This is a genomic window from Flexithrix dorotheae DSM 6795, assembly GCF_000379765.1.
Classification (GTDB): Bacteria; Bacteroidota; Bacteroidia; order Cytophagales; family Flammeovirgaceae; genus Flexithrix; species Flexithrix dorotheae.
The window spans coordinates 1-57671 of record NZ_KB903454.1 but is presented as its reverse complement, the minus strand read 5'-3'; the positions used below and the strand labels follow the sequence as shown (position 1 = coordinate 57671).

Here is a 57671-nt window from a genome sequence, read left to right as displayed (position 1 = left end):
ATCATAAAAACAGATGAAAAATTCAGGTATAACAAACCGTGGCGTGGGGCAGGGGTTGCCATTCCCGTTTTTTCATTAAGAAGTAATAATGGACTGGGGGTTGGAGAGTTTCTGGACCTGAAGTTAATGGTTGACTGGGCAAAGAAAACCAATCTTCAAATGATTCAGGTATTGCCTATTAATGATACAGTGGCTACTCATACCTGGACGGATTCCTATCCTTACGCTGCAATTTCTGTATTCGCACTTCATCCCATTTACCTGAATATTCAGGCTATTGGAGCGCTTTCTGCTAAAGTCACCAACGATATTTTATTATTACAAAAGGATATTCTAAATAAAAAGGAAGATGTAGATTATGAAGTGGTAATGCGGGCTAAATCCCGCTTTTATAAATTGATTTTTGATGAACAAAAAGACCAGTTTTTGGCAGATCCGGCCTTTAAAGAATTTTTTGAAACGAATAAATCCTGGCTGGTCCCTTATGCTGCTTTTTCCTACCTAAGGGACCTGTTTGGTACCCCGGATTTCAATAAATGGGAAGGGTATGAACGCGTATCAGAAAATGATCTTGAAAAATTAACAAGCCCAGCTGCTGCTCAGTATCCGGATGTGGCTGTTCATTACTTCATTCAGTTCCATTTACATAAACAATTACTGGAAGCAGCAAGTTATGCAAGAGAAAATGGTATTGTACTAAAAGGAGATATTCCTATTGGAATTTATCGACATAGTGTGGATGCCTGGATCAAACCCGAATTGTTCCATATGCATGGACAAGCCGGAGCTCCACCAGATGATTTTGCCCAGGAAGGACAAAACTGGGGATTTCCTACATACAATTGGGAGGAAATGCAAAAAGACAATTTCTCCTGGTGGAAAGAAAGGTTTAAAAAAATGGAATCCTATTTCGATGCCTTCAGGATTGACCATATCTTAGGCTTTTTTAGAATTTGGGAAATTCCTTTTGAGAATGTAGAAGGAATTCTTGGGCATTTTAATCCTGCTTTACCTTTTAGTGTGGAAGAACTTCAGCAAAGAGGGCTTCATTTTGATGAGGAAAGGCTTTGTAAACCCTACATAAGAGAGCATTTATTATTAGAAATATTTGGAGAAGAAAAGGAGGAAGTTATTCAGGAATATTTGGAAGAATACCAACCTGGTGTGTACAAAATGAAACCTGAATTTGATACCCAAAGAAAGGTTGAAGAAGCGCTTAAAATTAAAAAAGATGATGCGCTGGAAGTAATCACTCAAAAACATCAATTAAAGAAAGGCCTTTTTAAATTATTAGGTGAGGTACTTTTATTGCCAGTGGAAAATTCTGACGGAAGGCTCTGGAATCCTAGAAATGCCATGCATTTTACCCAGTCATTTAAAGAGCTTGATGGACATGCCCAACGGATTCTTGATGAAGCTTATGTAGATTATTTTTACCACAGACATAATGATTTCTGGAAAGAAAAGGCAATGGTAAAATTGCCGGCTTTAAAGGCGGCCACCAATATGTTAATTTGTGGGGAGGATTTGGGGATGGTTCCTGCCTGTGTTCCCGGGGTAATGGATGAATTAGGATTTTTGAGTCTGGCCATTCAGCGAATGCCCAATAATAGTGATTTGGAATTTGGCAAGCCTTGGGAGAATCCCTATTTATCAGTTTGTAGTCCTTCAACCCATGATATGTCCAATATTAGAGGATGGTGGGAAGAAGATGCAAATAAAACCCAACGGTATTTTAACCAGGTGATGGGGCAACATGGAGAAGCGCCCAAGGAAGGAGAACCATGGGTTTGCCAGGAGATTGTTCTCCAGCATTTGCACAGTAGTAGCATGTGGGCTGTTTTCCCAATCCAGGATTTATTAGCTATCAGTGCTGAATTGCGAAGAAAGAATCATTTGAAAGAACAAATCAATGTGCCGAGTAATCCAAAGCACTACTGGAAATATAGGTTTCATCTAAATTTGGAGGAATTAATTCAGCAGGATGGTTTTAATTTGGCCATTAAAAGAATGGTATCCGGTTCAGACAGGGTTTTGCCCTATTAAAACCAGAAACCTGATAGGGCAGGATAGGATTCCCGATTAACCATAATATTATTCGGGAAATAATGAAAAAATATGATTATGAAAACCTGTTTCCTAAATGCTGCGATCCTGTTGTTAATTTTTCCCTTTCTTTATTCCTGTTCCTCTGTTCAAAAGGAAGAAGGGGCTGAAGAAAAAGAACCTAATTTTACCAGGCCGAAGAATGTACTTTTGATCATTGGGGACGATCATTCTGCGAGGGTTTTGGGTTGTTATGGAAATGACAAGGTTAATACGCCTAATTTGGATCGACTTGCTACAGAAGGAGTACGGTTTTCCAGGGCTTATGCCAATGCACCACTTTGCAGTGCTTCAAGGCAATCTATTTTGACTGGGAAATACCCGCATGCTACAGGGGTTACACTTTTAACCACTTCTTTTCCCGATGAAAATATTACCATTGCAGAAATGCTTGGTGAAGCGGGTTACAAAACCGGAATTTTCGGAAAAACCCACTTTAATAATCAGGGCTCTCATGGTTTTCAGGTGATGATGGGTAGAAGCCAATTCAGAGAAAGTATTGATTCGCTGGAAAATATTGAAATTCCGGAAGGTGTGAAAGTTAGACCTCAGTGGAAACCATTTAAGGATCCGGCCAGAATTTGGCTAAATGCGGATATGGCCACTTCTGGCTTGCCCTATAAGTACGATCAGGCTACTTTTTTTGCAGACAGAACCATCGATTTTATTAAGGCAAATAAAAACAATCAGTTTTTTGCTACCCTGGCTTTTTTTGAACCTCATTCTCCCTTTAACTTCCCCATAGAGTTTTCGGGAAAATACCAACCGGAAAAGGTACCTTTTCCAGAAGGCAGTGAGGAGGATGATCAATGGATTCCAGCAGTTTTTAAGGACCTCACCGAAGAAGAGAGAAAGGGAATAATTGCATCTTATTATACTTCTGTAGAATATGTGGACAGTAATGTAGGCAGGGTGATGGAGGCGCTAAAAGAAAATGGATTGGAAGAAAATACCTTGGTAATTTATATTGGAGACCATGGATATTTGTTGAACGATCATAAAAGGTTTGAGAAACATATGATGTGGGAGCCGGCCATTAATGCTCCATTGATTGTACGAGGATATGGGGAGAAAGGAAAGGTGTTTTCTACTTTTGTAGAGTATGTAGATTTGGTACCAACCATACTTGAAATTTTAGAGAATCCCGGAAATCAAGAAATTCAGGGGAAAAGTTTTGTTCCGGTGTTGGAGGGGAAAACAGAAAATCACCGGTCTCAGGTATTCTCGGAGTTTTTAGCTGATAACAAAGCCATGATAAAAAATGAACAGTGGAAATATATCTTTTCAACTGGCCAAAGAGACCTTGGGCAGGGTTATGCAACAGGAAATCCTCCTACAGGAATTCAGCACAGGCTATATAACCAGATAGAAGACCCCGATGAAACAACCGATCTGGGAGGTAAAAAAGAATATAAGTCAACTTTGGATTCAATGAAACAGGAATTATTGAAAGTGTTTAATGAAACACATCCTGAGGCTTTTAAACTTCCGAAAGGATTATCGATAGATGAAAAACTAGTATGGTTTTGTGAGCCCAGAGACAAAAATAAGGATTTGGATGCGCAGTAAAATCAGCCTTTTTACCTTAATTTTTAAGTCCTTGGTTTTGTTTAATCCCAAAAAATGCTAAATTGAAAATGGAAGAAAGTCAAAATGGACAAATTGTTTCTTTCTATTCTTTCAACTACTCAATTCCTGAAAATAAAATTCAGAGAATTATTGAATGGTATTCTTTTTATATAAAATAATTACAACAAATAAAATTATCATTGGTTTCCTGCAGGGTTTCAGCTTCGTAGCTAATTAATTACAAACCTCTTTTCTAACAAACAATCCTGTACAAATTGTAAAGGAGCACATTGTGCCACTTCAGTTTAATTTTTTGTCATAATAACAAGCTAATGCTGTTTATTTATTTTTAGAATAAGTGAGCCGGTTAAGCTGCTGTTATCTAATTTTTTAAAACATGAAACCAATTAATAATCTTCAGGATTTATTGCTTGAGCAATTAAAAGACTGTTACGATTCAGAGCTGCAACAAATAGAGGCCTTTCCCCAATTAATGGAAAAATCTCAATCCCTCCAGCTTAAAAATGCAATTAAATTAAGCCTAGAAAAATCTGAAATTCACTTAAAACGGTTAGAAAGAATGCTTTCCAAAATGGGAATTATCACCGTAGAAGAAATTTGTGAGGGAACACTAGGAACTATGAACGAAATTTGGACTCTAATGAGCAGGATAACGGACAAGAATGTTTTAGATGCTGCCATTATTACTTGTGTACAACATATCCACCACCACGATATTGCCGGTTACGGAACAATCTGCGCATTTGCTAAAGCATTAGGTAATTTCGAAATGGCTTCTACTATACATGAAATGTTGGAAGAGGAGAAAAATATCGATAAAATGCTTACTGATATGGCAATTGAAAGTATAAATTTTAAAGCCAGAGATAAAGATTTCATGGAAGCCACAATCTAAATTATTAATTTGACTACACTTTTTTGATTCCTGTGGTTACTACGCTACCTTTTTATTTTTTAATCTGCCTTCCCAGAGTAATGAAAGTCTCCGGGAAAGGCAATTGATTTTATCAGATTTTATTTGAATCACTTTTGAGTGGAAATGGATTCTTCTTTATTTGATCCATTCTGGACGATTATTTCCATCACCTTTATACTTTCTTCATTGAATCCGAGATCCGGATCGGTTAAATCAAACTTTAAAGTTTCGGTGATATAAGCCTCGCATGAATCATTGTTGTTATCGTGGGTTAAAACCACCGGATATTGAGGAGGGTAAATCAGAATAACCGCCTCAGGCCAAATGATTTCAAAGGAGTGTTCTTTACAACCACCGCTATAAGAAATCTCAATCATTAAAAAATTTCCTTCTTTATAAACTTTATTAAGTCTGAACTCATCTGAAACAGAATCTCCTTTACTCATTTTCAAAGACAGGGCTTCATATTCTTCCTGATCCAGTTTTATGCTAAGGTTTGAAATATCATTATTAACCTCATCGGGATTAACTTCTTTTTCTTTACAGGAAAACCCTCCTAATAGCAGAGTAAAGATGAAAAAATACTTTTTTAGGCAGTTCATAGCTTTAAGTTATTTTAAAAAATTAATTTTAACTAGTTTTTGATATTCACGGAAAAATTCCAACAAACGCTGCAAAAAAAGTCACGGGGTATGCAGGTAAACAAAGTTATATTATATCAGGTTTGGGTTATTGTCATTACTTTATGTACGAGTTTTCTGGCCATATTCATTCCGCTTAATATTGTATTCAGAGTTTGGCACAATCCCGTTTTCAATTTCCTCAATATTTGTGTAGCTGTTTTTTTTGCCTTAGATGTAATCATTAGTTTTTGGCGAGCCGGAAAAATGATACACCCTGGGTTGACAGAGGTGAACAGGGAAAAACAAAATTATATAAAAAGATGGCTGGTGCTTGATTTGCTCTCTATCCTTCCTTACGATTTTATTTTTGGTATTCCCTTTTTAGGGTTATTGAGGTTGTTGAAAATATTTAAGGTAATTGGAATTCTCAAAAAATTCCGCTACTATGAAGTGAAATATACCACTACAATTACCTTGGTGTATTTTTTCTTTTGGCTTATACACCTGGCTCACTGGATTTCCTGTATCTGGCTGGTCCTAACCGGAGCAGACCCTAACCATAATGAATATTCAAATTATTTACTGGCTTTGTATTGGAGTGTAACTACACTTACTACAGTTGGTTATGGAGATATTACGCCTCAATTGGCAGATAATGCTCAAATTCTGTTCTCTATTATTGTTCAGCTTACGGGAGTGGGAGTTTATGGAATTGTAATTGGTAATATTGCTGGGTTGATTTCCAAAAACGATCCGGCTAAAGCTCAATATTTGGATAATCTGGATAAACTAAAAGCCCTAATCAGGTATAGAAATTTGCCAAAAAACCTACAGGGAAAGCTTAGAGATTATTTTAATTACATGTGGCAAAACAGATACGGTTATGACGAAAATGCTTTCTTATTAAGTCTTCCTGAAAATTTACAAAGAGATGTGGCTATTCACCTTAAAAAGGAAATAATTGAGAAAATTACTCTTTTTGCAGGCTGTAATGAAGGATTTGTACATCAAATTTCCATGCACCTGGAGCCGGAAGTAATTACGCCCAATGACCTGGTTTTTAAATATGGTGATATTGGACATGCCATGTATTTTTTGGTAAAAGGTGAACTGGAAGTTTTAACCCAAAAAGGAGAAATTATAGCCAACATAAAGGAAGGGGATTTCTTTGGTGAAATAGCATTGTTTATGGATACTCCTCGAACCGCTACCATAAAAGCCACAACCTATTGCGATATTTACAAATTGAGAAAAAGGGAGTTTGATAAAGTAATTTCCAGCTATCCGAAAATTGGGGAAAATATAGAAAAATCCGTTAGAGAAAGAAGAGCCAGGTATGTTTAGTAAACATTTATTTTTAATTCTCTGAATTTATGCTTAAATCTGCACAAGAAAGGCAAACATAATAATTGATGTTGCCTAAATTACATTTACATTTTTTCTGTACCGATTAAGTGTATACTACTTACCTGAAATCAACTTTTTTTACTAAATTATTAATGGGTTGGAAAATTTATCTGCCACCCTCAAATCATTTCTTCATAAGTTTTAGATAATTTAAAATATTCATTTCATGGGAAATAATTCCGGGAATTTCAATTCCAGTTTATTGAAAAGACTTTCGATTATTGTCGGAGTATTGGTCCTTATTGTGTCGGTGGTGTTTTATTTTAATTCAAACACCCAAGCTAAAAAACCAATCAGATCCACAGTTGATGCCTCTTTTGAAGCTTATGTTTCGGGTTATACTTCCGGGATAATATCTAAAAACTCAAGCATTCAGATTATTCTGGCCAGCGAATATGAAGATGATAGTCGTACCGGGAAAACCGAGGCAGATCAACTTTTTGATTTTTCTCCTTCAATTAGTGGAGAAGTGACCTGGCTGGATGGCAGAACAGTTGAATTTAAACCTGAAAAATATCTGGCTTCCGGAGAAAGATATCAGCTTAGATTTAAACTCAACAAACTCATTCCCAACCTTCCGGAGGAAATGGAAAACCTGGAATATGAATTTGAAACCATAACTCAGAACTATGATGTAAATATTGATGGATTGGTGGCTGCTTCGGATGGGGATATTTCCAAACAATCTCTTCAAGGTTTAATTCAAACGGCAGATATTAGTGAAAATGAGGATGTAGAAAAAATCCTTTCAGCCAATTTAAATGGAAAATCACTAGATATTGTCTGGAATCATGGTGGTGGAAATATTCATAATTTTTCTGTAGAGAATATCACCAGAACGGAGGAAGAAGGTACTGTTGAATTAAGCTGGAATGGCTCTCCAATCGGAGCCGATTATACTGACAGTGAAAATGTAATTATTCCGGCTTTAGGTGATTTTAAGCTAATTGAAAATAAAGTAATTCAAACACCTGATCAATACATCATTCTGCGCTTTTCAGATCCTATTCAGGACAATCAAAACCTGGATGGCCTTATTACTGTTCAGGGAATTAGCAACCTGAAATATCAGGTAAAAGGAAATGAAATTCTGGTATTTCCTTCGGTTAGACAAACCGGTGCTTCAACGGTTAAACTTTTTCCAGGTATCAAAAACTCTCAGGGATTCAAGCTAAAAAATGAGGTGAGTGTGCCTGTGGTATTTGCACAAATGAAACCTGCGGTAAGAATTTCAGAAAAAGGTACAATTTTGCCTTCAACCAAGGGGCTGGTTTTACCCTTTGAGGCAGTGGGTTTGAATGCAGTGCAGGTGCAGGTAATTAAAATTAAAGAAGAAAATGTAGCCCAGTTTTTACAGGTAAACGGATTAAATGGAAGAAGTGAAATAAAAAGAGTGGGGCGTCCTGTTATTGCCCGAACAATTGCCCTGAATAATACAGGAAATGCCGATGTTTCCTCATGGAAAAAATATTCCATCGATCTTTCCCAACTTATTGAAAATGAACCAGGTGCTATTTATCAGATAAAGCTTGGGTTTAAGAAAGATCATGTGTCCTATTATTGTGATGGAGAGAATATTGGCAGTGAAAACCCAATTACACTGGCCGAGGATAATTTATCGGAATTGGAAGAAAACTATGACCGGAACTACTATAGTTATTACGATGACGATTATTACTATTATTACGATTGGGAGCATAGAGATGATCCCTGTTATGATGCTTTTTATGGGGGAAATCGTTCGGCTCAGATCAATGTACTTGCTTCCGATTTGGGTATAATTGCCAAAAGAGGGAACGGAGGAGAAATGGTAGTAGCCATTACAGATTTAAAAACTACTCAACCCATTCAGGGTGTTGATCTTCAGGTATTTAATTATCAAAATGGGTTAATAGCAGATGCCAAAACTGATGGAGATGGATTGGCTAAATTAGATACCAAATCCAAACCGTTTTTGTTGGTTGCCAATTATGGGAAACAGAAAGGTTATGTGAAACTCGATGATGCTTCTTCATTGTCTATTAGTAATTTCGATGTTTCAGGTAATGAGGTAAAGAAAGGTTTGAAAGGCTTTATTTATGGGGAAAGGGGAGTATGGAGACCGGGAGATTCCCTTCACATTACTTTTGTGTTGGAGGATAAGGACAGAATTCTCCCGGAAAATCATCCGGTTATATTTCAATTGCATAATCCAGAAGGGCAAATTGTAGAAAAAATTGTAAAGGCTCAGGGGTTAAACGGATTTTACAATTTTACCACTTCTACCGACCCAGAGGCACCAACAGGTAATTGGTTGGCTAGAGTTTTAGTAGGTGGAACTGAGTTTACCAAATCACTGAAAATTGAAACTGTTAAGCCCAACAGATTGAAAATAAACCTGGACTTTGGGAAAGATAAAATTACAGCCGGAGACGATCAGGTAAAAGGGGAGCTTGAAGTGAAATGGCTTCATGGAGCAATTGCTCCAAACCTGAAGGCTGAATTTGAAGTGGACCTTTCTCAGGCTGTAACCAAATTTCAAAAATACCCTGCCTATAATTTTGATGATGAGGGAAGGCGTTTTTCGGGAGAAACCCAAACCATTTTTGATGGCAGACTGGATGCCAATGGAAAAGCTACTATCAATGCCTCCCTCAATATTGAAGAAGCTGCACCGGGAATGTTAATGGCTAATTTTAGTGGTAAAGTGTTTGAAGAAGGTGGTGACTTTAGTGTTGACCGATTTAAAATACCCTATTACCCTTACCAGTCTTTTGCAGGAATGCAATTCCCTGAGTCTGATTCATGGAGCCGGTTATTTTATGACAAAACCAATTCCCTTGACATTGTAACGGTGACACCGGAAGGAACACCAGTTGCCAGAGATGGTGTGGAGGTGGAAGTATACAGATTGGAATGGAGATGGTGGTGGAATAGAAATAATGAGGAGGTGGCCAATTACCTTAATCGTCAGAATAAAATTCCTGCAGCTAGTGGAACAGTTAGTACCGGCACTGACGGAAAAGGGAATTACGAGTTTGACCTGAATCGCTGGGGAAGGTATTATGTTAGAGTTTGTGATCCGGTTTCAGGGCATTGTACCGGAGAAATTCATTACACTTCGTGGGGAGGAAATAGTGAAGATGTTCCTGGAGGTGCAACCATGCTTACTTTTTCTGCAGATCAGGAAAAATATGAGGTGGGGGAATCTGTAAAGTTAAATATCCCTGGTAGTGAAACAGGCAGGGCATTGATAAGCATTGAAAATGGACGAAAAGTATTAAAAACTTTCTGGTTGGAAACCACCGAAGGGGCAAATGAATTTTCATTCGAAGTTACTCCGGAAATGGCACCAAATATTTATGCTCATGTAGAATTGATTCAGCCGCATATGCAGACGGCAAATGATTTGCCTATCAGACTTTATGGAGTTATTCCAATCATAATTGACAATCCGGAAACACATTTGGAACCTGTATTAGAAATGCCGGATGTTTTAGCACCGGAAAAGGAGTTTAAAATCACCGTTTCTGAAGCTTCAAGTAAATCGATGACATATACCGTTGCTGTGGTAGATGAAGGCTTATTGGATTTAACCCGTTTCAAAACTCCGGATTTATGGAATTACTTTTATGCCAGAGAGGCACTTGGTGTGAAAACCTGGGATTTGTATCAAGATGTAATGGGGGCCTTTAGCGGTTCAATGGGAAGATTGTTAGCACTTGGAGGGGATGAGTCTGGTGATATGCAAAAGAATGCCAAAGCCAATAGGTTTAAACCAGTGGTGAAATATCTCGGTCCATTTAAATTGGCAGAAGGAGAAAGTAATGAACATACTATTAGATTGCCAAAATACATAGGTTCTGTAAAAACAATGATTGTAGCAGGGGAAAATGGAGCCTATGGTTTCACTGATAAAGCCACTCCGGTCAGACAGGAATTAATGGTATTGGCAACTCTACCAAGGGTACTTGGCCCGGAAGAAAAAGTAGCGCTTCCGGTCAATATTTTTACTTTGGATGAAAGTGTAAAAACCGTTGATATTCAAATAAAATCAAATAGTTTACTGAACATTTCCGGTGGAGGAAAACAACAGGTTACTTTTGATAAACCCGGAGAAAAACTTGTGTTTTTTGACTTATCTGTAAACGCGGGAATAGGAGTTGGAAAAGTGGAAGTAGTGGCCACCTCTGGAAATAAAAAAGCCACTTATGAAGTGGAACTGGATGTAAGAAATCCTAACCCTCCTGTAACTGATGTAATTGATGGTGTGGTAAATCCCGGTGAGAGTGTTACCCTCAATTATTCACCTGTGGGTATTCCCGGAACCAATTCAGGAGTGCTGGAAGTTTCAAGTATTCCTGCCATTAACCTGGGCAAAAGATTGAATTACCTGATTCAATATCCATATGGTTGTATAGAACAAACCACTTCATCAGTTTTCCCTCAATTAGTTTTAACCGAAATTCTGGATTTGCCTCAGGATAAAAAAATTCAAATTGAACGGAATATAAAAGATGGCATCAAAAGACTGCAAAGTTTTCAGAATAATGATGGTGGGTTAAGTTATTGGCCAGGGCAATATGAAAGTAATGAGTGGGGAACCAATTACGCATTCCATTTTATCGTGGAAGCTGAAAAAAGAGGATATAGTGTTCCTTCCAACTTCAAAGGAAACATTCGAAGATACCTGAAGAAAAAAGCGCAGGCCTGGCGACCAAATCCAAATTATAGCAGAGATGATCTAATTCAGGCCTACAGGTTATACACACTGGCTTTGGATAAATCTCCTGAAACGGGAGCCATGAACAGGTTGAGAGAATCTAACGATTTATCAATTCAGGCTAAATGGCGGCTTGCTGCAGCTTATTATTTATCAGGGAAAAATGATGCTGGAGATCAATTGGTTTCCAACCTGTCAACCACCGTAAAAAGTTACCGGGAGCTTTCTTATACTTATGGTTCCTCCGATCGGGATGAAGCAATGATTTTGGAAACCATTGCCTTAAAAGAAGATAAATCTAAAGGTATTGATCTCATTAGAAAAATTGCCGGAAGATTATCTGAAGACAATTGGATGAGTACTCAAACTACCGCATATTGTTTAATTGCTATAGCTAAATATGCCGGAACGGATAAAAATGGAAAAGGAATGGCGTTTTCATTTGACATTAATTCCCAGGGCAATGAAAAAGCTACCACAGGATTATCAATTGTGCAAAAGGATTTAGGTATAAAGGGCAGTGAAAAAGGAAAAGTAGTGATAAAAAATGATGGAGAAGGTATCTTATTTACCAGATTAATATTAGAAGGCACTCCGGCCAAAGGAGATCAGTCTGAGGCGGAAAATAACCTTCACCTCAATGTGAATTATACCGATAAAGATGGCAAAACCATTGATCCTGCCAAAATTGATCAGGGTACTGATTTTATAGTGGAGGTAACCGTACACAACCCGGGTACACGAGGAGATTATCAGGAAATGGTATTAAATCAGGTTTTTCCTTCTGGTTGGGAAATTCTAAACTCCAGAATGGATGGAACAAATGCCCTGGAAGGGTCAGACGAACCCACGTATCAGGATATTCGGGATGATCGGGTATTTACCTTTTTCGATTTAAAGAAAAATGAAAGTAAAACTTTTAAGATCCGATTGAATGCAAGTTATGCCGGGCAATATTATTTACCCACGATTTACAGTGAAGCCATGTACGACAATACCATCAATGCCAGAAAACCTGGTAAAACGGTTTATGTACAAAGACTAACCGGACAATAAATGTTTTTAAAGTCAAAAAAGCCTCCGGAGATGTAATTCTCGGAGGCTTTTTTATGGACTCAATTAATTTCTAAAAGATTAGATTACTTAGGCCCGAATCTGCCCGGTGCCCTTAATTACCCATTTATAACTGGTCAGTTCTCCGAGAGCCATTGGTCCTCTTGCATGAAGTTTTTGAGTACTAATGCCAATTTCAGCCCCTAATCCAAATTGCGCTCCATCTGTAAAGGCAGTAGAGGTATTTAAATAAACCGCTGCAGCATCAATGGATTTGAGGAAGATATCAGCCACTTCATCACTTTCTGTTACAATGGCTTCACTATGTCTGGAACTGTATGCTGTAATATGATCAATCGCCTCTTCAAGGTTATCCACAGTTTTTATAGACATTTTATGGCTTAAAAACTCTGTTCCGAAATGATCTGAATTGGCCTGATTTAAAAGGTTTTCCGGATAATTGCCTTTTAGTTTTTCATAAGCAGATTCATCGGCAAATATTTCTACATTTTCTTTTTGCAGGTCCTGAACCAATTCCACCAGGTCAACTATTCGGGATTGATGGAGCACAAGGCAATCAAGAGCATTGCAAACACTGACTCTTCTGGTTTTAGCATTAAACACTATCTGCTTTCCCTTTTCCAAGTCCCCAAATTCATCGAAATAGGTATGTACAATTCCAGCGCCTGTTTCTATTACAGGAACTTTTGCATTTTCCCTTACAAAATTGATTAGATTCTGGCTTCCTCTTGGGATGATAATATCTACAAAATCCACCGCATTTAACATTTCCTGAGTGGCCGCTCTGTCCACTGGTAATAGGCATACAATATCTTTATCCAATCCATTTTTATCCAACACTTCATGAATTACTTTTACAATAGCCAGGTTTGAGAACTCTGCATCACTTCCGCCTTTGAGCAGGCAGGCATTTCCGGATTTTAAGCAAAGTGAAAAAACATCGAAAGTTACATTAGGTCTGGCCTCATAAATAATTCCGATCACCCCAAGCGGAACAGTTACTTTTGAAAGTTGCAAGCCATTTGGTAATTCCTTCTGGTCCAGTATTTTATCAAGCGGATTAGGTAACTTTGCCACATTTAAAATGTCATTGGCAATGTCCTTAATTCTCTCCTTAGTCAATTTTAACCGGTCATATTTCGGATCGTCAGGACTCATTCTCTCCAGGTCTTTTTGGTTTTCTGTAAGAATCATGTTGGTGCTTTCTATTGCTGCAGCAGCCAAATCATTCAATACCCTGTTTTTGGTTTCCTCTGATACCAGGTTTAATTTCCTGCTACCCTTTTTTACATTTTCGAATAAGTGTTGATATGCCATTCCTGTATTACTTAAATTAATATTTTTCTATTTGAAATTATTACTGATAATCCTTAAATCTACTGTCAATTCCGCCTTGTCTGATTTCATCTTCAAACTGGTTTAATTTTTCTATGAAATCTGCTCCAATTTTATGAATGATATCCTCCAGAATTAATTCCGCTTTTTTCCAGGCTACCTGAAATTCTTTGGATTTACATTTCCCATATTCAGATAAACTTACCAACCTTTTTCGTCCATCTGTTTTATCTTTAAAAGCTTCAAGGTATCCTTTTTTGATCATTTTATCCACCATGGAATTGATGGTGGGATGTTTAAATCCAAGCTGATCTGCAATTTCTGTAATGGCACAGGTTTCCTGTTCTTCCAAAATCATGAAAATTAAATACCAGCTGGGTTCCAGGTCCATATTGATATTTTTATAGAATTGATGGCCTTGTTTGTTCATCAAATCACTCAGCCTTCTGAATCTGGCATGCAATGAAAATGGCCCTAATTTTCTCAAAAAATCCTCTTGATCCATAAAAATATAATTGTCAGAAGTCTATTTTTAAGTTTTTAACTACGTAGTTAACTACGCAAATTTAATTAATTCATTTTTCAAACAAAATTTTCACGCAACTTTAACAGGAAGAAAAAATGAAAAATTAATTAATTCTTTACATTTGAGGGACAAAGTTCAGGGTGGATATTTAATCTACCTTTTAACATTACAACAATTTTATTAGCATTAAAAAAAGAAAGGAGCATTAATGAAAGAAAAAACAGACACCAGAAGAAAATTTCTGAAGGTATCGGGAACCGCGAGTTTAGGTTTTTTGGGATTGTATCAATTTGCCTGCACTGCGAAGGAAGAAAGTAAAAGCCTGCCTGCCAATTCGGCAATCGGTTATGGAAAACTAAAAAAGGATAAGGAAAAAATATTTAATCTGCCGGAAGGATTTTCCTATAAAGTCATTTCCAAAAGGGGAGAAAAAATGGCAGACGGATTTTTACTTCCCGGAGAACCTGATGGAATGGCTTCCTTCGAAGGTGAGAATGGAAAAGTAATTATCGTAAGAAACCATGAAATTTCCCCGGGGAACACAAAGGAAGGATCTTTTGGGCAAAACAATGAATTGCTTTCCCAAATTAAACCAGAAGAGGTGTATGATTTTGGTAAAGGTGAAGTTCCAAGTCTGGGAGGAACCAGCACATTTGTATTCAATGAGGAAACTCAGGAAATTGAAAAGCAATATTTAAGTCTAGCAGGTACAAATAGAAACTGTGCTGGTGGTAAAACGCCATGGAACAGCTGGATTACCTGTGAAGAGGATACTACTTTAGCGGGTGGGGAATCTGAAAAAAATCATGGTTTTAACTTTGAGGTGCCAGCCACTGAGGAAATTGCTAAAGCTGAACCTTATCCCTTAAAGGAAATGGGCAGATTTAACCACGAGGCGGTTTGTGTGGATCCGAAAACAGGAATTGTTTACCAGACAGAAGACAGGAGTGATGGTTTGATATACAGATTCATTCCCAATGAAAAGGGTAATTTAAGAGCAGGAGGAAAGTTGCAGGTTTTAGCCATAAAAGATCAGAAAAGTTTTGATACCAGAAACTGGAAAAAGTTGACTACTCCTAAAATGGAGCAAGGAAAAGAGTATGCTGTAGAATGGCTTGATATTGATGATGTAGAGTCACCAAAGGATGATTTAAGAATCAGAGGATTTGAAAACGGAGCTGCCAGATTTGCCAGAGGAGAAGGAGCATGGTTTGGTGATGGGGAATTTTATTTTGCCTGTACCAACGGAGGGCATAAATCATTCGGGCAGGTTTTTAAATATATTCCCGGAAAAAATGAAGGGGCGAAAAATGAAGGAGATGATCCGGGTAAATTAGTTTTATTTGTGGAGTCTGACGATAATGAAATTCTAAAAAGCTGTGATAATTTAACCATCGCGCCTTGGGGGGATATCATTCTTTGTGAAGACGATCCGCATCCATTTTTAGTAGGAATTACTCCAAAAGGTGAATTCTACAAACTGGGTGAAAATATTGGTTTTGAATCTGAGCTTACCGGGGTTTGTTTTTCTCCTTCAGGTAAGACTTTATTCGTAAATATTCAACATGCAGGTTTAACTCTGGCAATTACCGGACCGTGGAAAAATAATGCCTAGTGCCTCATGCATTAATTAAGAAATGGGGGTTTGGGATTGATAGTCAATTGATTAACCCAATGATATACCTCACTTATTTCATTAGGACAACAGATTTTCTGCTAGTCGCATTTGGGAGTATTTCCGGGAAAATATAATTTATCGGTTTATCCTGCTTTTTTGTAGGATAGACCGGTAAATTATTGTTAATCGTTTTGTTTTTTACTCTTATTTATCAATATTAGTCTGAAATAAATTGTCATTTGCTTTTGCTAAGACAAATAATGAATTTGGTTTCATTTTCCTGTCTCGGAGAAATCCTTGAATTGAAATCAAATTTCCAGAAATAACAATATTGGATAAATGAAACTAAAACGAAAACTTTTCCCTCTTTTCCTTTTGCTTTTGGCAACTCCACTAATTTCTATTGCACAAAATACCTATTCCCATCTATATCCTGGATATTTTGGGAATGGAAGAACAGGAAAACTTGAAGGCATTTATGTGGGGCTGAAAGGTGGGGTAAATTTTTCCGACTTTACCAGAGAATTATTGGTAAATCCGGATAGAATAGATTCCTATAATTCTATACTTTCTCCTACTGCTGGTATATTAATCGCTGCAGATTTGCATGAAAGGTTATTTTTAAGATCTGAGTTTTCCTATATTGGTAAAGGAGTGAGTTATGAAAGTAAGGATGATATTTCGACTATCACCAATAATAGAAAATTGACTTACATTGAAATTCCCCTTATTCTAAATTATTATCTCAATAACTACGGATATAGACTAAGGCCCTATGTGGGCGGTGGAGTAAATATAGGATTCCTGATGTCTGCAATTGATTACAAAAAGGAAGTATATAACAGTACTGGTGAATTGGTTGGTGAAGAATCTGAAAACGATGTGACCAAATTTCATAAGAACCTGGAATTTGGAATTTCGGGTAACTTAGGGTTGAATTATCAGATTTCCTACCGTTCTTATTTAAATTTTGATATAAGAGGAACTTTAGGCCTAAGCAATATTAATAATCCTTCCCCCAATGATATCAATAATCCCTACACAGTAAATGTTGGAGTAGTGGGGAGTTTAGGATTTCTTTATGAACTTTAAAAAAAGGAGTTGAAATTCTTTATTTTCAACTCCTTTTTATCAATAAAGCATTATTCTTCTCCTATTATAATGGATTTTCGGGATACTGCCGATACCTGAAATAAGCCAAGGGCACCATTGGAAATATTATTCCTCAGGTTTGCCGGAATTGGACCGAAAAGCCCGCCATCATTGTTCAGGTTCAATTCCATATCCTGATAGAATAAAAATCCTGACCTGGCCATGCTATAAAACTCCACTGTAACAGAGTCGCCTTTTTTATGATAATATCCACCGGTTAAACCATCAATGTTTTCTCCTATATATTCGTCATCTGCATAGAAAATATCCCGGCCTTCATCATTTTTAATCACCCCATTTTCATAAAATTTAAAGAGATAATAGTCTTTGGTATCCTGTGGTTCTTTGGTATATATCAGCACATCATATACATCGGCTGAATCCAAATCCGCTTCATTTTCAACTTCATCCCAATCTACTTCCCAGCCAAGACTGTCAATTGGAGCTACACGGTTTAATGTTTCAGTAGCTTCATAAACCCCTCCATTTACTTCCACCTTTAAGGAATAAGTCCTTCCGATAATTCCCTGAAATTCTGAAAGATATACACCCTGATTTTCCGAGTCCTCTTCAAATGTATATGTATTTCCTTCATCATCAGAAACTGTGACAAAAGCCCCACTGAGTTTAGGAGTGGCACCAGTGGTATAAAAATCCACATTTTGCCCAACTACAATTCTTTGCTGCCTTAATTCATCTGTGATCAGGCCGTCTATCACCACAACTTTTTCTGCCTGCTCCAGGTCGAGTTCAATCGTTTTTTCCAAATTACTGCAGCTGGCCAATACAAAGATTACGGCTATATATTTTAAAATATTTTTCATTTTTATTGCTATCAAAATATCTATTAAATCAAAAATTAAGAAATAAGGCTAAAACCTGATTTGAAATGCATAGGAGAAAAGAATTGGAAATAGTGATACTTGTCTCAATTCTTTTTCAGTGCCATCTCCAATGATTTCACCCTCACTATTTTGCTTAGTTCTGGAATAAACTGTAAATGGATTCCGCCTGTTATATACATTGTATATGGAAATGGACTGGCTCGTTTTCCACTTTCTCAGGTGATTCTTTTTCCCTTCAATGTTGTAAGAAAGGTCTAGGCGGTGAAAATCAGCCATTTTATATCCATTCCTGCCACTATAATAATCCAGGTTAAAACCATCTCCGTATTCGTACCGCCCGGTTGGGATGGTGATTGGCCTTCCTGTGGTATAGGTAAATGTTCCTCCAATACTTTTCCTGTCGGAAAGCTGATAAGTGGCCGCCACATTAAAAGCATTTCTTCGATCGTAATTGGCTAAAAATGGCTGGCTGTCATTTACATCAGGAACTCTTCTTTCAGTTTTAGAATAAGTATAACTTAAAAAACCTGTCAATCTCCCTTCATTTTTTCTCAATGAAACTTCCAGACCATAGGAATCAGATTCACCCTGTCTGTATTCAGTGGATAGGTTTTCATTGAAAAACACTTGTGCGTTATCTGCAAAATCTGTTACATCAAGCATGTCTTTATAATAAATTTCTGTAGACAGCTCGTAGGCATTGTCTTTTAAATTTCGGAAATAACCTAATGCCACCTGATCGGCTCTTTGTGGTCGTAAATATTCTGAGCTTGGTGCCCAGGTATTGAATGGAATAGGAACTGTGGAATTGGCAATTAAATGTACATACTGAAACATCCTTTGATAAGACGCTTTTAATGAACTTTGTTTATCCAGCGTATACCTGGCCAAAAAACGGGGTTCTATATTGGCAAAAGTTTTTATAGGCTTATATTTTTCATAGTGTTTGATGCCTATAATTTCAGGTTCCAGATTATCCTGTGGATCTTCATAATAGCGGACAGTTCCAGGACCAATATGTTGGAACATTGCGAACCTTAGCCCATATTGTAAAGACAACTTTTCCGAAATTCGTTGGGTGTTTCCAATATAAGCAGCGTAATCCATCGCATACATTTTTTCCAATTCTACAGGCTTAAAAATAGATCGGCTGCCGGTGGGGGTGATTTTTCCTGGAGAAAACCTTCTGGAAGTTACCTGAAACCCAAAACTTAATTCATTTTTAGGATTGAGAAAATAAGAAATGTCATTTTTAAGAGTCAGTTCCTGCATGTTTGCTGTCCAGTCCAAACCTTCCAACGGGTCATTAATATTTAGCCCATAATCAAAATCGCTAAAGGCGAGAGTTAAATTGGAGAACATTCTTTCATTAAAAAGGTGATTCCATCTAAAAGTAGTGGTTTTGTTACCCCAATCAATTCCTCCTCCGTCAAACCTTAGTACATCTCTTCCCAAATAAGCTGCTACAAAAAAACGATCTTTATTATTGGGCTTCCAATTTACCTTGGCATTCAAATCATAATAATATACCGGAATATCTTCATTAAACAGTTTGGCTACCTGATCTATATAAGACCGTCTTCCGGAAATCATAAAAGAACTTTTTTCTTTAGCAATTGGGCCTTCCAACATTACTTTACTGGCGAGCGTACCAATTGAAGCTGAACCGGCCAATTGTTTGGCATTTCCGTCTTTTGTTCTCACATCAAGCATTGAAGATAACCTTCCTCCATATTGGGAGGGGATACCTCCTCTGTATAAATCGGAACTTTTGATAACATCTGCATTGAATACTGAAAATAAACCAAAGAAGTGAGAGGGGTCGTAAACTGGTGCTTCATCCAGTAAAATCAGGTTTTGATCTGAGCTTCCTCCTCTCACAAAAAAGGCCGAAGTTCCTTCTCCCGCAATCAAAACCCCTGGTTGCATCTGCACCGCTTTTATGATATCGGGTTCGCCAAATAATGCAGGAAGTTGTTTTACTTCTTTAATATTAATCTCGCTTCGTCCAATGGATAAATCTTTCACATGGTGGTCTTCCTCTTCTGCAGTGACCACTACTTCTGTAAGTTCGGTTGACTCTTCCAATAATTCCATATTAAAAGAAATATCTTCAGAAAGCGTGATATTGGTTGACTGGGTCTGATACCCGATATAACTAAAGCTTATGGTATAATCGCCAGGGGGCAGTGTAATAGAATAGAAACCATAAGGGTTGGTCACCACTCCATTATTTATTTCCTTAACAAAGACGGTGGCACCAATCAGCTCTTCAGCATTACTGGCATCTTTCAAATATCCGCTTATTGTATATTTATCCTGGGAAAAGGCAATATTGGCCAGGCCCAGGAATATAACTACCTGAATTAAAGTACGTAACATGAAAATAAGTTTTGTAGGGATGTATAAAGTTTAAGTTGAATAAGGTGGGCGGCTAAGCCCACAAAAAATTAATTGATTTGAGTGGTGTTAATTTCCCGCAACCCAAGATCATTTTCCAAGACGAACAATTCGTAATTGGTTTGGGAAATGTTAAAGCCTTCCAGATAGCTTTTGATTGATTTTAAATTTTTGTTTTTTGATAATGACACTAGTTTTGAAATTTTTGAATTTTTCATGATTAATTGACTTAAAGTAAGTACCAGTACTTTTTTATATTGAGTAAATTCACCTCAATTTCAATCAGTAAAGGCAAATAAAAAAGTTGTGATTTCTCTTCAATCACTTTCTTGTTTTTTAATAAAAAGAACTTGAAATGATTTAAAGAAAAATTCTCTTTTTGATCCTTTTTTAATTTTAAAAAATCTATTTTAAATACAAACCTCTTGAGTATTACGAGGTTTATTTTTTTTAGATTTATTACTAAGGCAATTATTTAGGAAGGCACCCTTAAAAAAAGATTAAATTTTTTTCAAAAAGTTTTTTGAGAAATGAAAATAGATGAGCCAAAGCAGACCAGGATAGAAAATTATGCTATAGAAACAGGCTTGAAATATTTCTAATTCTGATATTAAATTAAGGCAACCAGCATTTGATGTGGAAATAAAATTTTGCTGATGAATAAAAATGAAGAGGCTAACAAAGGCGATTAATAAAAAAGCAATGTGGTCTAAAAAATTAACTTTAAGTTTTTCCCAGATAAAAAAATTAAAGATTATTGGAGCAATTACCAATAAAATATCGGCACCAATTTGGGACATGATAAAAATTCCAAAAGAAAAGGGGAAAGCAAGCTGGATTAAATACCTTTCTATTGCCATTTGCGTGATTATTGTATCCTATAATAATATTAATAATGAATTTAACAGACAAAGATCTAAAGAGAATAAGCAAATTCATGAGCCTTGTACTTAGGCATAGGCCTGAATTAATAGATATAAAACCTGATGAGAATGGTTGGGTGGATGTTCCTGAGTTTATAGGAAAAGTAAAAACTAAAATACCTGAATTTAATACCGAGCTAATGAATGTAGTAGTAGATCAAAACAATAAAAAAAGATTTGCCTACAATGAAGATCTTACTAAAATCAGGGCCAGTCAGGGCCATTCCATAAAAGTAGATTTAGGTTATCAGCCGGCTATCCCGCCTGAATTTCTCTTTCATGGCACAGTGGAAAAATACCTGGATAATATTAAATCGGAAGGAATACGAAAAATGAACCGCCATCATGTTCATTTAAGTAAAGACAGAGAGACTGCCATAACAGTTGGTGAAAGAAGGGGAAAACCCGTTATTTTAAAAATCAAGGCAAAGGAAATGTTGGAAAATGGGGCAGAGTTCTTTGTTTCTGAAAATGGAGTCTGGCTTACGGAAATAGTATTACCAGGTTACATTTTGTTTCCAAAATAGGTGATTATCCCGGCTCAGCAAGTATTTTAAGTGAATTTTAGTTTAATTCTTATCAGTTTTTTATATATTTGATAAAGTTTTCATGACTTTAAAATTTTTAGGTTGAACATTTGATTTTGATTTTGAAAAAAGGCTGGTATTATTACCGGCCTTTTTTTATGTGATTTTTTTACAAAACTTTTTCAACTTCCTTGCTTTCCTGATAACCATATCTTATGGCTTTTACCTTTAGATTTTCTCCTTTACCTACTGTGAAAGGTTCATCATAAATAGTCCAGACTTTCTTATTTTCTCCTAATTGGTATCCAATAGATGCTCCGTTGGTCTCACAGGAAAGTGCAACTTTTACTTCCCCATTTTCAGTTTCTTCCAAAACTACAGAAGGATCCTGGGTAATTGGCTGAGTACCCCCAGGCCAGATATTATCCCTTAATTCCTGCTCGGGGATCAATCCCAAATCATTTGTTGCTTTTTGCCATTCATCTAATCTTGCACTTAGTTTTTGTTTAATATCTTGGTATTCAGGATTTTCTGCAAGGTTATTTACTTCCCAGGGATCATTTTGAGTATCATAAAGCTCTTCTACTGGCTTGCTTTCTGCAAACCATGCCAAAGCCGGACCGGTCAATTTACCTTCTTTAAATAATTTTCTCATGGTTGGGTTCATCGTGATCTGCTCTGCATAAGAAAGCGGGTAGGAGTAAGGTACTTCCGGTGTCAGGTTCCGGATGTATTTGAATTTTTTATCGCGAACAGCCCTTATTTGGTCCAAATGTTCATCCGTTCTGTCTCGAGCGGCAAAAATGTATTCCTTTGGTTCAGGAATATTTTCACCTAAAAATGGCTGGCCCTGAATATATTCTGGTATTTCAATGCCGGCCAAATTCAAAATTGTTGGGGCAAAATCGATGAAGCTGATCATCTGATCACTCTCTGATCCTGCTTTTAGTTGCTCAGGCCATTTAACCACCAAAGGAACTTTTAAGCCCGAATCATACATCCATCTTTTTCCCCTTGGCAGGCAAGTTCCGTGATCTGTATAAAACATCACAATAGTGTTTTCCGCTTCCCCTTCTTTTTCCAGTTCTTCCAGAAGTTCCCCAACCCATTTATCCATGTAGTGAATATTGTCATACATTCTGGCTACATCTTCCCTTACATCCGGATGATCAGCATAGTAGGGAGGTAACACAACCTTGCTTCTGTCTGTAATATCTGGCATTGGCTTTCCCTTTTCTTCTGCTTTAGCCTTTAGGTTCGCAATTGTTTTTTTAAATAATCGGCTTTCATGTGTTTGGGCAGAATTGAAAACCGCAAAAAATGGCTGGTCTTTATTTGGTCGGTTTCTGTAGTGTGCATTAGGGCTGGTTTCATCCCAAATAGTAAAAGGAACCCCAAACTGATAATCCGTTTTGGCATTATTTGTACAATAATATCCTGCTTTTCTTAAGTATTCCGGAAAGCCTTTTACTTCTGGAGGAGGCGTTCCGGTATAGGGTTCGCAGTATGGATTTTCTGCTTCTGTTGTTCTATGGTGTAAAGTCCCTATTGAAGTTTGATAACACCCGGTTATCAAAGCAGAACGACTAGGAGAACACACTCCGGAAACAGAATAAACATTGGTGAATTTCATTCCTTCAGCCGCCAATTGGTCAATGTTGGGTGTAACGGCCATTTTATCTCCAAAACAATTTACCCTTGGGCTCATATCCTCAGCTACGATCCAGATAATATTGGGACGAGTAACATTGGTTTTGGCCTCCTGTACTTCCTGATTTTTTTCAGTATTTTTTTGGCAGGAAAAACTCCCGATTAATAATAATCCCAATAAAATAATTTTGGGAAATTTGTAATAAATCATTTTCTGAAAAGTGTCTGTTTGTTTTGGAATAAAAAATAAAAGCCAGCTTTTTGGGCTGACTTTTAAAGTTGATAAATTTTATCTTAAACTGGAATTAATTTCTTCCAGTTTTTTACTTCCCGGACACAAATCCTTTTCTTTTAATGTATTCAGTGGTTTATCAGAAGATTTTAAGGTATCGTGCAATGGGTTACTTTTAGGATTGATATATAGCAACCCGGTTAAAATTTCTCCTCTGTCTCTGGCTTTGATTAAAGCTTCATTTGCTGAAACCCAGTCCAGAGGATTCCAGTCTCTAGCCAATTTATGAAGACTTAAATAAGAACCGTCATGCATGGCTACTTTCACCTGAATTCCTTCTTCATAATCTACTTTAATTTCTTCCTTTTTAGGGATAAAATCTAAAACTGAGGTAGATGAAGCATGATCCCTCACAAAGTCGTAGGATTTGGTAGAGCCTTTATTGTTATTAAAAGTCACACAAGGGGACATTACATTGATAAAGGAAAACCCCGGATGATGCATGGCTGCCTTGATAAGGGGAATTAACTGGCCTTTATCCCCACTGAAACTTTGGGCTACAAATGAGGCTTCCAGTTCCAGCGCAAGACTCACCAGGTCAATTGGTGCAAATGGATTAGGAGCACCTTTCTTACTCATCGAACCTTTGTCTGCAGTAGCAGAATCCTGTCCTTTGGTAAGTCCATAGCAGCCATTGTTCATCACGATATACACCATATTTAAATTTCTTCTGATGGCATGAACAAATTGGCCCATCCCGATTGAAGCGGTATCCCCATCACCGGAAACACCAAAGTAAATCAGGTCTCTATTTGCTAAATTGGCTCCTGTAGCCACTGAAGGCATTCTTCCGTGCACAGAATTAAATCCATGACTATTGCTGAGGAAATAAGTTGGGGTTTTAGAAGAACAACCTATCCCGGAAAGTTTGGCTACTCTATGCGGTTCAATAGACATTTCGTAACAGGCCTGAACAATTGCAGCACTAATACTGTCATGACCACAACCTGCACATAGGGTGGAAATTCTCCCTTCGTATTCTTTTTTGGTAAAACCTACCTCATTTACAGGAAGGTTTGGATGTCTGAATTCTGGTTTTATATAGGTCATGGTATTAAGAATTTTTTACGGTTAAATTGGCACAAACCTGATTTTTGATGAGATCAGCTGTAATCGGCATGCCATTGTAATTCAGGATAGAAATGAGTTTTGAAGGAGCAGCATCAAGTTCCAGCATTAGCAGGGTACGCATTTGTGCATCTCTGTTTTGCTCAATCACAAATACCTTTTCATGGCTATTGATAAAATCAGCTACCTCCTGATTGAAAGGAAATGCTTTTACCCGAATAGCATCAATCTCAATTCCCTCTTCAGCCAATAAATCCAAGGCTTCTTCCGCAGCATATTTGGAAGTACCGAAGAACAAAATAGCTTCATCAGATTTTTTCTCTTCCTGGTATAATTCAGGACCGGGAACATAGTTTTTACTGGTTTCCCATTTCTTAATCAGCCTGTCCATATTTCTTTCATAGGCTGCTCCGTCTTCCGTATAACCGGCATATTCGTTTTTGGAAGTTCCTCTGGTAAAGAAAGAACCTTTAGTTGGGTGAGTTCCCGGATAAGTTCTGTAAGTAATTCCATCATCATCTACATCCAGGTATCTTCCGAACTTTTCAATTTTATCCAAATCCTCAGCAGAAAGTACTTTTCCCCTGTCATATTTTCTTTCATCATCCCATTCAAAAGGATCACTCATCCAGTCATTCATTCCCAAATCCAGGTCATTCATCAGGATGATTGGGGTTTGCAATCTGTCGGCCAAATCAAAGCTTTGGGCAGTCATTTCAAAGCACTCTTTTGGAGTTGAGGGAATTAACAATACATGTTTGGTATCCCCATGAGAGGCATAAGCTGCAGCCAGAATATCAGACTGTTGGGTTCTTGTAGGCATTCCGGTACTTGGACCACCTCTTTGAACATCAATCAATACCGTAGGGATTTCTGCAAAATAGGCTAAACCCAAAAATTCGTTCATCAAAGAAACCCCCGGGCCACTGGTGGCAGTAAAGGACCTTGCTCCATTCCAGTTGGCACCAATTACCATCCCTATAGCAGCAAGTTCATCTTCCGCCTGAACAATAGCAAATTTGTTTTTCCCGGTTTCCGGATCAACCCTTAATTTTTTTGCATATTTCTCAAAAGCCTCAGCCACAGAAGTTGAGGGTGTGATAGGATACCAGGCCACTACGGTTGCCCCACCATAAACAGCACCCAGTCCGCAGGCTGCATTGCCATCTATTAATATTTTATCTTTTACCAGATCTCTCTTTTCTAATCTGATATCTAAAGGATAGCTATAATTTTCCTCCACATATTCAACCCCTAGTTTTAATGCCTGCACATTTAGAGAAATTAATTTTTCCTTGTTTCTGAATTGCTCACTAAGCAATTGCTCAATTACCTCAAAATCGATATTTAAGAGTTTGGAAAGTGCTCCAACATAAATAATATTTTTGAACAATTGTCTTTGTCGGGGATCGTGAAAATATTGGGCAGACAAAGCCATCAATGGAATTCCTGTATAATTAATATCTTCCCGATAATATCGCTGATGGAGTGGTTTGGTACTGTCATAGAGAAAATATCCCCCTGGCCTCACGCTTTCAATATCCTTGGCCATACTCTCGGGATTTACACAAATCACCATATCTATGCCTTCTCTTCTTCCTAAATAACCCTTTTCGCTGGCTCTTACTTCATACCATGTAGGAAGTCCCTGAATATTAGAGGGGAATATATTTTTTGGCGAAACAGGTATGCCCATTCGGAAAATTGATTTAGCGAAGAGCAAATTCGCACTTGCAGAACCAGTACCATTCACATTGGCAAAGCGAACTACAAAGTCATTTATTTTAGTCATAAGTAGTAATTCAAAATTAACCGTGCATTATTTTGCTGTAAAAGACTGATAGAGAGATTATTATTTCTCATAAATAATAGCACTGGTGCTTAAAAGATAAGATATTTATTGTTTGTAAGAGGGTTGAATAATTCACCCAAATGCCATAAATTTTTTAATAAATAAAAGATTAATGATTACCACAACCTGCTTTGGTTACCTTGTAAAGATACTTTTGCATATCCCAAGCTGAGGTAGGGCATCTTTCTGCACATAGTCCGCAATGAAGGCAAACATCCTCATCTTTTACCATTACTTTTCCTGTTTTCAGAGTATCGGAAACCAGTAAATCCTGCTGAAGATTTAAAGCGGGTACCAAAAGTTTTTCCCTCAACTTATCTTCTTGCTCTTCATTTTCGGTAAAGGTGATACATGAAGTTGGACACACGTCCATACAGGCATCACATTCTATACATTTGTTTTCTGTAAAAACAGTTTGGACATCACAGTTCAAACAGCGCTGGGCTTCTGCAAATCCTGTATTCTGATCAAAACCAAGTTCTACTTCCTGTTTGATATTGGAAAGTGTTTTTTCCTTGTCTGCCTGAGGAACAATATACCGGGCATCTGTAGGAACTTCACTGTCATAGGCCCATTCGTGAATACCCATTTTCTGGCTGGTCAGATTTGTAAAAGGGGAAGGACGTTCAGTCAATTTTTTATTGTTACAGAATAAATCTATGGAAACGGCTGCCTGATGACCATGAGCCACAGCGGTAATTACATTCTCTGGTCCGAATGCGGCATCTCCACCGAAAAACACATTTGAGATGGTGGATTGAAAAGTTACTTTATCCACCTTTGGCATACCCCATTCATCAAACTCCATCCCTAAGTCTCTTTCAATCCAGGGGAATGAATTCAATTGACCAATGGCGATTAATACATCATCGGCTTCAATAAATACATCGGGCTCCCCGGTTGGAATTAATTTTCTTTTACCATTTTCATCATAATGGGCTTCCACTTTTTCGAAAGTCATTCCGATTAGTTTGCCATCTTTTACTTCAAAAGATTTTGGCGTATGATTATCAAGGATTGGAATATCTTCATGCTGGGCATCTTCTTTTTCCCATGGGGAAGCTTTCATATCTTTATAAGGACTTCTTACCACTACTTTCACCTCTTCGCCTCCAAGTCTTTTAGAGGTTCGGCAACAGTCCATGGCTGTGTTTCCACCACCCAAAACGATCACTTTTTTACCAACTGATTTGGTGTGTTCAAAAGCCACACTGGCCAGCCATTCTATTCCAATATGGATATTGGCGTCTCCTTCTTTTCTTCCGGGAAGTTTACTCAAGTCTCTTCCCTTGGGCGCACCGGTACCTACAAAAACAGCATCATATTCTTTATCCAACACTTCTTTCAGGCTGGAAACATAAGTTTTAAAATGCGTATGGATACCCAGGTCAAGAATGTAATTGACTTCTTCATTTAAAACCGTTTCTGGTAATCGGAATGCGGGAATCTGCGTTCGCATCATTCCGCCTCCTTTGATTTGTTCATCGAAGAGATGAATTTCATAACCTAATGGAGCAAGGTCTCTTGCCACTGTTAATGAAGCCGGACCACCACCAATCAGGGCAATTTTTTTACCGTTTGGTTTGAACGGTCCCTGTGGCATTTGAGATTTAACATCGCCTTTATTGTCGGCAGCAACACGCTTCAATCGACAAATGGCTACGGGTTCCTCTTCTACTCTTCCTCGCCTACAGGCTGGTTCACAAGGCCGGTCACAGGTTCTGCCTAATACTCCGGGGAAAACATTTGATTCCCAGTTGATCATGTAGGCTTCAGTGTAACGTTTTGCGGCAATAAGGCGGATGTATTCCGGAACAGGTGTGTGAGCAGGACATGCATACTGGCAGTCCACCACTTTGTGGTAATACTCGGGATTGTTAGTATCTGTAGTGTTCATAACTTTTAAATCTACTAAAAATCCTTTCGTCCACAAATAAATCGAAAAATAAAGTTGGACAGTATTACCGATTTATCAAAAAAGTACCAGACTTATTGCTAATTTGACAAGTGGAGGATTGAATCAATGAAGAAGGAAATATTATTAATGGGAAATAGTTTCAAATTTCAATATGAGGTGTAAAACTTTTCCTTCAGCATTAATTTTTAGAAATTAAAAAAAAGGAAATTACGTTATAATAATTCTCTCTTCTAATTTTAATCAATAGAATGTTGGTTGAACTTCTTGTCTTTTTTTCAGTTGATGAAAAAAGACGGCAACGGCCGACCGTTTGTGGGAGGAAGCATCTTTTTTACTAGCCTTTTTTTTGGCAATGAAAAAAAAGTCAGTTGGGTTGAAGGGCGAAGAGCCCTTGGCTTGTGTGTGGGGTTTCTTACAGAAAGCACAAAAATGAAAATAAAGTACTAAAACCTCAAACTCTCACGAACCACCAGCTTTGTAGCCAATACTTTTTTGGGTGGATTGAGTTCTTCATAATTTTCTTCCAATTGATTCAATAATAACTGAGTGGCGATTTGCCCCATTTCGAATCCAGGCTGATCAACACTGGATAGTTTAGGTTCCAGTAACAAATCTACAGGTTCATTGTTGAAACCAATAATTGAAATGTCTTCGGGGATTTTTAACCCTGCCTCTTTTACTGAAAGCATGGCACCAATCGCCATCTGATCACTAAATGCTAAAATGGCATCTGGTTGTTGTCTGCTTCTTAAAAGTTTTAAGGTGGCATTAGCGGCATTTTCCTGGGAAAATTCACAATGAATGATCAGATCATAATCAATTTGTAGGTGATGTTTTCTTAAGGCGCTTTTATAACCGGTCAGTCTTTTATTGCTAATTTGAACTTGCGGAGGACCTGCTAGAAAAGCGATATTTTCACAACCCGATTCTATAAGTTTTTCGGTAGCTTGAAAGGCAGCAGTATAATTGTCAATTACCACTTTGGGTACTTTTAATTGTTCGCAGTCCCTATTGAAAAGCACTAAAGGGATTCCTTTTCTTAAAACCTGTTCAAGATGGGCAAAATCTCTGCTTTCACTTGCCACAGAAACGATTAATCCCGCTACCCGGCTGGCAATTAATTCTTTCACGATGGAAACCTCTCTTTCGAATAATTCATTCGTCTGGCAAATCATGATATTAAATCCTGCTTCATTTGCTGCTTTTTCAATCCCGCTTATGGCTGAGGCATACAAGTGATATTTTATCTGGGGAACAACTACTCCAATAGCATTGATTCTTTTATTCAAAAGACTGAGGGCAAGTTGGTTGGGTTCGTATTCTATTTCTTTGGCAATTTTTAACACCTCCTGCTTTGTTTTCTCACTAATTCTCGGATGATTTTTTAGGGCCCTTGAAACAGTGGATAGGGAAACGCCAAGCCGTTTGGCAATTTCCTGCATTGTAGGGGGATTGTTTTTAGGATTCATTATTTATTGGACTTTTCTAAGAAACTTAAAAATTGTACTATTCTAAGATCGTTTTCTGACCCCTGCCATTACCCTTGAAATGAGCTCAAAAATGCGCTGTTTGAGTCTTAAAAACAGATGTTTCAGACAAAAGTAATGAAATTTCTGAATTGTGCAAAGGGTTGCATTATTTGTGCAATCCTTTGCACAAAAAAATATTTAAAAAAACTTTGCTTGCTATTTTTTGATTGTATAGCTTCATAAAATCATTAAGCAAAATAGGTGAATTAAGCGGTTTTATTGGGCTTATTTAGCTTTTGCTACTAATTAATTACATAATTATTCAAATTTTAAAAATTGTATTATTTCTGGTTAACCTGTATGAAAATGAATAGCTATTACCAATACATTTTAAGGTCTTTAGGTCTGTACCTAATCACTTGTTTTTTAATTTCCTGTACCCCTAAGGAAGAAGTTGCTATTGAAACTTATCAGAAATGGGATAAAATTACCCTCGATTTTGAAGGTCCTGAATTATCAGAAAGTGGACAGGATAATCCTTTTATGGATTACAGACTGGCGGTTACGTTTAAGAATGGAAATAATAGTTTTACCGTTCCCGGATATTTCGCGGCTGATGGAAATGCAGGAGAATCCAGTGCTGAAAAAGGAAAAATCTGGCGGGTCCATTTTGTGCCCGGTTTATTAGGAGATTGGTCTTACCAGGTATCTTTTAAAAAAGGAAAAGATATTGCAATAGATGACAATTTAAGCTCTGGAGAAGCTGGTTCATTCGATGGTAAATCAGGGAAGTTTAAAGTAATTGACAGAAGTGAAAATGATAATAGTTTCCGGGCAAAAGGATTACTTCAATTTGTAAATGAACATTATCTTCAATTTGCAGAAACTGGGGAAAGATTCCTTAAAGGTGGAGCAGATAGCCCTGAAAACTTTTTAGCCTATAGTGATTTTGATGGGACCTATAGTTATGATACTGCGAAGAATTTTATCAAAACCTGGGAGCCACATGTAAAAGACTGGAAAACCGGAGATCCATCCTGGAAAGGAGGAAAAGGGAAAGGTATGATTGGAGCATTGAATTATCTGGCCTCAGAAGGTGTGAATTCTGTTTATTTCTTAACCATGAATATTGGGGGAGATGGCAGAGATGTGTGGCCGTATACTTCCCATGAAGAAAGATTTCGGTTCGATTGCTCAAAACTTGACCAATGGGAAACGGTTTTTACCCATATGGATGATTTGGGTTTGATGTTACATGTGGTTTTACAGGAAACCGAAAATGAGATGTTGCTTGATAATGGAGATACGGGGAAAGAGCGAATGGCTTATTTTCGAGAGATTGTGGCAAGATTTGGCCATCACCTGATGATTACCTGGAATTTAGGAGAGGAAAATGGGATAAACAATGGAAATCCCACCGGCCAATCCGATCAGCAAAGGATGGATATGGGAAATTATATTCATCAAATCGATATTTATAAACGTCCGGTGGTGGTTCATACCTGGTCGAATAATGAAGATAGAATGAAAATTTATACTCCATTACTTGGGAATAAAGCCATAGATGGTCCTTCCGGGCAGTTTGGACGGATGGATGAAATAAATGAGGAAATGGCTTATTGGAGGGAAGAATCTGTGAAAGCGGGCAAAGCATGGTACGTTTCCATGGATGAAATTGGTCCTGCAGGCAGAGGAGTGGATAATGACGAAAGAACAGAAGACAACAATCAGGATTCGGTAAGGCATGAAGCCCTTTGGGGAGCCCTGATGGGAGGTGCTGCTGGTGCAGAATGGTATTTCGGATATAAAAATCCTCATAGTGATTTAACCTGTCAGGATTGGAGAAGTCGTGATCAGTTTTGGGATTACAATAAACACGCTTTAGACTTTTTTAATGAGCATCTTCCCTTTTGGGAAATGGAACCTGATAATGAATTGGCTTCAAATGAAAATGCATTTTGTTTTGCAAAGGAAGGAGAAATATATGCAGTTTATCTTCCTTATGGTAAAAGTACCAAACTGGATTTATCAGCAGGAAATTATGAGGTGAAATGGTATAACCCAAGGACCGGGGGAGAATTGCAGAATGGATCAGTTCAGGAATTAAATGGTGAAGCTGGGGCAGATTTAGGCATGCCACCTTTGGAGGATAATCAGGATTGGGTAGCTTTGGTTAAAATTAAAAATTAACTAAAACTATGAATTCAAACTGTCGTATTTTATTTGTTGTATTTACCCTTTTTGTAAACCATTTTCTATTTGCCCAAGGGTGGGAGAAAATTGAGTTAGACACTGATGGTCATAAAAGACATGAGTCCTCTTTTGTGCAGGTTGGTGATAAATTTATAGCTGTTGGAGGAAGAGGACTCAAACCGGTAGATATTTATGATATCAATACCAAAACATGGTCAACAGGAAAACAACCCCCAATTGAAATGCACCATTTCCAGGCAGCCTCTCATAATGGTCTGCTTTATGTAATGGGGGCTTTTAATGGAGGGTATCCTTACGAAACCCCTATTCCCAATATTTTTATTTATGATCCTTTACAGGACTTATGGACTGTTGGACCAAAAATCCCTGCTCACAGACAAAGAGGAGCGGCTGGTGTCGCTGTTTATAATGGGAAGTTCTATCTGCTTTGTGGAATCGTTAACGGGCATTCTTCAAATTGGGTAAGCTGGCTGGATGAGTTTGATCCGGCAACCAATACCTGGAAAGAATTACCCGATGCCCCAAGGGAAAGAGATCATTTCCATGCAGCAGTAATTGACGGGAAGTTATATGCAGCTGGAGGAAGAAAGTCTGGTTTTGGCAAAACTACTTTTTTATCGACCACCCCAGAAGTAGATGTTTATGACTTTGAAAAAGGCTACTGGTCAACTTTGCCTTCTCCTGAAGGGGATATCCCAACGCAAAGGGCAGGAACAACTGTTGCAGTACATGATGGTAATTTGTTTGTACTGGGAGGGGAAAGTGGAAGTCAGCAAAAAGCTCATAGTGATTTTGAAATGTTGGATACAGATAACCAGTCGTGGGTAAAACTGGATTCTATTATCACTGGAAGGCATGGTACTCAGGCGATTTATTCCAACAATGCCATTTATTTAGAAGGAGGTTGTGCCAACAGGGGTGGATCTCCGGAAATCACCAACTTTGAAGTTTATTATTTCGGAGAAAAAAATGAGCCGGTAGGGAAAGCCATTGAAAAAGGAAAGATTTCCTCAGATAAAACTTCAATTGATTTTGCGGAGGTGAATACGGAAAGCAAGAAATCCATTGAAATCCATTTGAAACATTCGGAGGGAAATCAGGCGGTAGTTTTGATGTATGCGATCATTACAGGTGCTCAGGGTTTTGAGGTTGAATTAAAACCAAAGCTCCCTCTGGTTTTAAATCCCGGAACTGGGGCAACCATTCCGGTAATTTTCAAACCAAAAAGCAAAGGGGATTATGAAGCCCAGCTTGTATTAAAAACCCTTGGAAAGGATGAACCAATTTTTATTCAATTAAATGGAAAGGGAAAATAGCTGCCTTTCCATATAAAAGTCAGAAAACTATGAAAATGAAATTAATCCATTTTGGGATTTTCCCTGTGTTGGGAATGATCCTCATGAATTGTCAGCACCAAAATTCTGAAAAAAATGCTGGAGAAGTAAAAGTGGTGGAAAAACAGGAAATGATATTTGAAGAAATGAATGGCATAGTGGGGGTGGAAGCAGAACACTATATTTCCCAAACAGACACTGCGGTAAGAAAATGGTATTTAACCACAACTTCCAAAACTCCGGATGTTCAACCTGATTTGGACGGGAATCACGCTGAAACGGCTAGTAATGGAGCATACCTTGAAATCCTTCCAGATACCAGAGTGACACATGATGATTCATTGATATGGGCCACTAATTTCATAAATGATCCTGGAGAAATGGCTATTCTGACTTATAAGGTCCATTTCAACAATCCGGGGAAATATTTTGTCTGGGTGCGGGCTAATTGCCATGGCACAGAAGACAATGGGATTCATGTAGGTATTGATGGCACCTGGCCGGAAACCGGGCAAAGAATTCAGTTCTGGGGAAATAAAAAGGAATGGTCTTGGGAAAGCAGACAAAGAACAGATTCGGTGCATACAGGAGTGGAAGAATTAATTTATCTGGAAGTGGATAAACCCGGTTTACATACTATTCATTTCTCCATGCGTGAAGATGGATTTGAAATGGATAAATGGGTAATGAGTAAGGAATATGTAAAACCAGAGGGCACCGGACCTGAAGAAAGGTTGAAAAAAGTTGAGAATTAATTTAAGGTAAGTATAAAAATTAAAAATTAGAAGAATGAAAACTTACAAAATTGCAGTAGTTTATGGTGATGGAATTGGACATGAAATTGTTCCGGCCGGATTAAAAGTATTGAATGCTGCTGCGGAAAAGTTTGGTTTTAAACTAGAAACAGAACAGTTTCCCTGGGGAGCGGGGTATTACAAAAAGCATGGTGAGTTTATGCCTGCTAGTGGGTTGGAAACTTTGAAAGCTTTCGATGCCATTTATTTTGGGGCGGTTGGTGATCCTGAAGTAGACGATACTTTGCCTGCCATGCTGTACACTTTTAAAGTGCGAACCCACTTTAAGCAATATGTAAATTACAGACCGGTAAAACTCCTACCAGGAATTGAGAGCCCGCTCAGGTATAAATCTCATGAAGATATCGATTTTGTAGTGGTGAGGGAAAATAATGAGGGTGAGTTTGTACAAAACGGAAAAATTATAAGGGGAGACAGTCCTGAAGGCCTTGCTATGGATACCAGTATTTTCACCAGAGTTGGGATTGAAAGAATAGCCCATTATTCTTTTAAACTGGCTCAGAGCAGAAGAAAAAAGGTAACCAATGTGACTAAATCAAATACACTAATACACAGTCTGGCATATTGGGATAGTGTGATTGAGGAAGTAAGTAAACAATATCCAGACGTGGAATATTCCAAAATGTATGTGGATAATGCTTCGGCAAGTTTTGTTTTAAAACCAGAAGTATTTGACGTAATTGTAACAACCAATATGATTGGTGACATTTTAAGTGATTTGGGTGGAGCCATCATGGGAAGTTTGGGCTTAGGTCCAAGTGGAAATATCAATCCTGAAAAGGAATTTCCTTCCATGTTCGAACCAATTCATGGATCTGCACCGGATATTGCCGGACAAGGCATTGCAAACCCCGTAGGATCGATTTGGTCAGGTGCCTTGATGTTGGACCACATTGGAGAAAAGGAAGCCGCAAAAGCGATAATAAAGGGAATTGAAGCCACTACCAGAAAAGGTATTATTACTATTGATTTGGGAGGGAAAGCCAAAACTCAGGAAATTGCTGAGGAGGTAATTGCCAATTTGTAATTCATAGAAAATGATGAAGGATATTATTGACCTTACCATGACTTATCATGAGCAAATGCCAGGTGTGCAGTTTGAAACTGCCAGAGCATTGGATAAAGATGGATGGAATGCCAAAACTCTTCACCTTTATTCCCATGCCGGAACTCACATGGACGCTCCATTTCATTTTGGGGTCAGTAATAACTTTATCGATGAGTTTTCTCCCAATGATTGTATAGGCAAAGCCTGGGTGGTCGATGTGAGTATGATTGGAAAGAGCGGATTGATAGAAATAAATCACTTAGAAGAAATTCTACCGCTTTTTGAGCCGGGAGATTCCCTATTACTCAAAACCGGCTGGAGCAAATATGCGGATCAGCTGGAAATTTACAGGAATCAATTACCCAGAATTAGTGAAGAGTTAGCTATTTGGTGTGTGGAAAATCAAGTAAAAATGCTTGGAGTTGAGCCTCCTTCAGTGGCAGACGTCAATAATTTGGATGAAGTCACTAAAATCCATCAGATTTTATTGGGTGGAAATGTGATAATTGTGGAAGGACTTTGCAATTTGGATTTGATTTCCGGTAACTACTGCCAGTTTATGGCTTTACCATTAAAAATAAAAAACGGGGATGGTGCCCCATGCAGGGCAATTGCCTGGATGGAAGATTAAGAAAGAAATAAATGAGATTAATGCTTTTGAAAATTATTTTTCTTGTACTCTCAATTTTACTTTTTTGGGGATGTAGCCAAAAGCAACAGGAGGAACCTGAGCGGGAAAAAAACGTAGAGAAAATGATTTTTCCTGAAAAAGACTGGGTATTTACTACTCCGGAAAATCAGGGGTTTGACCGTAAAAAATTGCAGGAAGCGATTGATACTTTAAACAATTATTGTTTTGAAGATCAGTCGGACGAACTTATCATCATTAGAAATGGGCATGTTATTTTTTCCGGAGACAGTATTGATAAATCGCATTTAATTTGGTCTTGTTCAAAATCCTTTACCAGTACGGTTTTGGGGCTGTTGATAGCGGATGGGAAATGTAAACTAGACGATAAGGCCGCTAAATATGAACCACTTTTGACAGAATTTTATCCAAATGTGGAATTGAAACATTTTGCTTCAATGACTTCCGGTTATAATGCCATGGGTTCAACCAGATGGGATGCTGTGAGTGAAGACTGGTCATGGACACCTTATGATCCCGATCAGCCGATATTTGCCCCGGGCACTGCCTATGCCTATTGGGATGAAGCTATGATGATGAATGGCAGAGTATTGACCAAAATTGCCGGTGAAGATTTATATAGTTATTTAAAAAGGAAAGTAACAGATAAAATAGGAATAAACGATTGGATTTGGGGAAATGAAGGGGAATTGGATGGCATACCAATAAGAAACGGTTGTACTTCAATTGAGATGTCTGCCAAAGATTTAGCACGCATGGGACACCTTTACCTCAATAAAGGTAATTGGAATGGGAATCAGGTTTTACCTAAAGACTGGGTGGCTAATGCTACTACCAACCAGGTTCCGACAAATGTTCCGGTTGCTGAAACGGATAGGAAATCAACTGATGGTACAGGTGCTTATGGGTATAACTGGTGGGTAAATGGTAGTGCGGCAGGTGGAAAGTTTGCTATGCCCGATTCTCCGGAAAGAACTTATTATATGAGCGGACTGAACAATAATGTCTGCTTTGTGATACCCGAATGGAATCTTGTTTTTGTAAGGATGGGGGTGGATGGAAATCCACCTGAAGGAAAATATTGGGTGTACAATAAATTTATTGGGAAACTAAAGGATGCAATGATTAATCAATAAGCATCTCCAGTTTGATCTTTATAAGTTCCGGGATCGGCAGCATGTTCGGAATTCTGTGTTTTTAGTTAAAATTAAATTGATGTATGTTCTGGATTAAAGACCTGAAACATAAATAATCATAATTATTAGTTTGTTTAGGATAGGATGAATTTTACTGAATTAACTGAAATATTACCGAAAGCATCTTCTAAAAATTTGCTTCATGAAATAAACGTCTTAAATTCCCAACTTAACAGAAGTATTGTGGTTTTGGATGATGATCCTACTGGCACACAAACCGTTTATGATTTACCTGTACTTACCACCTGGGAGGTTTCAGCAATTGAAGCAGAGTTTGTAAATGAAACTCCGGTCTTTTATATATTGACTAATTCCAGAAGCCTGGTAGAGGCAAAGGCAGTTGATTTGGCAAAAGAAATAAAACAAAATTTAAATCGCGCCTCACAGATTACAGGAAGAAAATATCAGGTAATTAGTAGAGGAGATTCAACCCTCAGAGGACATTTCCCAAAAGAAGTTTATCCATTTAAGGACGGTAAAAGCATTACCATACTGGCTCCGGCCTTTTTTGAAGGAGGGAGATATACAATCAATGATATTCATTATGTAAGAGAAAACGAGGAATTAATTCCTGCTGCTGAAACTCCTTTTGCAAAGGACAAGGCTTTTGGATACAGTAATTCTAATTTACAAAAATGGATTGTGGAGAAAAGTAAAGGGGAAATACCATTGGAAAAAATCAAATCCATTTCGATCCAGGACATTAGAGAAGGAGGTAAGGAGAATGTTTTTAGAAAGCTTTCTACATTTAATTCGGGTGATTATGTAGTGGTAAATGCCTTTTCCTACAAAGATTTGGAAGTGGTGGTTTTAGGCTTATTAAATGCAGAAATGGAAGGTAAAAAGTTTGTTTTTCGAACAGCGGCTTCAATCGTGAAGGTTTTTGCCGGACTGGAAACCAAACCTTTATTAAATAAAAAAAGCCTGAATATTGGAAATACCGGAGGCAACTTAATAATTTTCGGCTCTTATGTTCCAAAATCCACAGCACAATTGGGATTTCTGAAAAATGATAAACAATTTACATTCTTAGAAATAGATGTGCCTACGGTATTAGCACCTGAAAATGGAAATTATCTTCAGGAAGTAATCGGGAAATGCAATCTGTTTTTAAAGGAAAATAAAACTGTAATCGTACATACAAGCCGGGAATTAGTTGCAGGGAAAGATGAGTCTGAAAGCCTGAATATTGGCAATAGAATTTCAGAATTTTTAGTACAGATTGTCAGAAATTTATCGGAGAAGCCCAGATACGTATTGGCAAAAGGAGGAATTACTTCTAGTGATGTAGCCACCAAAGGACTTGGGATTAGAAGGGCGAAGGTGTTGGGGCAGATAATTCCCGGAGTGCCCGTTTGGGAGCAGGGAACAGAAAGTAAATTTCCCCAAGTTCCCTATATCGTTTTTCCTGGCAATGTGGGCGGAAATGACGCCATTTCAAATGTAATTAAATCACTAAAATAACATATGAAAAAAACTGCCAAATCACTCTTTCTAATAACCTTTATTTGCCTTTCCAATCTTGTCTTTGGCCAGTTTGTTGCCAATTATGATGAGTCGAAAGTTCCGGAATATAGCCTGCCTGAATTGCTTGTTTTAGAAAATGGGAAAAAGGTGAAAACAGCTGGTGTCTGGGAAAACAAAAGGCGCCCCGAAATACTGGAGTTATTTCAAAATGAAGTTTTTGGGAAAGTACCTGATGTTTCATACGAGCTTAGCTTTCAGGTTATTAAAGATAATATTGAAGCTATAAATGGAAAAGCAATCTTGAAAGAAGTGGAAATAACAGTTTCAACTTCAGAAGGAAAATTACCCATAAATGTTTTGTTTTTCATACCCAAATCAAATAAGCCTGTACCCTTATTTCTTACCCTAAATTTTTACGGAAATCAATCCATACATCCAGATAAAAATATTTCTCTTGCAAAGAGCTGGCTCAGAAACAATGAAGAGTTTGGCATTACCGAAAATAAGAGCAACGAAGCAACAAGAGGAGTAAGAGCCTATAGATGGGAAGTTGAAGAAATTATTGATAATGGACTTGCATTGGCTACCATTTATTATGGTGATATTGATCCTGATTTTGATGATGGGTTTAAAAATGGAATTCACGGAATTTTAAAAGATGATTCTGATGGAAATAAGAATGACAATTGGGGAAGTATTGCGGCCTGGGCCTGGGGGCTATCCAGAGCAATGGATTATATAGTAACAGATGCAGATTTTGATAAGGATAAAGTAGCGGTTATGGGTCATTCCCGATTGGGAAAAGCTGCATTGTGGGCTGGTGCAACAGATAAAAGATTTGCCCTAACCATTTCAAATGATTCCGGGTGTGGAGGGGCAGCGCTGTCAAGGAGAAAGTTTGGGGAAACTGTGTGGAGAATAAATGATTCCTTTCCCCATTGGTTTTGTGGAAATTTTAAAAAATACAGTGATCAGGAAAGCAACCTTCCGGTTGATCAGCACATGTTAATTGCATTAATGGCACCAAGGGCAATTTATGTGGCTAGTGCAGAAGATGACCAATGGGCTGATCCGAGAGGGGAGTATTTATCTACTTATTATGGAAGTCAGGTTTATAAATTGTTTAATGAAAAAGCTCTGTCCGAACAAAAAATGCCAAATATTGAAAGTCCTGTAGTTGCTTCAAAAGTAGGTTACCATATCAGAAAAGGGAAACACGATGTAACACCATATGACTGGCAGCAATATATCAGTTTTGCCAGATCCTGCTTCGGTCTTCAATAAACTGTATGAAATTTATATGTTAAGAAATAGGAATTAAACTTAAACTAATGCTTTATGTTTTGTAACATAAAGTACTAGTTTACAATTTAATAAAATATGAAAATGAAAACAAAGGTTTTGAAAAAACCATTAATTCCCCTACGGTATTTTATGGTTTTTGGTACATTTCTATTAGCCTTATTATTATACATTGATAGGGTTTGTATCTCTGTAGCAAAAGATCCCATTGCCAGTGACCTTAATCTTAGTGACAAGGAAATGGGCATAATATTCTCTGTATTTGCATTAGGTTATGCGCTTTTCCAAACACCCTCTGGAATAATGGCTGATCGATTGGGTCCACGGGCTATTTTAACCACTGTAGTCTCCTTTTGGTCAATATTTACTGCCTTCACAGGAGCTGCATGGAATTTTATTTCTCTCACAGTTGCCCGGTTATTATTTGGTGCAGGGGAGGCGGGGGCCTTTCCCGGGATAGCCAGAGCTACTTTTTCCTGGATTCCATTAAATGAAAGAGGCCTGGTCACTGGAATTAATTTTTCGGGTTCAAGATTGGGGGCGGCCTTTGCCTTACCTTTAGTGGCTTTATTAATTGATCAATTGGGATGGCGCTCCAGCTTTTACGTATTGGGTGGAGTAGGGGTTTGCTGGGCGGTTTTATGGTACTTTTTATTTAGAGACGTACCGGAAAATCACCCATTTATCAGTGATTATGAAAAAGAAGAGATTATCAATAAAAGACAGGAAACTTCTGGAGAAAAGCAAGAAAAATTGTCTTTGGTATATTTGGTGAAATCTAAAAATATGTGGTTGGCCATGGGCCAGTATTTCTGTAGTAATTTCACTTTCTTCTTTAGTCTGACCTGGTTATTTCCCCATCTTAAAGAAAAATATCAATTAGATACCTTAGAAGCAGGGTTTTATGCTTCGGCTCCCTTGATTTTTGGTGCCTTTGGAAATTGGTTTTCAGGATGGTTAGTTGATTATATGTATAAGAAAGGGAAATGGGAACTATCAAGGCAGATTCCAGCGATTCTGGGCTTTTCCTTAGCCATCATCGGTTTAGTTGCCAGCGTATATGCGGATAATGTGACGGTGGCTATAATCTTTTTATCCCTGGCTATATTTGGAGCGGACATGACTTTAAGCCCCTCCTGGTCGCTTTGTGTGGATATTGGGAGAAAAAATTCTGGAGCTGTAAGTGGCACAATGAATATGGCGGGTAATGTGGGGTCTATGTTGACAGCCCTTGCATTTCCCTATCTTAAAGACTGGACTGGGTCAGTAACTCCATTTTTCTTTGTGGGTGCAGGTTTAAATTTATTAGCCATTTGGTTATGGTTAAAAACAAAGCCGCAAAAAAGTCTGGAAGAGTATTAAAGTATTGATTTACAGTTGATTTATTTAAGATATGCGTAGTTTAAAAGGAGTAGTAATTGGTGCCGGATATTTTGGAAAATTCCATTATGCCGCCTGGAGTAGAATACCGAAGGTGGAAATTGCAGCTATGTCAGATTTGGACCAGCGAAAATGTGAGGAATTTACTCAGGCTTATAAAATCCCCAACTATTACTTTGATTTCAGGGAAATGCTTGAAAAGGAAAAGCCTGATTTTGTTGATATAGTAACACCGCCAAATACACATTTTGAAATTTGTAAAGCAGCTGCTGATTTAGGGATCAATATCATTTGCCAAAAACCTTTGGCTCCAAGCTTTGAAGAAGCGCAAAAGTTGGTTGAATACTGTCAGAAATCCGGAGTGAGATTAATGATACATGAAAATTTTAGGTTTCAACCATGGCATAGAGAAATAAAAAAACTGCTAAATAAGGGAGAAATAGGGGAGAAGCTGTTCTATTTAAATTTTAGAATGAGAATGGGAGATGGGTGGCAAAAAGATGCCTATATGGCCAGGCAGCCCTATTTTAGAGAGATGCCAAAATTGCTGATATTTGAAACTGGGGTTCATTTTATTGATACATTTCGTTTTTTATTTGGAGAAGTAAAAAGTGTTTACGCGAGGTTAAAAAAATTAAATAATGAAATTGCTGGTGAAGATGCAGGAATTATCTTATTTGATTTTGCTAATGGCGCACAGGGAATTTTTGATGGTAACAGGTATAATGAAAGTAATTATGCTAATCCGAGATATACTTTTGGAGAATGTCTGCTGGAAGGGGATAAAGGTTCAATAAGGTTATATACTGATGGTAAGATAACTATACAGGAATTGGGTGGAGTGGAAAAGGAACATTCATATCATCATGAAAATATTGATTTTAGTGGAGATTGTGTATACAGGACACAAATTCACTTTGTAGATAGTTTGTTGAAAAACAAAAATTTTGAAACATCCGGGGAGGATTATTTAAAAACTCTTATCATACAAGAAGCTGTGTATAATTCTCATTCAACTAATCAAATTTCAGATATCGTTTTTTAAGTAGGGCAGATAAACGGAAAAGAAAATAATCTACTTAACATAACATAAATTATCATTAATTAATAAATAAGATTGAACACAGCACCAAAGCCACAATTACCATCATTATCATAATGATGTCATTGATATCAAAACCATAATTTTTTGAAGGTGGATGATCCATTAGTTTTCTGGAAATTTGTAGAATTAAATAATTACTTGCCAAGCACCATTGAGTTTGGCGGTTTTTCCAGAAAAGTAAAATTTAGAGTTGTTGTGGTAATTAATTAGGAAAATGAAAGGATTATAACACTAATATAACATTAAATTTTCCTAATTAAAATAACCACAATTTAGTATTTTTATTGAAGATGTTCAATTTTTCTTTTTTCCCCAGCTATCTCTCAAAGTCACCGTCCTGTTTATAACCAACTGATTAGCTGAGGTTTCGGGATCCAAACAAAAATAGCCCAATCTTTCAAACTGAAAACTTTCACCAATATTAAAGTTCTTTATTCCGGGCTCTACAAATGCTTTTTGCACGACTTTAGAATCTGGATTAATAAATTCCAGAAAGTCTTTTTCTTTATTTCCAGCCGGATCTTCTACAGAAAATAGTCGGTCATACAGTCTAACTTCTGCTGTTTCAGCATGCGCTGCTGAAACCCAATGAATAGTTCCCTTCACTTTTTTCCCTGAAGTATCACTTCCACTTTTTGAATTGATATCATAGGTACATTTCAGCTCTACAACTTCCCCAGATTTATCTTTTATAACTTCCTCGCATTTAATAATATAAGCAAACTTTAGCCTTACTTCCTTCTCTGGAGATAACCGGAAATATTTTCGTGGAGGGTTTTCCATGAAGTCACCTTTTTCTATATAAATAACTTTTGAAAAAGGCAGTTCCCTCTCCCCTCTTTCTTCCTTTTCCGGGTTATTTTTGGCTGATAACATTTCAGTTTTTCCCTCAGAATAATTGGTAATAGTTACTTTTAATGGATTTAAAACACCCATTACCCGATTAGCTTCCTTATTCAAATCTTCTCTCACACTGTGTTCCAATAGAGCAACATCAATTATCCCATCTCTTTTTGCTACCCCTATTTTCTTGGCAAAATTCCGAATAGATGCAGGGGAATATCCTCTTCTTCTCAGTCCGGAAATTGTTGGCATCCTGGGATCATCCCATGAAGAAACATGTTTCTCTGTTACTAACTGAAGTAATTTCCTTTTACTCAAAACTGTGTATGTTAAATTGAGTCTGGCAAACTCGATTTGTTGAGGATGGAATACTTCTAACTGATCCAAAATCCAGTCATACAATGGTCGGTGAACCTCAAATTCAAGTGTACAGATGGAGTGTGTAACTCCTTCAATTGAATCTGATAATCCATGTGCCCAGTCGTACATAGGATAAATGAACCAATCATCTCCGGTTCTATGATGTTTTACTTTTTTAATCCTGTAAATCGCAGGATCCCTTAAGTGAATATTAGGTGAGGCCATGTCAATTTTGGCCCTTAATATCCGACTTCCCTCCTCAAATTCTCCATTTTTCATTTTCTTGAATAATTCAAGGTTCTCTTCTACAGACCTGCTTCGAAAAGGGCTTTCTATTCCCGGTTCAGTAGTTGTTCCTCTCATACGGCTTAATTCCTCAGCCGTAGAGTCGTCCACATAAGCTTTACCAATTTGGATTAGTTTTATAGCATATTCGTATAACTTTTCGAAGTAATCAGAAGCATAAAATTCTCTGTCACCCCAATCAAACCCCAACCATTTTACATCAGATTTTATAGAATTCACATATTCTATATTTTCTTTTTCAGGATTAGTGTCGTCAAACCTTAAATTGCATAATCCATTGTACTTTTGAGCCAGACCAAAATTTAGACAAATAGATTTGGCATGTCCAATGTGCAAATAACCATTTGGTTCGGGTGGAAACCTGGTATGGACTTTACTGTCGTTTTTATGGTTTTTTAAATCTTCCTCGATTTTAATTTCGATAAAGTTTAATGGTGCCTTTTCCTCTGTAGTACTCATATATCCTTTTTGCTAAAGTATCGTTTTGTGAACAAAGAAACTTTTTTTATGCCTATTTGTTTGATTTTCAATAAAATAAAACGAGTAAAAAAGAAATCAATTTCTCTTTTGTAATGCAAAGATAAAGTTTGAATTAAATTTTGATTATTTGTACCGATAAATTCTCAAATTTTAATTTTTTTAAGATTATAAATACTATTAATACAGGAATTTTTATATTGGCAAATCATTTTTTTTTATTAAAGGGTTACCTTTTTATATATCATTTATTAAAAGTCAAAGATGAACGATCTTTCTGTTTTACAAAGGATTCACACAGGAGACCAGGTTGCTTTAGAAGAAGTTTATTTACAGTTTCATAATGAGTTTTTAGGCTTAATACTTAGAAAGTTTAACAAACTTACCAGAGAGGATGCTGAAGATATTTTCAGCGAATCAATGGTGGCCTTGTATGAAAATATTACCAACGGCCGGTTAAACGAAGAAAATTTAAGTAGTACGCTCAAAACCTATCTTTTTCAGATTGGAATAAATAAAACATTAGCCTTTGTAAAAAAAGATAATCGGTTTAATGATATCAAAATTGAAATAAGCAAAAGTTCAGAAACTTTTTATGATGAAGAAAATGAGCATTTTGAAAATGAGACTGAACAAAAATTTAAAATTGTAGAAACGTGCTTAACAGATTTGGGTAATCCTTGCAAAAGGTTATTGGAATTACACTATTACCATAAGAAAAGGATGATTGAAATTGCAGAACTACTCAACTACAAAAATGCGGATGTGGCTAAAAACCAAAAGGCAAAATGCATGAAAAGACTTAGAAAACTATTTAATAATAACTAAATATTTCCTGACCATGGAAAATGAGGAAAACTACATTGAGTTCATAGAAAACTACCTGGCTAACAAACTTTCAACAGATGAGGTAAAAGAATTTGAATCTTTGAGGCAAAGTGATGACCAGTTCAATAAATTATTTCTGGATGTAAAAACCATTTTACCTGGGATTAGATACAGCACTAGAAAGGAATTAAAAGGGTCACTTAAAAGCCTTGGGTTTAATCAATATTCAAATCAGGATTTAGAACCATTCCTGGAGCTTGCTGACCAGGTGGATCTTGAAGAAAAATATGGTGTGAAAATTTCTCCCAAAGAAGGGAAACAAATTCAACTCAAACAAGAATCGCAAAATAACCGATCATTTTCCTTGTTCACTTATAAATCAATGGGCATTGCAGCCAGTATTGCTCTTTTAATTGCCGCCTACTTTATTTTCTCTACTCCAAATTCCGAAAGGCTATACAATTTAGCTTATAATGAAATTGGTCAGGGTCCTTATACTTATATAAACTCAGATGATGAAAATTTGACAGTGGTGAGAGGCTCAGAATCTGAAAAAGTAGAAGATCAAATCCAAAAAGCGTATAACGCCTATAGCCTGGGTCAATATGAAACTTCTATTAATTCCTTCCGGGAGTTACTTTCAAAGGCGGAAGATGACAAATTGAAGTTTTACCTGGGGAATGCTTATTTGGCAAATAACCAGCCTGAAGAATCCATCAATATTTTTAAAGAACTCCTGGAAAATAATCCCGGAGAGTTTGAGACACGGACAAAGTGGTATTTGGGCATTAGTTTTCTTAAAAATGGGGAAATAGATGAAGCCAAAGTTGTTTTCATGGATTTAGCAAAAAATGGTGGTGATTCTTATCAGGAAAAAGCTGAGAAATTGTTGAAGGAATTTTAATAACAGCTATGATATTCACCAACCTAAATTATTTTCAAGAAGTTTTTGAAAAAGAATAGCTCTGTTTTTTTCCTCTATGGAGGAAGTAAGTTTACTTTTTCTTACCATTTTTAGTTCATGGCGTGTTCCCCCTTCTATTTCTTTTCCGATAGCAATTATTCCTGTTGATTCAGGAATATTTTCAAGCGCTTTTCTGATGATTTCATCTTTAAGAGGGATTGCAACATAAAAGCAATTAAAATAGGGGAATTGTACTTTGATTTTTCTTTGTAAAATATGAGATGTTGGATTTGTATTGACTACAACTCCAACAAGAATGGGAAAACTATTTATTTTTTTGTCCTTTTTAATGAATCCAATATAGTCAAATTTATATCGAATATTTTTTTCATAGTCTTTAAAGCTAATATCATAAAAGGAATTGAACTGGCAGAGATTATACTTTCCAAGTGCCAATGAAATCCATTTTCTTCCTCTTAATGCGTTTTTTATATTTCCAATAGTCAGGTCTTCCGTGGAAAGGTTATACTTTTCCAGTTTTTGAATATCCTTTAAAAGATATCCATAATTTTCATCTTCAATTTCTTTGTTTATCATTACTTCCTCATCATCAAAAGGCAAGTGGTACTGATCCGCACTTACCAATACCTCATTATTCTGCTTATTATTTTTCCTACCTCGTTCAGTTTTGCCTTTCTTCAAGGGTCTGTATGTTTTCCAAACCGCATGTAATTCATTTCTTATTCCCTCCCCTTCTATTAATTTATTTTTAATTTCTTCTACAATTTTTTCAGGCGCAATGGTCTTTATTTTCTTATAGGTTTCTAATTGTTCTGGAGTGGTTTTTACCTTTTCTTCTTTTATTTCCTTTATGTTTTCATATCCCAATAATTCAGCATAAACATTTGCTGCAGTTTTTGCTCTCCACAGGGTGGATACATTAATTTTATTTTGTTCTGCAAGCTGGACTACATATCTGGTAAATGAAACAGCCCTGACTTCATATAATTTTTCCTGCTCTATTCTGAACAAAAGTTTAGCTGTTCTTATCCAGTTTTTTCTGTCGTTTTTGATGAGATAATTTAATTCTTCTTCAATGAGTTGTAGTTCAAATTTTCTATTTGATGTGTTCATTTCTTAATCAGTTTTAGTTGCAACTTGCAACTAAAATAAGCAAAAATCACAAAATGTCAAAATAATTAACATTTTATTGTTTATTAAATTTACTTATTCGTACATTTGTGTTAGAAATGATATTTTTTTTAACATTGTTGTTTTTGAAATGAATACTATAATTTTAAACCAATCGACAAATACACCATCCTCACACACTTTCAATTTCTCTCCTATTCAGGAAGAAATAAAAATCCAGGAAGTTTTTATTTTTGATACAAAAAGTTTCCTGCCAAAATTTCTAATTGCGTTTTTATCACTTTGGCTAATCTCAGAAATAGCTGAAACTAATTTGTTTTCGAAAAAAAGAAAGGTTGAAATATTTACTTATCATAGCCAGGAAAATTCTTTAGTGAATGATAAGAGAAAAAAAATTTCAATTGATTTAAAAAAGAAGAATTTTTTGGCCAAAAAGCACCTATTAATTTCTCAATATCTTATCAATAATGGAATACCTACTACTTCACAACTATCGGAAAAAGAAGCCTATTCATTGAACTTGGAGTTGAATGATTTATTCATACAATCCCTTATTTTGGAGAATCCTGATTTATCTGAAAAAGAAAAAGGTTTCTTAACTAATAGTGCATTTAATATTGTGCTTAATGCTTTAAATGAACAATGGAAAAACCACATCCCATTTTCCATTTTGGTGGCCAAAACGATTGCCTCTACTAATTATGGAACAGAAGCAAGGGAAAACAATTTTTTTGCCTTAAAAGATGTCGGTGGAGGAGCTAAAACCTATAAAAACCCCACTCAATCTTTTGAAGATTTTAGTGGACAGCTGATTTCTAAAAGTGAGTATGCAAATTTATTTGTGGGAGGGAAAAACTTTGTCCATTGGGCAAATGTAATTAATACTTATGACTGTAATGAAAAGGATTATACAGTCTTTCAATCAAGTTGTGGACAAACCTTAATCAATATTATTAATAGTCTTCATTTAGATGTACTGGATTATTAATGAAATTGTTATAATAAATATAAATAAAATACAATATTTTGTATTTTTTCAAAATTGTTTTAATAAATTTTATTTTTTATTGTAATTATGCTTTAGATCAACTAATTTATGTAACGATTATGGAATTTTGTTGTTAACCCTGTAAATCTTCCTGACATGTTACTAAATCGGTTCCAACCTAATACTTTTTCATCACCAAATTTTAAAATTTTAAGTTCTCAGGAATGGTTAGAAAGTAATGGAATTGGTGCATACGCAAGTTCTACTTCCTGTGGTGTTAATACCAGGAAAGCCCATGGTTTATTTGTGGTGCCTGGAAATCATGCTCCATTATCCGACCCTCCTTATGTTGTGCTTTCCAAGTTTGATGAACAAGTTGTAACTCAAAATAATAAACTTTCCCTAACCACCAATCAGTACCCAAATCGATTGTTCCCAGAAGGATATAAAAGGATTGAAAATATTCGAACAGACTTATACCCAGAATTTACTTTCCACCTGGATGAAATAAGAATAAAAAAAAGCATCGCTTTTATCCATGAAAGAAATTCGTTGGTAATCATTTATGAGGTTCTAAATTCTCCTACCCCTTTTTTATTGGAACTTAAACCATTGGTTGCAAATAGAGATTGCACCAGGCTTCATTTCCATAATGATTCCATATGTGAATCAGGTAAGTTTGAGTCAGGAAATTTTTATTACAAAGCCTATCCCAATAATCCCGAACTATTTATTTCTATTCCTGGTTCGGAATTTAATTTTAATTCCACCTGGTATTATAGCCATGAACTCCTTAGAGAATTAGAGCTGGGTAATGATTTTAAGGAGGACCTTTTTAGTCCTGGACATTTTTCTGTTTCGCTTAAAGAAGGTCAAAAGCTGGGAATTATCATTTCTTCGGAAAAGGAAAATGATGATGCCCTTAAATTGTTTGAAAAGGAAATACAAAGAAGGGAAAAATACATTTCCAAAAAGAGCACTAAAATCTTCCAGAAATTACAAATTTCAGCAGAGCAGTTTTTTATCCATCAAAATGAAAAATTATTTGTAAGAGATAAATTCTTCAAATTTGATTCTATCGATTCGCCTTATTCTTTAATTGGTTTGCCGGGATTAATTTTGGCTACAGGAAGGTTTTCCCATTTTCGGGCCTTGTTGAAGAAAAGTTTTGAACAAATGGAAAACAAGCCTGATTCCCCTGAATATTTTAAATTGCTTTCTATTTATTTGACTTCTTGTGTAAAATACCTTCAGTACACAGAAAATTTGTCTTTTTTAGAAAAAAAACTTCAACCTGTTTTGGGGACTTTACATCAATTGCTAAAATCAATTGAAATTTTTAGTGAACCTTTTTTTGATGTAAAGGAGGCCAATTTAAATAGAATTATTTCTGCTTTTAATTCTTTAAAACTCAGTAGTTTTTTCCAAAAACTTTTTAATAAGGAAGAGTATGCAGAATATTCAAACAAACTGGCTGAAAAACTTAAGGAGGGTTTTAATAAACAAAAATATAATACCGGTTTAAAAAAAGAATCCTCCTTAAAAAAGCAATTATTTGCAATGAGTCTCCCCTATCCTATTCATTCCAAGGCCTCTGGAATAAGTTTATTGGATAATATTGAATCTTATTTAATTCCTGGAATTGAAAAAAACATATCCTCAAATAATCTAATTGGTGAAATAAAAACCTTAGAAATGACTGCTTTTATTGAAGGACTGATCAAGTTTAAAAGGAATGAAGGATTAATTAAAGGAAAATTTATTTTTCAGCATTTAATGAATCATTTAATAAGAAATGGGAAAAGAACTATTACTGAATCTATGGATTTTAGTAATCCTTTTAAGGCGGAAAATGGTGTGATAATGGACTGCAATTCAACTGGAGAAATTCTCAGAATCGGGATTGAATATGGCCTTTTTTCAAATTATTTCCCGGAAATACCTGTTTTGAAAAATAACATCAATGACAACTGGTTCCAAAAATCTAAAAATGAATCATCGGAAAATCCGGAAGAGAAAAAATCAAATCCATTTTCAATAATTTCAGCCTTTAGAGACCATGCAAGTTCACAAAGACTTTACAGGCTTCTATCAGTTTTTGGTTTATCCTAGTTCGGGTTTTTAAGATGTTCAAAACCTTTTTCAAATGAATTCCAATTGTCTGTTATATTGAATATAACTTTACTTCCCACAAGCCAGGCCGCTTCAAGAGAAGGGATAAATGCAGAATATCCTCCTCCTTCAAGGTTTTCCCCACTAAGGCTTTGAGAGGCTGTTATTCCTTCGTGTTGCATGGTAAAGTTACTAGCTGTTCTAAGTACTAAAAATCTTTTGCTGTCCACTTTTCCTCCTTTCTCCAGAGCTAAAAGGGATGACATAGTTCCGGTATCTTCCATCGCACTTGTTACAAAATTCCCTTTTCCATTGCTCCAGTAACTCACCCAATCATTTGCCCATGTGTTCATCAGTTCTCCATGCCAATAAGTCATGGCAGCTAAATGATCACCTTTTAAAACCTGCGGAGGTTTCTGGGCATTTGGAAAGTTTTTAAACTGACTTCTCATCTTGGTAATTTCCTCATTATCAATTAACTCTACCTGCTTGGTTAATTGATATGCCCATTCCACTAAATCCGGATCAAGTCGGAAAACGGCCCCTTCATTATCTTCAGGAAGAGGTTTTTCAAAAGGTTTTTTCTTTCTTAAAGGAATGTACCCAGTAGTCCAATCCTGAGGAATTTCACGACCATCAATCTCATGAGATAAGTCTCCGTCCACCAGCCATTCTGCCCAGACAGCCGATCCGGTGGATGCATCTTCCGGATCAATTCCTGAGATTCCTGCCACAATAAAATAGGCTTTGGACAAATCAAATCTTTCGTCTAAGCCCAAAGCCATAATTGAGGCTGCAGAATTAATAGAACCAATTCCAGTACAAATTCCAAGAATTCCTTTTTCCCTGTTTAACCTTAAATTCCTATTTCCAACAGGAAAACCAATACTTTCATTTAAGGGGATTCGCTCTACCCAAAACTGAAATTCTCCAGGCCTGTCGCCTTCATCTTCTCCTAGTTCAAACATGGAGATGACCACTACTTTTATTGGTATCTTTTTCTCCTGGCTTGATTCATTTTTATTTTGGAGCGATGTGTCACAGGAAATTATGTTTAAGAAAAGTAGCACTGAGCACAAATTGTAAAACTTTTTCACTGGTGGAATTTTAATTGTTTAGAATGTCATAAAGCCAATTCAAAGTTATAAACCAAAACAAAAACTATATGGCAAATGGTAATTTATTCTTTTTTTTAAGATGGGTAAATTTAAAAAAAGCGGATTAAATTTAACATTAATCCGCTTCGGTAAGAAATAGTACTTAGTAATCTAAAGCAAAATTGATTTTTACATTTTATTCTTTTGATCCAAAAAATATTTTTTTGATAAAACCAAATGCCGCTACGAAGCCAATAGCGATGAATTTCCAAAATTTTGCCAATACCACAAAAAAACCGGTTTTTGCAAGAACTTTACCGGCCACCAAACCACCAATGCCATAAGCGGCAATCTTATCTACTTCCGGATTAAATTCGCCATAGGTATTCCCTGGCATAAACTCAACCGATGCCAATACCGGATCAATCTGCTCCTGTACCAATTGTAACTGATTCATATCTGCGATAGCATTTAATACTAACACTCCCTTTCTACCTAATATTCTAATGTTGTAATTCAGTGTGTTTTCTTCAGCCTCTCCGAATTTAATTTCTTTTGCCCAATGAAGCTTTTTATTGGCTTCGTCATAATAGGGAGTTACCGCCCACCCTACTAATTGAATGGATTCATACCCCATTTCCATTCTTAATTTGTTACTTTCATTTGTATCATCCTGCATGGTTTCCAGTAATTCATCATAATCGATATCCTCAGCCTCATCGTCTTCAACATAGCCACTTTCTTCATAGGATATCTCTATCGCCCAGATTCCAGGGGCTGCAACTTTAATACCTTCCGGAAAAAGCATCCCCAACCCTAATTCTTCTCTTGGTGGATTACCCCAAATATTGCTTAATACAATTTCACTTTCTTCGGGACCAAGATATTTGAAACCACTTGGCACATTTAACTCTGCCAGACCATTGGAAAGTGTTACCTTTCCCCTGTGGAAAGTAAATGTCTGTTCAATACTATCTACATAGTGGTCATACATTATTTGAAGGATAGCTGAGGAATCAAGCTCAACCACTTCTTCTTCTGTAGAATTTTGAGCAAAAGAGTTTGTAAGTATTCCAATAAGGAACAAGAGGGAGAAAAGCCCTTTGAATTTAGTCTGCATAAAATGAATTTAGTTATCTGAAATTTTATAATTAATGAATTGTACAATAAAAACCGTAGCAAAAGATTACTTTAAACGATTTTTAAAGGTAATAATTGTTAATGGAAATTACATGATTCAAATAGAAAATAACTTTATGCATACGTGATTTTGTTTCTTCCTGTATCTTTTAAGGTACAGAACTACCCATTTAGCCTTGTGGTTTTATATGAAGTATGATGGTTCAGTAAATTTCAAACAACCATTTATTAACCTATTCGTATAATCCTCATCACCTTTACAATTTATATTTTCTCTGGAAAACTAAATGCTAAAAACTATGAAAAAGGTTATTTTTTATCTTTCGGTCTTTACCTTAATTTTTTTTAGTTCTTCATGTGAGGAAGATTTGTTTAATGGAGATGCTAATTTAACAGTAATCGTAAAAGGGGCACTTTCTGGTAATTTAAGGGATAACATTACCGTAAGGATTTATACTAATCGGGAAGATGCTGAGGAACTAAATAGCAGCTTTAGAAAGGCTAAAACGGACAGTAATGGAGAAGCTTATTTGGAAAGAATTCCAGCAGGAAGAACCCTGTTTGTAAGAGCAGATGCCTTGTTTGCAAAAACAATTAGAGAACTTCCTATTCTTCAAAAAGGGGAAAACACCTTTGAAATGGTTATTCTTTAATTAGTCTGGATAATTGACTCTGTAATATCCTAAAAAATCAGCATTAAATGCAGAGGTTTCATATATGGCAGTGGGGAAGTTTAAACCCAAAAGTCCGATACCAATGCCATTACCTGAAACATCGCTTTCTCCCAAATAAAAAAGTGCAATATTCCCTGGTCTCCCAGTAAAAAACATTAAATCACCCGGCTGGGGGGTTTCCACTTTTTCAAGCTGGGTCATCATGGTTGAGGAAAGAAATTCACCCGAATTTTCTTCTATATTTATATCCACAAAACCTAAAACATATTTTATAAACCTTGGAGAATTAAAACCATTTTTAGGGCTATCTCCTTTTAACCTAAACGGGTACTTTCGCAGGGCTAAAAGAATAGAAGTGGTAAGTGTCTTTTTTCTACTTCCATCCGGCAGATTCTTGAGATTTGCCAATACTTTGTCCATATTAACTCCATCTTTTACAAATGGAATGGATTCCCGGACCATTATATCATTAATTAGATTGAAAACTTCCTGAACATCCATCCCAGTTGGGTTCGACTTCCTATTTGATGCATCCTGATCCTTCTTCACCTGATTTTGCAAAGATGTTACCAGTTGTTGGTTCTTTGTTAATTCCTTGCTGGATTCATAAAGTTTATAGGAAACCACCCCAATGGCAAAAAATAATAATACTACAACAATTATGGTAATTATGGTTATCCTTTTAGTTTTTGAGTCAGACTGTTCATTGGGGTTTTGTGACATATTGCAAATATCTTTTATAAAAAAAATCTCTTTTAAAATAGGGAAACAAAAAAATGATCGTAAATAGGGAAATATTATTTTGAAATGCCCTCCTTTTATATGATTTTAAGTTGAAAAAATAACAAACTAATAGTTAAATCTATAAATTTTTTCCTTCAAAAAAAGGAGGTAATAAATTTTTTAAACCTTTAAATCTATTAACTGCGGTTATACATTAAATATTATGCCTTAATCTTTCTTCTATTTCCAACTCTAAAGCTTCATACCAATCTTTTCCATATTTTCTAATCAATGGTTCTTTCAGAAATTTATAAACTGGAACCCCCAAAGATTTACCATTACTACATGCCGGGGAGCAAATATCCCACTGGTCATAATTCAAAGCATCATATTTATCATAATTACTTATTCTTATTGGGTATAGATGACATGATATCGGTTTTCTAAATTCAATTTTTCCGTCCAGGTAAGCCTGTTCAATTCCACATTTTAGAATTCCTTTTTCATCGTAAATGGCGTATGCACATTCTCTATTGTTGATGGTTGGAGTAGAATAATCCCCTTCTTCATCTTTAATATAAACGCCCTGTTTTTCTATTTCCGCTAAACCTTCTTTGGATAAATAGGGTTTTACCTCTTCAAAAATATTTTTAACCATTTCTTTTTCCTCATCTTCAAGGGGTGCGCCTAAATCTCCTTCTACACAGCATGCTCCTTTGCATTTTTTTAAATCACATACAAAGAAGTTTTCCATAATATCATCACTCAAAATGGTATTCCCAACTACTATCATTTTTATTTGTTTTTTGAGGTTCAAAGGTAAATTATTAAACTTTAATTGACCAACCCCCAATGTTTTTACTGATAATCCTCATAGTATTTTCTTCCGGTAAAAAATATATTTACCCCAAACCAACAGAAATTTCAATAAATTTAAATTCTGATAAGTTTATGAAGCTTTTGTTATTATAAAATTACTATGAACCATTAAATTTTAAACACATGTCACAAATTAATAAAATTCTCGTTCCAACAGATTTTTCTGAAGAAGCAAGTAATGCTTTAGGGGTTGCAGTTTCAATTGCAAAATGGTCTGGTGCAGAAATTACCTTACTGCATGTGATGGATATTCCTGTTATTGGTCAATCTCCTACTTATGATATAATTGGGGCTAGTTATACCTCTCCGGAGGATCCGGCATTGCACAAAAACTATGTCAATAAATTGATGAGTATTACCAAGGAAAAAATTAATAAGATAAAAGAAGAATATAACTATGTAACCATAAAAAATCATGTGGTTTTCGATTCTTTCCAGAAGCATATTGCTGATTTTATAATAAAAGATGATACAGATTTGGTTGTGATCGGATCTAAAGGTTCAAGCGGGTTGGATGAAGTTTTAGTAGGTTCAAATACTGAGCGCGTTATCCGGTTGTCAAAAGTTCCGGTACTCACTGTGAAAAAAGGAATTGAAAATTTCAATCCAAGGAAAATTGTTTTTGCATCTAATTTCAAAAAAGTTTCGGAAAAAGCCATATCCACTTTAAAGGAGTTTCAAAAATTGTTTGATTCTGAAATTGAATTTGTGAAAATAATTACACCAAATACTTTTGAGACTACTCCCGATACCGAATTGTTAATTGAAAATTTTGTGAAGGGTCACGATTTTAAAGATTACAATATCAATGTTTTCAACTATTTCACTGAAGAAGAAGGAATTCGGGTATTTGGTAATTCTATTGGGGCTGGTCTTTTAGCATTAACCACCCACGGGAGGACAGGATTAGCTCATTTGTTCCTGGGTAGTATTGCAGAAGAAGTAGCCAATCACTCGTCATTGCCAGTACTTACTTTCAATCAACATTATAAGTAATAATTGATTTGTCTAGTACAGATAAGGCTCTTTGAAAAATTTCAGAGGGCCTTTTTATTAAACCTTGAAATGTCAAACATTTTCATATTGAATTTGGATTTACCCGAAATGGCTAAATCCGTTAATATTTCCCCTACCACATTAGAGAATTTAAATCCATGACCAGAAAATCCTACTCCATATAATACCTGTGCATAATTTGGATGTTTTGAAATAATGGGATGTCCATCAGGAGAATTAACATGCATACAGGTAATGGTTTTTAAGGGAGCTGTATTTAATTCCGGAATATATCTTTTAAGATATTCTTTCATTACCAAAGTTTCTTCTTCAGAAACTTCTCTGTCTATAGAATCTGGATGAGTATATTGCCGAATTGGATGTTTGTTGTGTGGATAAAAAGCTACTTTTACACCATCCATTTTGTTATCAACTGCCGGAAATCCATACAAATCTAAATCCTTTTCAACTGTCCAGATAAAAATGGGGAAGTTTGATGGATTAAATTGTTTAATGTCATTTTTAGGTTTCATCCAAAACTGAACTATCCTTTCTGGTTTTATTTCAATACCATATTGTTTCATTTGATCAACTGCCCAAGGACCAACAGTAATTATTAATTTTTGTGCAAAATATTTTTTTGTCTCCGAAAAAAGCTCAACTAATCCTGTATTGTCATTAATTTCCCAGTTAATTACTTTTTCATTGAACCTAATTTCCGCGCCTAATTTTTTGGCCAAATCCAATTGACTTTTTACCCCTTTTTCCGGGTTCAGATATCCTGCAGATTCATCCAGTAGGGCAAAATAATTAGAACCGGTATTCAAAACAGGAAATTTATTTTTAAGGTCCACAGGGTTAAATAATTGATATGGCAAATTATATAGTTTCGCAGATTGCAAACATTTATCGACAATTGAGTTAAACCTATCTCCTATCATCAACCCTCCTGTAATATTTAGAATATCCTCCCCGGATGCTTTTTCAATTTTTCTCCATAAATCGTAGGAATGTTTTAAAATGGGGATATACTCATGACCTTCAAAATAGGTTTGCCGGGTTATTCTTGTTCCTCCATGAGTTGAACCATAGGAATGCGGAGGGCTAAACATATCAAACCCAATGACTTTTTTCTTCTTTAAAGCCCCCTGAAAAAGAGAAGCACTTCCCATTGCACCTAATCCTATTATAGCAATATCAAATTCAGTTTTCACAACCAATAGCTTTTTATTGAAATTTCAAAAAACAAATTAAAGCTAATAAATGAAGGGGAACGTAAAAAAAGTGAATAACGGCTATAAGATAGCTTTTTCATTGGGAAGTTGTCTAAAGTTAAGTGACCTTAATTTTTTTGGCAAAAACGACAAAAAATCCGAGCAAATTTAAGCTGAACCAATTCTTAGTTTTCCTCTCGTATCGTATTAATAAAGCTTTATAAGCGTCCAACCAGGCAAATGCATGTTCAATGACGGTTCGCTGTTTATAGAGTAATGGGTCAAAATATTCATCACGATCCACCAGGCTACCGTTTCTTTTATTGAAACAGATATTAGGGATTACGCCATATTTGGAGCAGAGTTTTCTTAATTCACCTCCATCAAAACCGGCATCGGCATTCAAAAAAAGACCCTCTGGGTTAATATCCACGTTTTCAAGCATTTCCATCATTTCTTTAAAGTGTTTTTCGAT

The 57671-nt window shown here is 36.4% G+C and carries 44 protein-coding genes (1 of these 44 running past the window's edge); 25 read left to right on the top strand and 19 right to left on the bottom strand.

Features of this window, described 5'->3' with window-relative positions; translation table 11 throughout:
- The 3 genes from A3EM_RS0122400 to A3EM_RS0122385 form a co-directional block, all read left to right on the top strand.
- Positions 1–2046 carry the 3' portion of a 4-alpha-glucanotransferase gene (locus A3EM_RS0122400; RefSeq protein ID WP_020530494.1) on the top strand. Its footprint begins 705 nt before the window's first position, so the window shows 2046 of its 2751 coding nt (coding positions 706–2751); its start codon lies beyond the left edge, outside the window; its stop codon occupies positions 2044–2046.
- Between the two features lie 78 nt (positions 2047–2124).
- Positions 2125–3675, top strand: a complete 1551-nt coding sequence (locus A3EM_RS0122395) for a sulfatase family protein (RefSeq protein WP_157638029.1) — start codon at positions 2125–2127, stop codon at positions 3673–3675.
- A gap of 397 nt (positions 3676–4072) precedes the next feature.
- Positions 4073–4591 carry a DUF892 family protein gene (locus A3EM_RS0122385; protein WP_020530491.1) on the top strand — a complete coding sequence of 173 codons (519 nt, stop codon included), beginning with the start codon at positions 4073–4075 and terminating at the stop codon, positions 4589–4591.
- A gap of 128 nt (positions 4592–4719) precedes the next feature.
- Here A3EM_RS0122385 and A3EM_RS0122380 read toward each other — a convergent pair whose 3' ends face one another.
- Positions 4720–5214, bottom strand: coding sequence for a hypothetical protein (locus A3EM_RS0122380; RefSeq protein WP_020530490.1), 495 nt, complete (start codon positions 5212–5214; stop codon positions 4720–4722).
- A 90-nt stretch (positions 5215–5304) separates the two neighbouring features.
- On the opposite strand from A3EM_RS0122380, the gene A3EM_RS0122375 reads away from it, so the two are divergent.
- Together A3EM_RS0122375 and A3EM_RS0122370 are read left to right on the top strand one after the other, a co-directional pair.
- On the top strand, positions 5305–6579 hold the full coding sequence (locus tag A3EM_RS0122375; RefSeq protein WP_157638028.1) for an ion transporter: 1275 nt from the start codon (positions 5305–5307) through the stop codon (positions 6577–6579).
- Positions 6580–6808: 229 nt separating this feature from the next.
- On the top strand, positions 6809–12400 hold the full coding sequence (locus A3EM_RS0122370; protein ID WP_020530488.1) for an alpha-2-macroglobulin family protein: 5592 nt from the start codon (positions 6809–6811) through the stop codon (positions 12398–12400).
- 87 nt (positions 12401–12487) lie between these two features.
- Here the strand turns inward: A3EM_RS0122370 and A3EM_RS0122365 are convergent, their stop codons facing one another.
- Both A3EM_RS0122365 and A3EM_RS46130 read right to left on the bottom strand, forming a co-directional pair.
- Positions 12488–13735 (bottom strand): glutamate-5-semialdehyde dehydrogenase, encoded by a 1248-nt coding sequence (locus A3EM_RS0122365; RefSeq protein ID WP_020530487.1) that lies wholly within the window; start codon positions 13733–13735, stop codon positions 12488–12490.
- A gap of 40 nt (positions 13736–13775) precedes the next feature.
- Positions 13776–14258, bottom strand: a complete 483-nt coding sequence (locus tag A3EM_RS46130) for a MarR family winged helix-turn-helix transcriptional regulator (RefSeq protein WP_020530486.1) — start codon at positions 14256–14258, stop codon at positions 13776–13778.
- Between the two features lie 229 nt (positions 14259–14487).
- Here A3EM_RS46130 and A3EM_RS0122355 point away from each other — a divergent pair, with 229 nt between their 5' ends.
- Together A3EM_RS0122355 and A3EM_RS0122350 are read left to right on the top strand one after the other, a co-directional pair.
- Positions 14488–15894 (top strand): alkaline phosphatase PhoX, encoded by a 1407-nt coding sequence (locus A3EM_RS0122355; protein ID WP_020530485.1) that lies wholly within the window; start codon positions 14488–14490, stop codon positions 15892–15894.
- Between the two features lie 342 nt (positions 15895–16236).
- The gene (locus A3EM_RS0122350; RefSeq protein ID WP_020530484.1) at positions 16237–16989 is read left to right on the top strand and encodes a porin family protein; all 753 of its coding nucleotides are present in this window, start codon (positions 16237–16239) and stop codon (positions 16987–16989) included.
- Between the two features lie 50 nt (positions 16990–17039).
- Here A3EM_RS0122350 and A3EM_RS0122345 read toward each other — a convergent pair whose 3' ends face one another.
- From A3EM_RS0122345 to A3EM_RS47690, 3 genes are all read right to left on the bottom strand, one after another.
- Positions 17040–17873 carry a DUF4249 domain-containing protein gene (locus A3EM_RS0122345; protein ID WP_020530483.1) on the bottom strand — a complete coding sequence of 278 codons (834 nt, stop codon included), beginning with the start codon at positions 17871–17873 and terminating at the stop codon, positions 17040–17042.
- Between the two features lie 48 nt (positions 17874–17921).
- Positions 17922–20276: a TonB-dependent receptor gene (locus A3EM_RS0122340; protein ID WP_020530482.1), complete on the bottom strand. Its 2355-nt coding sequence runs from the start codon at positions 20274–20276 to the stop codon at positions 17922–17924.
- 68 nt (positions 20277–20344) lie between these two features.
- Entirely contained in the window at positions 20345–20512 is a 168-nt protein-coding gene (locus A3EM_RS47690; protein WP_020530481.1) for a hypothetical protein, read from the bottom strand.
- A 448-nt stretch (positions 20513–20960) separates the two neighbouring features.
- On the opposite strand from A3EM_RS47690, the gene A3EM_RS47985 reads away from it, so the two are divergent.
- Together A3EM_RS47985 and A3EM_RS0122325 are read left to right on the top strand one after the other, a co-directional pair.
- Positions 20961–21248, top strand: a complete 288-nt coding sequence (locus A3EM_RS47985; RefSeq protein WP_169513397.1) for a hypothetical protein — start codon at positions 20961–20963, stop codon at positions 21246–21248.
- A complete protein-coding gene (locus A3EM_RS0122325; protein WP_020530478.1) occupies positions 21232–21744 on the top strand; it encodes an RNA 2'-phosphotransferase in 513 nt (170 codons plus the stop codon). Before A3EM_RS47985 ends, A3EM_RS0122325 begins: the two co-directional genes overlap by 17 nt.
- A 169-nt stretch (positions 21745–21913) precedes the next feature.
- On the opposite strand, the gene A3EM_RS0122320 is transcribed toward A3EM_RS0122325, so the two are convergent.
- The 5 genes from A3EM_RS0122320 to A3EM_RS0122295 form a co-directional block, all read right to left on the bottom strand.
- Positions 21914–23605, bottom strand: a complete 1692-nt coding sequence (locus A3EM_RS0122320; RefSeq protein WP_020530477.1) for a sulfatase family protein — start codon at positions 23603–23605, stop codon at positions 21914–21916.
- A gap of 78 nt (positions 23606–23683) precedes the next feature.
- On the bottom strand, positions 23684–24736 hold the full coding sequence (locus tag A3EM_RS0122315) for a 2-oxoacid:ferredoxin oxidoreductase subunit beta (RefSeq protein WP_020530476.1): 1053 nt from the start codon (positions 24734–24736) through the stop codon (positions 23684–23686).
- 4 nt (positions 24737–24740) lie between these two features.
- Positions 24741–26546, bottom strand: a complete 1806-nt coding sequence (locus A3EM_RS0122310; protein ID WP_020530475.1) for a 2-oxoacid:acceptor oxidoreductase subunit alpha — start codon at positions 26544–26546, stop codon at positions 24741–24743.
- 169 nt (positions 26547–26715) lie between these two features.
- The gene (locus A3EM_RS0122305; protein WP_020530474.1) at positions 26716–28503 is read right to left on the bottom strand and encodes an FAD-dependent oxidoreductase; all 1788 of its coding nucleotides are present in this window, start codon (positions 28501–28503) and stop codon (positions 26716–26718) included.
- A 464-nt stretch (positions 28504–28967) separates the two neighbouring features.
- Positions 28968–29993 (bottom strand): LacI family DNA-binding transcriptional regulator, encoded by a 1026-nt coding sequence (locus A3EM_RS0122295; protein ID WP_020530472.1) that lies wholly within the window; start codon positions 29991–29993, stop codon positions 28968–28970.
- A gap of 366 nt (positions 29994–30359) precedes the next feature.
- Here A3EM_RS0122295 and A3EM_RS0122290 point away from each other — a divergent pair, with 366 nt between their 5' ends.
- From A3EM_RS0122290 to A3EM_RS0122245, 10 genes are all read left to right on the top strand, one after another.
- Positions 30360–32183 (top strand): DUF5060 domain-containing protein, encoded by a 1824-nt coding sequence (locus tag A3EM_RS0122290; RefSeq protein ID WP_169513396.1) that lies wholly within the window; start codon positions 30360–30362, stop codon positions 32181–32183.
- 8 nt (positions 32184–32191) lie between these two features.
- Positions 32192–33523, top strand: coding sequence for a Kelch repeat-containing protein (locus A3EM_RS43340; RefSeq protein ID WP_020530470.1), 1332 nt, complete (start codon positions 32192–32194; stop codon positions 33521–33523).
- Positions 33524–33552: 29 nt separating this feature from the next.
- Positions 33553–34296: a hypothetical protein gene (locus A3EM_RS0122280; RefSeq protein WP_020530469.1), complete on the top strand. Its 744-nt coding sequence runs from the start codon at positions 33553–33555 to the stop codon at positions 34294–34296.
- A 34-nt stretch (positions 34297–34330) separates the two neighbouring features.
- Positions 34331–35383, top strand: coding sequence for a tartrate dehydrogenase (locus A3EM_RS0122275; protein ID WP_020530468.1), 1053 nt, complete (start codon positions 34331–34333; stop codon positions 35381–35383).
- Positions 35384–35393: 10 nt separating this feature from the next.
- Positions 35394–36035 carry a cyclase family protein gene (locus tag A3EM_RS0122270; protein WP_211212008.1) on the top strand — a complete coding sequence of 214 codons (642 nt, stop codon included), beginning with the start codon at positions 35394–35396 and terminating at the stop codon, positions 36033–36035.
- A gap of 11 nt (positions 36036–36046) precedes the next feature.
- Positions 36047–37189, top strand: coding sequence for a serine hydrolase domain-containing protein (locus A3EM_RS0122265; protein ID WP_044239456.1), 1143 nt, complete (start codon positions 36047–36049; stop codon positions 37187–37189).
- Positions 37190–37333: 144 nt separating this feature from the next.
- A complete protein-coding gene (locus tag A3EM_RS0122260; protein ID WP_020530465.1) occupies positions 37334–38713 on the top strand; it encodes a four-carbon acid sugar kinase family protein in 1380 nt (459 codons plus the stop codon).
- Between the two features lie 3 nt (positions 38714–38716).
- Positions 38717–40000, top strand: a complete 1284-nt coding sequence (locus tag A3EM_RS0122255) for a glucuronyl esterase domain-containing protein (protein WP_020530464.1) — start codon at positions 38717–38719, stop codon at positions 39998–40000.
- Positions 40001–40102: 102 nt separating this feature from the next.
- Positions 40103–41380, top strand: coding sequence for an MFS transporter (locus tag A3EM_RS0122250; RefSeq protein ID WP_211212007.1), 1278 nt, complete (start codon positions 40103–40105; stop codon positions 41378–41380).
- A 31-nt stretch (positions 41381–41411) separates the two neighbouring features.
- A complete protein-coding gene (locus A3EM_RS0122245; RefSeq protein ID WP_020530462.1) occupies positions 41412–42443 on the top strand; it encodes a Gfo/Idh/MocA family protein in 1032 nt (343 codons plus the stop codon).
- A 354-nt stretch (positions 42444–42797) separates the two neighbouring features.
- Here the strand turns inward: A3EM_RS0122245 and A3EM_RS0122235 are convergent, their stop codons facing one another.
- Positions 42798–44471, bottom strand: coding sequence for a glutamine--tRNA ligase/YqeY domain fusion protein (locus A3EM_RS0122235; protein ID WP_020530460.1), 1674 nt, complete (start codon positions 44469–44471; stop codon positions 42798–42800).
- Positions 44472–44753: 282 nt separating this feature from the next.
- Between A3EM_RS0122235 and A3EM_RS46125 the strand changes: the two genes are divergently transcribed.
- On the top strand, positions 44754–45317 hold the full coding sequence (locus tag A3EM_RS46125) for an RNA polymerase sigma factor (protein WP_020530459.1): 564 nt from the start codon (positions 44754–44756) through the stop codon (positions 45315–45317).
- A gap of 13 nt (positions 45318–45330) precedes the next feature.
- Entirely contained in the window at positions 45331–46221 is an 891-nt protein-coding gene (locus A3EM_RS0122225) for a tetratricopeptide repeat protein (RefSeq protein WP_020530458.1), read from the top strand.
- Between the two features lie 15 nt (positions 46222–46236).
- Here A3EM_RS0122225 and A3EM_RS0122220 read toward each other — a convergent pair whose 3' ends face one another.
- A complete protein-coding gene (locus A3EM_RS0122220; RefSeq protein WP_020530457.1) occupies positions 46237–47355 on the bottom strand; it encodes a hypothetical protein in 1119 nt (372 codons plus the stop codon).
- A gap of 148 nt (positions 47356–47503) precedes the next feature.
- On the opposite strand from A3EM_RS0122220, the gene A3EM_RS0122215 reads away from it, so the two are divergent.
- The gene (locus tag A3EM_RS0122215; RefSeq protein ID WP_020530456.1) at positions 47504–48361 is read left to right on the top strand and encodes a glucosaminidase domain-containing protein; all 858 of its coding nucleotides are present in this window, start codon (positions 47504–47506) and stop codon (positions 48359–48361) included.
- 156 nt (positions 48362–48517) lie between these two features.
- Complete coding sequence (locus tag A3EM_RS0122210) at positions 48518–50473, top strand: glycogen debranching enzyme N-terminal domain-containing protein (RefSeq protein WP_020530455.1); 1956 nt, start codon at positions 48518–48520, stop codon at positions 50471–50473.
- Here the strand turns inward: A3EM_RS0122210 and A3EM_RS0122205 are convergent.
- On the bottom strand, positions 50470–51543 hold the full coding sequence (locus A3EM_RS0122205) for a purine nucleoside permease (RefSeq protein WP_020530454.1): 1074 nt from the start codon (positions 51541–51543) through the stop codon (positions 50470–50472). The two genes, A3EM_RS0122210 and A3EM_RS0122205, sit on opposite strands and share 4 nt — an antisense overlap.
- A 223-nt stretch (positions 51544–51766) precedes the next feature.
- Positions 51767–52690, bottom strand: coding sequence for a DUF2167 domain-containing protein (locus A3EM_RS0122200; protein ID WP_020530453.1), 924 nt, complete (start codon positions 52688–52690; stop codon positions 51767–51769).
- 319 nt (positions 52691–53009) lie between these two features.
- On the opposite strand from A3EM_RS0122200, the gene A3EM_RS0122195 reads away from it, so the two are divergent.
- Positions 53010–53363, top strand: coding sequence for a hypothetical protein (locus A3EM_RS0122195; RefSeq protein WP_020530452.1), 354 nt, complete (start codon positions 53010–53012; stop codon positions 53361–53363).
- On the opposite strand, the gene A3EM_RS0122190 is transcribed toward A3EM_RS0122195, so the two are convergent.
- Together A3EM_RS0122190 and A3EM_RS0122185 are read right to left on the bottom strand one after the other, a co-directional pair.
- Entirely contained in the window at positions 53364–54107 is a 744-nt protein-coding gene (locus tag A3EM_RS0122190; protein WP_020530451.1) for a C40 family peptidase, read from the bottom strand. It abuts the gene before it with no gap.
- Between the two features lie 214 nt (positions 54108–54321).
- Positions 54322–54900, bottom strand: a complete 579-nt coding sequence (locus tag A3EM_RS0122185) for a DUF3109 family protein (protein ID WP_026210519.1) — start codon at positions 54898–54900, stop codon at positions 54322–54324.
- A 209-nt stretch (positions 54901–55109) separates the two neighbouring features.
- Between A3EM_RS0122185 and A3EM_RS0122175 the strand changes: the two genes are divergently transcribed.
- Positions 55110–55982 (top strand): universal stress protein, encoded by an 873-nt coding sequence (locus tag A3EM_RS0122175; RefSeq protein WP_020530448.1) that lies wholly within the window; start codon positions 55110–55112, stop codon positions 55980–55982.
- A 41-nt stretch (positions 55983–56023) separates the two neighbouring features.
- Here A3EM_RS0122175 and solA read toward each other — a convergent pair whose 3' ends face one another.
- Both solA and A3EM_RS0122165 read right to left on the bottom strand, forming a co-directional pair.
- Positions 56024–57196 carry an N-methyl-L-tryptophan oxidase gene (gene solA / locus A3EM_RS0122170; protein WP_026210517.1) on the bottom strand — a complete coding sequence of 391 codons (1173 nt, stop codon included), beginning with the start codon at positions 57194–57196 and terminating at the stop codon, positions 56024–56026.
- Positions 57197–57314: 118 nt separating this feature from the next.
- Positions 57315–57671: transposase (locus A3EM_RS0122165; protein ID WP_020530446.1), on the bottom strand; the 357-nt coding region annotated here is incomplete at its 5' end.

Coding starts and splice junctions, on each gene's coding strand:
- A3EM_RS0122385 (WP_020530491.1), top strand. CDS start 4,073: ATGAAACCAATTAATAATCTTCAGGATTTATTGCTTGAGCAATTAAAA.
- A3EM_RS0122295 (WP_020530472.1), bottom strand. CDS start 29,993: ATGAATCCTAAAAACAATCCCCCTACAATGCAGGAAATTGCCAAACGG.
- A3EM_RS0122235 (WP_020530460.1), bottom strand. CDS start 44,471: ATGAGTACTACAGAGGAAAAGGCACCATTAAACTTTATCGAAATTAAA.
- A3EM_RS0122315 (WP_020530476.1), bottom strand. CDS start 24,736: ATGACCTATATAAAACCAGAATTCAGACATCCAAACCTTCCTGTAAAT.
- A3EM_RS0122265 (WP_044239456.1), top strand. CDS start 36,047: ATGAGATTAATGCTTTTGAAAATTATTTTTCTTGTACTCTCAATTTTA.
- A3EM_RS0122245 (WP_020530462.1), top strand. CDS start 41,412: ATGCGTAGTTTAAAAGGAGTAGTAATTGGTGCCGGATATTTTGGAAAA.
- A3EM_RS46125 (WP_020530459.1), top strand. CDS start 44,754: ATGAACGATCTTTCTGTTTTACAAAGGATTCACACAGGAGACCAGGTT.
- A3EM_RS43340 (WP_020530470.1), top strand. CDS start 32,192: ATGAATTCAAACTGTCGTATTTTATTTGTTGTATTTACCCTTTTTGTA.
- A3EM_RS0122345 (WP_020530483.1), bottom strand. CDS start 17,873: ATGAAAAATATTTTAAAATATATAGCCGTAATCTTTGTATTGGCCAGC.
- A3EM_RS0122395 (WP_157638029.1), top strand. CDS start 2,125: ATGAAAACCTGTTTCCTAAATGCTGCGATCCTGTTGTTAATTTTTCCC.
- A3EM_RS0122380 (WP_020530490.1), bottom strand. CDS start 5,214: ATGAACTGCCTAAAAAAGTATTTTTTCATCTTTACTCTGCTATTAGGA.
- A3EM_RS0122310 (WP_020530475.1), bottom strand. CDS start 26,546: ATGACTAAAATAAATGACTTTGTAGTTCGCTTTGCCAATGTGAATGGT.
- A3EM_RS0122325 (WP_020530478.1), top strand. CDS start 21,232: ATGAGCCTTGTACTTAGGCATAGGCCTGAATTAATAGATATAAAACCT.
- A3EM_RS0122340 (WP_020530482.1), bottom strand. CDS start 20,276: ATGTTACGTACTTTAATTCAGGTAGTTATATTCCTGGGCCTGGCCAAT.
- A3EM_RS0122210 (WP_020530455.1), top strand. CDS start 48,518: ATGTTACTAAATCGGTTCCAACCTAATACTTTTTCATCACCAAATTTT.
- A3EM_RS0122225 (WP_020530458.1), top strand. CDS start 45,331: ATGGAAAATGAGGAAAACTACATTGAGTTCATAGAAAACTACCTGGCT.
- A3EM_RS0122365 (WP_020530487.1), bottom strand. CDS start 13,735: ATGGCATATCAACACTTATTCGAAAATGTAAAAAAGGGTAGCAGGAAA.
- A3EM_RS0122320 (WP_020530477.1), bottom strand. CDS start 23,605: ATGATTTATTACAAATTTCCCAAAATTATTTTATTGGGATTATTATTA.
- A3EM_RS0122190 (WP_020530451.1), bottom strand. CDS start 54,107: ATGTCACAAAACCCCAATGAACAGTCTGACTCAAAAACTAAAAGGATA.
- A3EM_RS0122220 (WP_020530457.1), bottom strand. CDS start 47,355: ATGAACACATCAAATAGAAAATTTGAACTACAACTCATTGAAGAAGAA.
- A3EM_RS0122350 (WP_020530484.1), top strand. CDS start 16,237: ATGAAACTAAAACGAAAACTTTTCCCTCTTTTCCTTTTGCTTTTGGCA.
- A3EM_RS0122290 (WP_169513396.1), top strand. CDS start 30,360: ATGAATAGCTATTACCAATACATTTTAAGGTCTTTAGGTCTGTACCTA.
- A3EM_RS46130 (WP_020530486.1), bottom strand. CDS start 14,258: ATGGATCAAGAGGATTTTTTGAGAAAATTAGGGCCATTTTCATTGCAT.
- A3EM_RS0122355 (WP_020530485.1), top strand. CDS start 14,488: ATGAAAGAAAAAACAGACACCAGAAGAAAATTTCTGAAGGTATCGGGA.
- A3EM_RS0122260 (WP_020530465.1), top strand. CDS start 37,334: ATGAATTTTACTGAATTAACTGAAATATTACCGAAAGCATCTTCTAAA.
- A3EM_RS47985 (WP_169513397.1), top strand. CDS start 20,961: ATGAAGAGGCTAACAAAGGCGATTAATAAAAAAGCAATGTGGTCTAAA.
- A3EM_RS0122370 (WP_020530488.1), top strand. CDS start 6,809: ATGGGAAATAATTCCGGGAATTTCAATTCCAGTTTATTGAAAAGACTT.
- A3EM_RS47690 (WP_020530481.1), bottom strand. CDS start 20,512: ATGAAAAATTCAAAAATTTCAAAACTAGTGTCATTATCAAAAAACAAA.
- A3EM_RS0122200 (WP_020530453.1), bottom strand. CDS start 52,690: ATGCAGACTAAATTCAAAGGGCTTTTCTCCCTCTTGTTCCTTATTGGA.
- A3EM_RS0122305 (WP_020530474.1), bottom strand. CDS start 28,503: ATGAACACTACAGATACTAACAATCCCGAGTATTACCACAAAGTGGTG.
- A3EM_RS0122195 (WP_020530452.1), top strand. CDS start 53,010: ATGAAAAAGGTTATTTTTTATCTTTCGGTCTTTACCTTAATTTTTTTT.
- A3EM_RS0122255 (WP_020530464.1), top strand. CDS start 38,717: ATGAAAAAAACTGCCAAATCACTCTTTCTAATAACCTTTATTTGCCTT.
- A3EM_RS0122185 (WP_026210519.1), bottom strand. CDS start 54,900: ATGATAGTAGTTGGGAATACCATTTTGAGTGATGATATTATGGAAAAC.
- A3EM_RS0122275 (WP_020530468.1), top strand. CDS start 34,331: ATGAAAACTTACAAAATTGCAGTAGTTTATGGTGATGGAATTGGACAT.
- A3EM_RS0122280 (WP_020530469.1), top strand. CDS start 33,553: ATGAAAATGAAATTAATCCATTTTGGGATTTTCCCTGTGTTGGGAATG.
- A3EM_RS0122375 (WP_157638028.1), top strand. CDS start 5,305: ATGCAGGTAAACAAAGTTATATTATATCAGGTTTGGGTTATTGTCATT.
- A3EM_RS0122270 (WP_211212008.1), top strand. CDS start 35,394: ATGATGAAGGATATTATTGACCTTACCATGACTTATCATGAGCAAATG.
- A3EM_RS0122250 (WP_211212007.1), top strand. CDS start 40,103: ATGAAAACAAAGGTTTTGAAAAAACCATTAATTCCCCTACGGTATTTT.
- A3EM_RS0122215 (WP_020530456.1), top strand. CDS start 47,504: ATGAATACTATAATTTTAAACCAATCGACAAATACACCATCCTCACAC.
- A3EM_RS0122175 (WP_020530448.1), top strand. CDS start 55,110: ATGTCACAAATTAATAAAATTCTCGTTCCAACAGATTTTTCTGAAGAA.